Source organism: Comamonas sp. A7-5 (assembly GCF_039581385.1).
GTDB classification, from domain to species: Bacteria; Pseudomonadota; Gammaproteobacteria; order Burkholderiales; family Burkholderiaceae_C; genus Comamonas; species Comamonas thiooxydans.
Genome location: NZ_JBCPWO010000001.1, coordinates 286566 through 340551, shown reverse-complemented (window position 1 = coordinate 340551; position 53986 = coordinate 286566). Strand labels below are relative to the sequence as shown.

Annotated in this window: 61 protein-coding genes, 1 tRNA gene and 1 pseudogene (2 of these 63 only partly in view); 28 read left to right on the top strand and 35 right to left on the bottom strand. The window is 59.8% G+C overall.

Annotation, left to right across the window (positions count from 1 at the left end; translation table 11 throughout):
• The 3 genes from AAIL67_RS01540 to AAIL67_RS01530 all read right to left on the bottom strand — a co-directional run.
• Positions 1–689, bottom strand: the start of a protein-coding gene (locus AAIL67_RS01540) for a sensor domain-containing diguanylate cyclase (RefSeq protein WP_034377502.1). It extends 1141 nt beyond the left edge of the window; the window shows 689 of its 1830 coding nt (coding positions 1–689); it begins with the start codon at positions 687–689; its stop codon lies beyond the left edge, outside the window.
• A 731-nt stretch (positions 690–1420) separates the two neighbouring features.
• Positions 1421–1768 (bottom strand): hypothetical protein, encoded by a 348-nt coding sequence (locus tag AAIL67_RS01535; RefSeq protein WP_343483223.1) that lies wholly within the window; start codon positions 1766–1768, stop codon positions 1421–1423.
• 73 nt (positions 1769–1841) lie between these two features.
• Positions 1842–1994 (bottom strand): hypothetical protein, encoded by a 153-nt coding sequence (locus tag AAIL67_RS01530; RefSeq protein WP_156507025.1) that lies wholly within the window; start codon positions 1992–1994, stop codon positions 1842–1844.
• Here AAIL67_RS01530 and AAIL67_RS01525 point away from each other — a divergent pair.
• The 6 genes from AAIL67_RS01525 to AAIL67_RS01500 all read left to right on the top strand — a co-directional run bounded on the left by AAIL67_RS01525 (position 1981) and on the right by AAIL67_RS01500 (position 7077).
• Positions 1981–2154, top strand: a complete 174-nt coding sequence (locus AAIL67_RS01525) for a hypothetical protein (RefSeq protein ID WP_343483222.1) — start codon at positions 1981–1983, stop codon at positions 2152–2154. The two genes, AAIL67_RS01530 and AAIL67_RS01525, sit on opposite strands and share 14 nt — an antisense overlap.
• The gene (locus AAIL67_RS01520) at positions 2135–2332 is read left to right on the top strand and encodes a hypothetical protein (RefSeq protein WP_343483221.1); all 198 of its coding nucleotides are present in this window, start codon (positions 2135–2137) and stop codon (positions 2330–2332) included. The genes AAIL67_RS01525 and AAIL67_RS01520 overlap by 20 nt, the downstream gene beginning before the upstream one ends.
• Positions 2333–2469: 137 nt before the next feature.
• The gene (locus tag AAIL67_RS01515) at positions 2470–2736 is read left to right on the top strand and encodes a DUF3164 family protein (protein ID WP_343483220.1); all 267 of its coding nucleotides are present in this window, start codon (positions 2470–2472) and stop codon (positions 2734–2736) included.
• A 45-nt stretch (positions 2737–2781) separates the two neighbouring features.
• Complete coding sequence (locus AAIL67_RS01510; protein WP_343483219.1) at positions 2782–4149, top strand: sigma-70 family RNA polymerase sigma factor; 1368 nt, start codon at positions 2782–2784, stop codon at positions 4147–4149.
• A 118-nt stretch (positions 4150–4267) separates the two neighbouring features.
• The gene (locus AAIL67_RS01505; RefSeq protein ID WP_343483218.1) at positions 4268–6670 is read left to right on the top strand and encodes a TonB-dependent siderophore receptor; all 2403 of its coding nucleotides are present in this window, start codon (positions 4268–4270) and stop codon (positions 6668–6670) included.
• A gap of 164 nt (positions 6671–6834) precedes the next feature.
• A complete protein-coding gene (locus AAIL67_RS01500; RefSeq protein ID WP_063660942.1) occupies positions 6835–7077 on the top strand; it encodes a DUF3649 domain-containing protein in 243 nt (80 codons plus the stop codon).
• A 299-nt stretch (positions 7078–7376) separates the two neighbouring features.
• On the opposite strand, the gene AAIL67_RS01495 is transcribed toward AAIL67_RS01500, so the two are convergent.
• The 6 genes from AAIL67_RS01495 to mfd form a co-directional block, all read right to left on the bottom strand.
• The gene (locus tag AAIL67_RS01495; RefSeq protein WP_054074056.1) at positions 7377–7898 is read right to left on the bottom strand and encodes a hypothetical protein; all 522 of its coding nucleotides are present in this window, start codon (positions 7896–7898) and stop codon (positions 7377–7379) included.
• Between the two features lie 315 nt (positions 7899–8213).
• Positions 8214–8771: an NAD(P)H-dependent oxidoreductase gene (locus AAIL67_RS01490; protein WP_343483217.1), complete on the bottom strand. Its 558-nt coding sequence runs from the start codon at positions 8769–8771 to the stop codon at positions 8214–8216.
• A gap of 143 nt (positions 8772–8914) precedes the next feature.
• Complete coding sequence (serB, locus tag AAIL67_RS01485) at positions 8915–9628, bottom strand: phosphoserine phosphatase SerB (RefSeq protein WP_343483216.1); 714 nt, start codon at positions 9626–9628, stop codon at positions 8915–8917.
• Between the two features lie 155 nt (positions 9629–9783).
• Complete coding sequence (locus AAIL67_RS01480) at positions 9784–10806, bottom strand: tripartite tricarboxylate transporter substrate binding protein (RefSeq protein WP_343483215.1); 1023 nt, start codon at positions 10804–10806, stop codon at positions 9784–9786.
• Positions 10807–10987: 181 nt separating this feature from the next.
• The gene (locus tag AAIL67_RS01475; RefSeq protein ID WP_343483214.1) at positions 10988–11659 is read right to left on the bottom strand and encodes a hypothetical protein; all 672 of its coding nucleotides are present in this window, start codon (positions 11657–11659) and stop codon (positions 10988–10990) included.
• A gap of 90 nt (positions 11660–11749) precedes the next feature.
• Positions 11750–15241 (bottom strand): transcription-repair coupling factor, encoded by a 3492-nt coding sequence (mfd, locus tag AAIL67_RS01470; RefSeq protein WP_034351917.1) that lies wholly within the window; start codon positions 15239–15241, stop codon positions 11750–11752.
• Between the two features lie 276 nt (positions 15242–15517).
• On the opposite strand from mfd, the gene ispD reads away from it, so the two are divergent.
• Positions 15518–16285 carry a 2-C-methyl-D-erythritol 4-phosphate cytidylyltransferase gene (ispD, locus tag AAIL67_RS01465; protein WP_343483358.1) on the top strand — a complete coding sequence of 256 codons (768 nt, stop codon included), beginning with the start codon at positions 15518–15520 and terminating at the stop codon, positions 16283–16285.
• Positions 16286–16436: 151 nt separating this feature from the next.
• Entirely contained in the window at positions 16437–16919 is a 483-nt protein-coding gene (ispF, locus tag AAIL67_RS01460) for a 2-C-methyl-D-erythritol 2,4-cyclodiphosphate synthase (protein ID WP_034377511.1), read from the top strand.
• Positions 16920–16953: 34 nt separating this feature from the next.
• On the opposite strand, the gene AAIL67_RS01455 is transcribed toward ispF, so the two are convergent.
• From AAIL67_RS01455 to ompR, 3 genes are all read right to left on the bottom strand, one after another.
• A complete protein-coding gene (locus AAIL67_RS01455) occupies positions 16954–17349 on the bottom strand; it encodes a GFA family protein (protein WP_343483213.1) in 396 nt (131 codons plus the stop codon).
• 60 nt (positions 17350–17409) lie between these two features.
• Positions 17410–18912: a sensor histidine kinase gene (locus AAIL67_RS01450; protein ID WP_034369665.1), complete on the bottom strand. Its 1503-nt coding sequence runs from the start codon at positions 18910–18912 to the stop codon at positions 17410–17412.
• 188 nt (positions 18913–19100) lie between these two features.
• The gene (ompR, locus tag AAIL67_RS01445) at positions 19101–19832 is read right to left on the bottom strand and encodes a two-component system response regulator OmpR (protein ID WP_003055820.1); all 732 of its coding nucleotides are present in this window, start codon (positions 19830–19832) and stop codon (positions 19101–19103) included.
• Positions 19833–20145: 313 nt separating this feature from the next.
• Here ompR and AAIL67_RS01440 point away from each other — a divergent pair, with 313 nt between their 5' ends.
• Positions 20146–20895 carry an SIMPL domain-containing protein gene (locus tag AAIL67_RS01440; protein ID WP_034351922.1) on the top strand — a complete coding sequence of 250 codons (750 nt, stop codon included), beginning with the start codon at positions 20146–20148 and terminating at the stop codon, positions 20893–20895.
• A 144-nt stretch (positions 20896–21039) separates the two neighbouring features.
• Here the strand turns inward: AAIL67_RS01440 and AAIL67_RS01435 are convergent, their stop codons facing one another.
• The 3 genes from AAIL67_RS01435 to AAIL67_RS01425 form a co-directional block, all read right to left on the bottom strand.
• Complete coding sequence (locus AAIL67_RS01435) at positions 21040–21822, bottom strand: 3-hydroxybutyrate dehydrogenase (protein ID WP_039048727.1); 783 nt, start codon at positions 21820–21822, stop codon at positions 21040–21042.
• A 24-nt stretch (positions 21823–21846) separates the two neighbouring features.
• The gene (locus AAIL67_RS01430; protein WP_343483210.1) at positions 21847–22131 is read right to left on the bottom strand and encodes a hypothetical protein; all 285 of its coding nucleotides are present in this window, start codon (positions 22129–22131) and stop codon (positions 21847–21849) included.
• Positions 22132–22367: 236 nt separating this feature from the next.
• Positions 22368–22655 (bottom strand): hypothetical protein, encoded by a 288-nt coding sequence (locus AAIL67_RS01425; RefSeq protein ID WP_343483209.1) that lies wholly within the window; start codon positions 22653–22655, stop codon positions 22368–22370.
• Between the two features lie 154 nt (positions 22656–22809).
• Here AAIL67_RS01425 and AAIL67_RS01420 point away from each other — a divergent pair, with 154 nt between their 5' ends.
• From AAIL67_RS01420 to AAIL67_RS01355, 14 genes are all read left to right on the top strand, one after another.
• Positions 22810–23121, top strand: a complete 312-nt coding sequence (locus tag AAIL67_RS01420) for a single-stranded DNA-binding protein (protein ID WP_343483208.1) — start codon at positions 22810–22812, stop codon at positions 23119–23121.
• A 9-nt stretch (positions 23122–23130) separates the two neighbouring features.
• On the top strand, positions 23131–23322 hold the full coding sequence (locus tag AAIL67_RS01415) for a hypothetical protein (RefSeq protein WP_343483207.1): 192 nt from the start codon (positions 23131–23133) through the stop codon (positions 23320–23322).
• Positions 23323–23539: 217 nt separating this feature from the next.
• Positions 23540–23662: a hypothetical protein gene (locus tag AAIL67_RS01410; protein ID WP_343483206.1), complete on the top strand. Its 123-nt coding sequence runs from the start codon at positions 23540–23542 to the stop codon at positions 23660–23662.
• Positions 23659–23877, top strand: a complete 219-nt coding sequence (locus tag AAIL67_RS01405; RefSeq protein ID WP_343483205.1) for a hypothetical protein — start codon at positions 23659–23661, stop codon at positions 23875–23877. Before AAIL67_RS01410 ends, AAIL67_RS01405 begins: the two co-directional genes overlap by 4 nt.
• Positions 23877–24938, top strand: a complete 1062-nt coding sequence (locus AAIL67_RS01400; RefSeq protein WP_343483204.1) for a hypothetical protein — start codon at positions 23877–23879, stop codon at positions 24936–24938. The genes AAIL67_RS01405 and AAIL67_RS01400 overlap by 1 nt, the downstream gene beginning before the upstream one ends.
• Before the next feature lie 345 nt (positions 24939–25283).
• On the top strand, positions 25284–25505 hold the full coding sequence (locus tag AAIL67_RS01395) for a hypothetical protein (RefSeq protein WP_343483203.1): 222 nt from the start codon (positions 25284–25286) through the stop codon (positions 25503–25505).
• Between the two features lie 93 nt (positions 25506–25598).
• On the top strand, positions 25599–27011 hold the full coding sequence (locus AAIL67_RS01390) for a hypothetical protein (RefSeq protein ID WP_343483202.1): 1413 nt from the start codon (positions 25599–25601) through the stop codon (positions 27009–27011).
• On the top strand, positions 27012–27341 hold the full coding sequence (locus AAIL67_RS01385; RefSeq protein ID WP_301446895.1) for a DUF5455 family protein: 330 nt from the start codon (positions 27012–27014) through the stop codon (positions 27339–27341). It abuts the gene before it with no gap.
• A 3-nt stretch (positions 27342–27344) separates the two neighbouring features.
• Positions 27345–28217: a zonular occludens toxin domain-containing protein gene (locus tag AAIL67_RS01380; protein WP_343483201.1), complete on the top strand. Its 873-nt coding sequence runs from the start codon at positions 27345–27347 to the stop codon at positions 28215–28217.
• A 97-nt stretch (positions 28218–28314) separates the two neighbouring features.
• Positions 28315–28623: a hypothetical protein gene (locus AAIL67_RS01375; protein ID WP_343483200.1), complete on the top strand. Its 309-nt coding sequence runs from the start codon at positions 28315–28317 to the stop codon at positions 28621–28623.
• A gap of 311 nt (positions 28624–28934) precedes the next feature.
• Positions 28935–29549: a recombinase family protein gene (locus AAIL67_RS01370; protein WP_039048585.1), complete on the top strand. Its 615-nt coding sequence runs from the start codon at positions 28935–28937 to the stop codon at positions 29547–29549.
• A gap of 49 nt (positions 29550–29598) precedes the next feature.
• A complete protein-coding gene (locus AAIL67_RS01365) occupies positions 29599–30615 on the top strand; it encodes an alpha/beta hydrolase (RefSeq protein WP_343483357.1) in 1017 nt (338 codons plus the stop codon).
• Positions 30612–32843, top strand: coding sequence for a bifunctional (p)ppGpp synthetase/guanosine-3',5'-bis(diphosphate) 3'-pyrophosphohydrolase (locus tag AAIL67_RS01360; protein ID WP_003079822.1), 2232 nt, complete (start codon positions 30612–30614; stop codon positions 32841–32843). The genes AAIL67_RS01365 and AAIL67_RS01360 overlap by 4 nt, the downstream gene beginning before the upstream one ends.
• 105 nt (positions 32844–32948) lie before the next feature.
• Positions 32949–33025 (top strand) — tRNA-Val (locus tag AAIL67_RS01355).
• Between the two features lie 419 nt (positions 33026–33444).
• Here the strand turns inward: AAIL67_RS01355 and AAIL67_RS01350 are convergent.
• Positions 33445–33639, bottom strand: a pseudogene (locus tag AAIL67_RS01350) (IS30 family transposase); the annotation flags it as partial.
• A 688-nt stretch (positions 33640–34327) separates the two neighbouring features.
• Between AAIL67_RS01350 and trpB the strand changes: the two are divergent.
• The 5 genes from trpB to AAIL67_RS01325 all read left to right on the top strand — a co-directional run bounded on the left by trpB (position 34328) and on the right by AAIL67_RS01325 (position 38905).
• On the top strand, positions 34328–35506 hold the full coding sequence (trpB, locus tag AAIL67_RS01345) for a tryptophan synthase subunit beta (RefSeq protein WP_231905745.1): 1179 nt from the start codon (positions 34328–34330) through the stop codon (positions 35504–35506).
• Positions 35503–36300 carry a tryptophan synthase subunit alpha gene (gene trpA, locus AAIL67_RS01340; RefSeq protein ID WP_063660962.1) on the top strand — a complete coding sequence of 266 codons (798 nt, stop codon included), beginning with the start codon at positions 35503–35505 and terminating at the stop codon, positions 36298–36300. Before trpB ends, trpA begins: the two co-directional genes overlap by 4 nt.
• 67 nt (positions 36301–36367) lie before the next feature.
• Entirely contained in the window at positions 36368–37273 is a 906-nt protein-coding gene (locus AAIL67_RS01335; protein ID WP_063660964.1) for a DMT family transporter, read from the top strand.
• A 12-nt stretch (positions 37274–37285) separates the two neighbouring features.
• Complete coding sequence (locus AAIL67_RS01330; RefSeq protein ID WP_082877227.1) at positions 37286–38179, top strand: LysR family transcriptional regulator; 894 nt, start codon at positions 37286–37288, stop codon at positions 38177–38179.
• A gap of 582 nt (positions 38180–38761) precedes the next feature.
• A complete protein-coding gene (locus AAIL67_RS01325) occupies positions 38762–38905 on the top strand; it encodes a hypothetical protein (RefSeq protein ID WP_156507027.1) in 144 nt (47 codons plus the stop codon).
• 224 nt (positions 38906–39129) lie between these two features.
• Here AAIL67_RS01325 and ccmI read toward each other — a convergent pair whose 3' ends face one another.
• The 19 genes from ccmI to AAIL67_RS01230 form a co-directional block, all read right to left on the bottom strand.
• Entirely contained in the window at positions 39130–40401 is a 1272-nt protein-coding gene (ccmI, locus tag AAIL67_RS01320) for a c-type cytochrome biogenesis protein CcmI (RefSeq protein WP_343483199.1), read from the bottom strand.
• Complete coding sequence (locus AAIL67_RS01315; protein ID WP_343483198.1) at positions 40398–40871, bottom strand: cytochrome c-type biogenesis protein; 474 nt, start codon at positions 40869–40871, stop codon at positions 40398–40400. Before AAIL67_RS01315 ends, ccmI begins: the two co-directional genes overlap by 4 nt.
• Positions 40868–41386: a DsbE family thiol:disulfide interchange protein gene (locus AAIL67_RS01310; protein ID WP_012838103.1), complete on the bottom strand. Its 519-nt coding sequence runs from the start codon at positions 41384–41386 to the stop codon at positions 40868–40870. Before AAIL67_RS01310 ends, AAIL67_RS01315 begins: the two co-directional genes overlap by 4 nt.
• Positions 41386–43392, bottom strand: coding sequence for a heme lyase CcmF/NrfE family subunit (locus AAIL67_RS01305; protein WP_343483197.1), 2007 nt, complete (start codon positions 43390–43392; stop codon positions 41386–41388). Before AAIL67_RS01305 ends, AAIL67_RS01310 begins: the two co-directional genes overlap by 1 nt.
• A complete protein-coding gene (ccmE, locus tag AAIL67_RS01300) occupies positions 43389–43901 on the bottom strand; it encodes a cytochrome c maturation protein CcmE (RefSeq protein ID WP_343483196.1) in 513 nt (170 codons plus the stop codon). Before ccmE ends, AAIL67_RS01305 begins: the two co-directional genes overlap by 4 nt.
• Positions 43898–44041, bottom strand: coding sequence for a heme exporter protein CcmD (ccmD, locus tag AAIL67_RS01295; RefSeq protein WP_012838106.1), 144 nt, complete (start codon positions 44039–44041; stop codon positions 43898–43900). Before ccmD ends, ccmE begins: the two co-directional genes overlap by 4 nt.
• Complete coding sequence (gene ccmC / locus AAIL67_RS01290) at positions 44041–44802, bottom strand: heme ABC transporter permease CcmC (protein WP_197577693.1); 762 nt, start codon at positions 44800–44802, stop codon at positions 44041–44043. Before ccmC ends, ccmD begins: the two co-directional genes overlap by 1 nt.
• 1 nt (position 44803) lies before the next feature.
• On the bottom strand, positions 44804–45460 hold the full coding sequence (gene ccmB, locus AAIL67_RS01285; protein WP_034351936.1) for a heme exporter protein CcmB: 657 nt from the start codon (positions 45458–45460) through the stop codon (positions 44804–44806).
• Positions 45454–46143: a cytochrome c biogenesis heme-transporting ATPase CcmA gene (gene ccmA, locus AAIL67_RS01280; RefSeq protein ID WP_343483195.1), complete on the bottom strand. Its 690-nt coding sequence runs from the start codon at positions 46141–46143 to the stop codon at positions 45454–45456. The genes ccmB and ccmA overlap by 7 nt, the downstream gene beginning before the upstream one ends.
• A gap of 4 nt (positions 46144–46147) precedes the next feature.
• Positions 46148–46795, bottom strand: a complete 648-nt coding sequence (locus AAIL67_RS01275; protein ID WP_003070157.1) for a cytochrome c3 family protein — start codon at positions 46793–46795, stop codon at positions 46148–46150.
• Positions 46796–46819: 24 nt separating this feature from the next.
• The gene (locus AAIL67_RS01270) at positions 46820–47326 is read right to left on the bottom strand and encodes a nitrate reductase cytochrome c-type subunit (protein ID WP_034351940.1); all 507 of its coding nucleotides are present in this window, start codon (positions 47324–47326) and stop codon (positions 46820–46822) included.
• A 17-nt stretch (positions 47327–47343) separates the two neighbouring features.
• Positions 47344–49833, bottom strand: coding sequence for a periplasmic nitrate reductase subunit alpha (gene napA, locus AAIL67_RS01265; protein WP_343483194.1), 2490 nt, complete (start codon positions 49831–49833; stop codon positions 47344–47346).
• The gene (locus tag AAIL67_RS01260; protein WP_223305786.1) at positions 49826–50128 is read right to left on the bottom strand and encodes a chaperone NapD; all 303 of its coding nucleotides are present in this window, start codon (positions 50126–50128) and stop codon (positions 49826–49828) included. The genes napA and AAIL67_RS01260 overlap by 8 nt, the downstream gene beginning before the upstream one ends.
• Positions 50121–50282 carry a periplasmic nitrate reductase, NapE protein gene (gene napE / locus AAIL67_RS01255; protein ID WP_224650682.1) on the bottom strand — a complete coding sequence of 54 codons (162 nt, stop codon included), beginning with the start codon at positions 50280–50282 and terminating at the stop codon, positions 50121–50123. The genes AAIL67_RS01260 and napE overlap by 8 nt, the downstream gene beginning before the upstream one ends.
• A gap of 760 nt (positions 50283–51042) precedes the next feature.
• Positions 51043–51507: a nuclear transport factor 2 family protein gene (locus AAIL67_RS01250; protein WP_034351948.1), complete on the bottom strand. Its 465-nt coding sequence runs from the start codon at positions 51505–51507 to the stop codon at positions 51043–51045.
• An 18-nt stretch (positions 51508–51525) separates the two neighbouring features.
• Entirely contained in the window at positions 51526–52320 is a 795-nt protein-coding gene (locus tag AAIL67_RS01245; protein ID WP_034377519.1) for an SDR family oxidoreductase, read from the bottom strand.
• Positions 52321–52354: 34 nt separating this feature from the next.
• Positions 52355–52834, bottom strand: coding sequence for an SRPBCC domain-containing protein (locus tag AAIL67_RS01240; RefSeq protein WP_003079789.1), 480 nt, complete (start codon positions 52832–52834; stop codon positions 52355–52357).
• A 13-nt stretch (positions 52835–52847) separates the two neighbouring features.
• A complete protein-coding gene (locus AAIL67_RS01235; protein WP_343483193.1) occupies positions 52848–53303 on the bottom strand; it encodes a nuclear transport factor 2 family protein in 456 nt (151 codons plus the stop codon).
• A 31-nt stretch (positions 53304–53334) separates the two neighbouring features.
• On the bottom strand, positions 53335–53986 hold the 3' portion of the coding sequence (locus tag AAIL67_RS01230) for a hypothetical protein (RefSeq protein WP_343483192.1). Its footprint extends 71 nt past the window's final position; the window shows 652 of its 723 coding nt (coding positions 72–723); its start codon lies off the right edge, out of view; the stop codon is at positions 53335–53337.

Here is a 53986-nt window from a genome sequence, read left to right as displayed (position 1 = left end):
GCGGCCTTGCCGATACCTGCGTCGGCATCCTGGCTTGCAGCCGGATAGCGCGCTACCAGCAGTGCCTGATCGGTGCGCAATGCCATGGCGCTGCTGGCGCCGAACGACTGGCGCTGGAATAGCTGGTGAAAATGTTCGGCCGCGACAATGGCATAGACGATGCCCTGGAACTGGCCGCTCTCGGCCTGAAGACGCCTTGCCAGCACGATAGACCATTTTCCGAAGGAGTGGCTGATCAGAGGCTCGGACACCACCATTCGGTCCGTTTCTCGGGCTTGAGCGAAATAGGCGCGTTCCGCCACTGAAAACGGCACATCAATTTCGCTGGGAGTGATGAGTACCTCGCCAGCACTGTCTGTAATGCGCAGGGCGGTGACAAAAGGAATCAGGGCACGTTGTTCCTGAAGCATTTCGTACAAGGCAAAGTTGGCAGCGGAAAGTCCGTCAAGGCTGCGCGCTCGGTAACGACTGGCGATCGATGACAGAGCGTTGTCCACCAGTCGCACCTCTGCAGCCAGCTCCAAGCTCAGGCTGCGCGCTTGGTGCCTGGTGACGGCTACTCCCAGGTCCATGTCCGCGCGGTAATTGGCATGCACGCCAAGCCAGGTGGCAAAGCACAGCAAGGCCGCTACCAGCAGGTTGCCGAGCACGATGCGATGCAAAAGCTTGTGAGAGCGAAAGCTTGTCATCTTGATTCTTGAGGTCCTTGAATACCAACCTGGGTCGGAAACGGCTCGGTTCCGGACATTTGCATCAACCACCTGCCGAGTAAAGCATCGCAGAGCTCAACAGCGCAATAGTCTTGCAATCATCCAACAGGTGTCGGGAGGTGGCTGCGAGCATTCGTCCGAGAGGGGCGCGGCCTGCGCGAATGGCCAGAAGTGGAGCTCCAGACTCCGATATATTCCTGGTGCGTGATTGTGCAGGGTCGATCCCTTTCTGAAGCGCGGCGCGATAACTTGCTTGCTGGGGTGTGATAACTGCACTGATTCAGCGTTTCAACTGAAGCAAACGAATTTCAAACATAGGAGCGGCCAGCAAGCTTGTCCCTTAAGCTATCTCTCCAGCTTCACGCCACAGACGCTCTATTCGTGACCCCAGGATTCCCATCAGACTGCTATCGAATGGCCAACTTGAGCCGAGAGAAAAGCTGGCTGCTTGAAGCTGGTTCTGAATATTTCCGAGAGGAATGGTTATTTCTTCTTGCAGGTGCTGGTGACGAGTCTTGAGATCCTTCTTGCCTTCAAAATGAAATGAGTACCTTGACCAGGTGTGCTCCTTTTCTAGGGCCAGGATCTCTTCTACGACCAAATGAAGAGGTGCAGGAACAGTGCCTAGCTGTAGCGCTCTAGACATTTCAACCAGGTCTTCAAGCAGCTCGCGAAGGTCATGCGATCTCTCCGAGTGTCTGATGTGGTCTTCAGTTGGAAATACGGAAGACGTCGGGTGACCTAGCTATCTTTTGATAGCTCTGAACCTCAATACCAAGCTGCAATGGAGCCTTAGTCATCAGTTCCGCAGCATGGCGCTGAAGGAAAAAGATCGGTATTCCATGATGATTCAATCGGTTGTCACTCTGAGCAGCCCTCAAAAGAGTATTGGCTGCAAGCAGGTAGGACTGAGCATAGTCCGGGCTGCGAAAGCCTCCAATCCGTGCAATAACAGCAGCCTGGTCACTCTTTGCTTGCTCAGGTGATTTACCCCAGGTCAGGACACCAGCAGGTTCATCTGGGCCAGGAAGATAGATCGCCTCAGGAAATTGCGCCATGGGTACTCCTTAGAACAAGCCCGCAGGCTCTACCTCTCTGTTTTAACTATAGATGACCAGGTCGCCCGTCTTTTTATCGGGTCACCGTCCACTCCTGAGCTTGAAGGCTGTTCTTGCCATTGAGCTGGCTGTCTAACACCACCCGCAATGACGTGAAGGGGCCGCCGTTGGCCGCTTCATCGGCTGCACTGTAGAGCTGGCTGGTGCCGGTGATGCTGGACCACATCAAGGCTCGTGGCCCGCAGAACCTCGACCAGCTGCGCCCGGTGACGGGCGAACTGGAAAGCGACCTGGTCAAACGCCTGCGCAACCTGCGCACAGGCGGCTGGCTGGAGATTGTCGGAGCTGCGCTGGAACATCTGCAGCGTGGCCGCTCCACTGTTTGACCTGGGCCAGACACCAGGAAGGGCTGGCAAGGGAGCGCCCAAGCCCATGGGCGAAATGCCTGAGCGGCGGCAGATCAACGTGATGAAGAGCGACGACTACAAGCCCACGCCATTCACACCACTTCGCCAGGGATCACTGGATTTCAGCGCAATCGTCAGCCGTGGCGTGCGCTGCTGAGGGGCAATTTGCACTTAAGGAGCAACGACAAATGATTCAACAAAATATTCCTGAAACCATTCCCGAGGGCTACATGAAGAACGCCCTGGGCCATCTGGTGCCCCGCGCCAATGTCCGTGAGCAAGACTTGCTGCGCGATGAAATCGCAAAAAAAGGTGGCCACCCGTGCCATTCGTCTGCACCAGGAGCTGACCGAGTTCAAGAAGGACACGCTGGGCGAAGTAGCCGATCTGGTCAAGATCGCAGGCGAGCGCTATGACGTGACTCTGGGCGGCAAGAAGGGCAATGTGTCCATCAGCAGCTATGACGGAAAGCACAAGGTGCAGCGCTCGATCGCAGAGCCGGCAATCTCCTGCGTTCCATATGCGCTGCACATTCTGAGCGCAAAAGCCTGGGTGAAATGATGACGTTGAGAATGATTCCTATTTATATAGCTATGATCCAGCTCTATGGATATGACAGCCTCCTTCACCCGCGCGCTGCTCTCGGGCTTCGAGCGGGCCTATGCGGATCTGTTGCGCGCCGCCACGCGAAGCACGGGCTGTCGCGAGGAGGCCGGTGATGCCGTGCACGACGCCTGGCTGAGGCTGGCCGAGCATGCGCAGGCCGCTCAGGCTGAACAGGCCGGGCCTGCCGACAGCAGCGGCGCGGCCGCGGGGCCGCGCGATGCGACTGCCTATCTGGCCGTCATGGCGCAGAACATGGCCCTTGATGCGCACCGCCGCCGCCAGCGCCATGGGCGCTACCTGGACGCCGAGGCCGTGCGCGAGCAGATGGCTCCCAGCCATGCGCCCGACGTGGCCGAGTCCGTCATGTACCGGCAGGCGCTGGCGGCCCTGGAAGCCGCGCTGGCCGCACTGCCTGAGCGCAGCCGCAAGGCCTTTGTGGCTCACCGCGTGCATGGCGTGCGCCAGTCAGAGATTGCGGCGCGCCTGGGCGTGTCGCTGAACACGGTGGAGCGTGATCTGATCCAGGCGAATGCCTGCATCGAGGATGCGCTGCACCGCTGGCGCGGCAGCAGCCCGGCCGACGCGCAGCGTGCGGGCCATGGGGGGCGGCGCCGCAGCCTGGGCGCCTTGCTGGGACTGGTGGGTGTGGGGCTGGGCGGCGCTGCCGCCTGGCAGCAGTGGCTGCTGTACCGCCAGAACCATGTGCAGTGGCAGGCCAGCTGGAGCAGCGCACGCGGCCAGCAGGTGCGCCACGGCCTGCCCGACGGCTCGAGCCTGCTGCTGGATGCGGCCAGCAGTGCCCGGGTGCAGTATTTCTTGGCGCGGCGCGTGGTCACGCTTGTCCAGGGGGCGGCCTTCTTCGAGGTGGCCCGCGACGAGCAGAGGCCTTTCATGGTCGAGGCCGCCGGCGTGCGGGTGACCGTGCTGGGCACGCGCTTTGGCGTGGACATCGAGGAGGGCGGCCAGAGCGGACAGCGGGTTTCCGTGCAGGTGGCTTCCGGCCGGGTGCGGGTGCAGACGCTTGGCGCGGATGCCCGGACCTGGCAGACGCATGAGCTGGATGCGGGTCAGGGACTGCGCCTGGAGAGAGGCGCAGCAGTGCGCACGCAGGCTGCATCCAGGGATGCGGCGGCCTGGCGCCATGGCGAGCTGGTGTTTGCCGACGCCACGTTGGGCGAGGCGCTGCAGCGGCTGGGGCGCTATGCGTCTTTTGAGCTGCAAGTCACCCCCGGGGCCGCGTGCCTTCCTTTGAGCGGGCGTGTGCGCATCGCCCAGGCCCATGCATGGGTCAGTGCCTTGCCGCGGGCCTTGCCGGTGCAGGTGCGCCAGCAGCCCGGCGGCGGCCTGGTGCTGGCACTGGCTCCGTGAGCGGCTCCGCAACCGGTGCGGTGAGCGGACCAGGTTTTTTTCAGGGTTGTGGCCATGCCATGCGTCAAGACAGTGATCTCCGGGTATTGACCTCATCACTGATTCAAGGACGACTTGCATGCATCCGTTTCTCCCCCATTTCCGTCTCCATCCATTGGCCCGCGCCGCCATCTGCCTGGGTCTGGCCATGCCGCTGCAGGCCGCCTGGGCCCAGGCGCCAGCGCAGGCCGTGCGCTTTGACATCGCGGCCCAGCCTCTGGGCGGTGCTCTGCACGAGCTGGCACGCCAGGCCGGCCTGCAGCTGGCTTTCGATCTTGCGCTGGTGCAGGGCCGGCAGGCGCCTGCGGTGCAGGGCCACCGCGATGTGGGCGCGGCACTGGAGTCGCTGCTGCGCGGCAGTGGCCTGCAAGGGCATGTGGAGCAGGGCATGCTCACCGTACAGCGCGTGCCTACGGCCACGGGCACGGAGCCGTCCACGCTGGCCGAGGTGAAGGTGGTGGCCAACCAGCTTGGCGAGATCACCGAAGGCTCGGGCCTGTACACGCCGGGGGCCATTGCCACGGCCACGCGGCTGGTGCTGACGCCGCGGGAGACGCCGCAGTCGGTGAGCGTGGTCACGCGCCAGAAGATGGACGACTTCCAGCTCAACTCCATTGACGAGGTGATGGAGCACACGCCCGGGGTGAGCGTGGTCACCTACGACAGCGAGCGCACGGTCTATTACGCGCGCGGTTTTGCCATCAACAATTTCCAGTACGACGGCATTCCCATGCTGCGCGACTCGGGCTATTCGGCGGGCAACACGCTCAGCGACACCTCCATCTACGACCGCGTCGAGGTGCTCAAGGGCGCCACCGGTCTGCTCACGGGCAGTGGCGACCCGGGCGCCACCATCAATCTGGTGCGCAAGAAGCCCACGCGCGAGTTCCAGGGTCATGCGACGCTGGGCGCGGGAAGCTGGGGCAGCTACCGAGGAGAGCTGGACCTGAGCGGCGCGCTCAACGAGGCGGGCAGCGTGCGCGGCCGGGTCATGGCGGCGCGCCAGGACCGACACACGCAGCTGGACCATTACAGCCGCGATGCCTCGGTGTTCTACGGCATCCTAGAAGCCGACCTGGGGCCGCGCACGCTGCTGACCCTGGGCGCGGACTTCCAGGACAACAAGCCCAGGGGCTCGACCTGGGGCGGCATACCGCTGCTCAATGCCAACGGGGACTTCAACGACATGCCGCGCTCGTTCAACAACGGTGCGCGCTGGAGCCGCTGGGAGCAGTACACCCGTACCGCCTTCGCCACGCTGGAGCACAGTTTCGACAGCGGCTGGGTGGCCAAGCTGCAGCTGAACCGGCAGATCAACGGCTATGACGCCAACCTGGGCTCGGCGGCTGCGGGCTTTCCCAATCCCGCCGACGGCTCGGGCGTCAGCATGTGGGCGGGACAGTACATAGGCCGCACCACCAGCAATGCGGCCGACTTCTATGCCAGCGGCCCGTTCCGGCTGGGCGGGCGCGAGCATGAACTGGTGCTGGGCGGCAGCCTGACCAACCGGCACTGGAAGAACCGCGGCTGGTGGGATACCGGCAACTACGACAAGACGGTGGACAACTACTACCTCTGGAGAGGTGATGTGGCCGCTCCGGCCTGGGGAGCGGTGGCGGATTTCACCAACGACGAGACCACGCGTGAGCGCGGCCTGTATGCGACCGTACGCTGGAATCTGCGCGACGACCTGAAGCTGATCACCGGCGGGCGCTGGTCCAATTACACCAACCGCGCCGAGCAGATGAGGGAGTCGGGCGTGTTCGTGCCCTATGTGGGGGCCGTGTACGACATCGACGACACCTATTCGGCCTATGCCAGCTATTCGGGCATCTTCAAGCCTCAGTCCGCCCAGGACGAACAGGGGCACACGCTGGCACCGCTGCAGGGCAAGAACTACGAGCTGGGCGTCAAGGCAGCTTTCCTGAACGGCAGGCTCAATGCCTCGGCCGCGGTGTTTCAGCTGGAGCAGGACAACTACGGCCTGGAGACCGGCGGCGTGACCCCCACGGGCGCCACGGCCTACCGCGCGGTTCAAGGCGTGAAGACGCGCGGTTACGAGTTCGAGGTCTCGGGCCAGCTCACCCCGGCCTGGCAGCTGCAGGCGGGCTTTTCGCACGGCGTGGCACGACAGCAGGGCGAACGCGTGTCCACGCTCACACCGGCCAATCAGTTCAGCTTCTACAGCAGCTACCGGCTGAGCGGCAGCCTCAGCGGCCTGACCCTGGGCGGCGGCGCGCGCTGGCAGGACAAGACCTGGGGCGACATCTCCACGCCCGCCGGCGGCATCGTCACACATACCGTCAAGGGCTACTGGATCGTGGATGCCATGGCTCGCTACGAGTTCAGCAAGCAACTGTCGGCGTCGCTGTCCGTCAAGAACCTACTGGACAAGCGCTACTACACCATCTTCAACTGGTACAACACCTACACATGGGGGGCTCCGCGCAGCGTCAGCGTGAGCATGACCTACAAGTTCTGAGCCTTGGGACTGGCCGCTCCGGCGCATGGCGCCGGGCACCTGCTGCATCGCGGGGTGACCCTTTTTGGGTTTTCGTTTGTCATACAGGAAGAGAGGGCGCATGCGCCCGCTCCATCCCAGGAAAACCCGATAGCTACCCAGGTCACCATCCCGATCCTCCTTTCATGATTCCATCCAACGCCGCCCCTGCGGGCGCTTACCTTCTTTCACGGCTGCAGGCGGCCGTTGCCGGTGGCTATCTGCTGGCTAGCGCCCTGACCGTGATCTGGGCGTTTTCGCCAGTGTCGCACGGCCGGGTATGGCTGGGCCTGCTGCTGGCTGCATTCTTGCTGCGGCGGCTCTGGCTTGGGTCTGGCGCGTGTGACAAGGATCTGGCGGCGCATCATCGCCAGGAGCCGAGCGGATGACGCTTGATGTGTGCATGTCCTTCGGTGTCTTGCCGAGCTTCGCGCAATCGGCAGGCGCCGTGTGCCAGCCTCATGGGTCCACAGGCCTGGGCATGCCCAGCTGCCTTGTATGGTCTGCCTTGCAGACCTTGTCTGTTGCCAGGAATGCACCGTAGCTGGCAGCTTACGGTGGATGGAAACACCCGGAGGCACGCAAAAAGGGATGAAAAAAGGGATGCAGAGCGCATCCCTTTTCGAATGAGGCCGGTAGGTCTGAATTCCTGGCCGGCCTGTATTGAAGCCCGGTTGCGGGCTGATGATTACTTGGCGGCCGCGCGTGCAGCTTCCGCCTTGGCCTTGGCCTCGTCCAGCTTCTTTTGCAGAGCGGCGGCTTCCGCTTCAGCCTTCTTGGCCTCTTCTTCCTTGGCCTTCTTGGCTTCGGCTTCCTTGTCGCCGCCACCCATGGCGCCGGCAATGGCATTGCCAGCCATGGTGCCGGCCACGGCACCAACGGCAGCGCCCGCCATGGTGCCCATCATGCCGGATCCACGAGCAGCAGGAGCCGCTGCAGCTGCGGGAGCGGCCGCAGGAGCTGCAGCGGCGGCGGGGGCTGCGGGTGTGGCAGGTGCAGCAGCCTTGGGTGCGGCGGCGGCAGGAGCCACGGGTGCGGGCTGAGCGGGCGCCTTGCTGCCGATGCTGGCAGGGCGAACGGACTTGCTGCTGCCCATGCGCTTGGCCTGAGCCAGGGAAGGCACGGTCAGCGATGCGATGGCGATAGCAATCACGGAGGCAGCAGCACGGTACGAAGTCTTCACGAAATGGTTTCCAGTCATGGTTGTCATAGATGGGCGCCTGCACTCTGACGAGCGAAGACAACCAGCATGCCCTGCAACGGCTGTCGCAAAAGGCTTGCTTGCTATGGTATTTAAAGTCAATGGTTGGATTTTCAAGGTGCTGAACTGAAACTGTCCGTAAAAGGACAGGGCTCAGACCCCGACGGCCGGATGTTGTGTGATGTATGAGGCCGCACGCTATTGTAGGAACACTCTGCATGCGCAAAAGTTCCAGCAGTCTTCAATGCAGGGAAATAGTCATGAAGTGCCCCGCAGCGCCTGAAACGTGAGCGGGGCGAGCTATCGAGCCAGAGGAAGATTGGTTTAGCGCTTCTGGTGCAACTGCACCCAGTCGAGAAAGCGTGTCATGTACTTGACGAGGAAGTCATGGCTGCCCTGGCCGATCTTGCCGTCGGCGTCGAGCAGCGTGTCGGACCAGCGCACAAAGCCCTCGGGCTGGGGCAGGGTGGGCATGTCCAGCGACACCAGCACATTGCGCAGGTGCTGCTGGGCCATGGCCGTGGCGGCCGCGCCGGGCGAACTGCCTATCACGGCGGCCGGCAGCCCTGCCCAGACGGACTGGCCATAGGGACGGCTCAGGCCGTCGAGCACGTTCTTGAGCGATGCGGGGATGGAGCGGTTGTATTCGGGCGTCACGAACAGAACGCCGTTGCAGGTGCGAATCAGGGGCTTGAGGTCGTCGAAGGGCTTGAAATCGGGGGTGTTGTCGAAGTCGCGGTTGTAGACCGGCAGGCGGCTGATATCGATGAATTCGAAATCGGCCTTGTCCTGCATGAGTGAGGCCAGGCCTTGGCCGAGCTGGCGGTTGATGGACTGCTTGCTGAGGCTGCCCACGATGACGGCGATTCTGAGTTGGCTCATGCTCTGACCTTTCGACCGAGTTGGGGGAGATGCATGGCACTGTAGCAAAGCTGCCGGGGATTGCCGTGCCGCAGCGGGCGCAAAAAAGCCGCGGTCCCCGGGAGCAGAGAGCGCGGCTTGGTGCTGGGCTGGTCTGTTTCAGCCTATCGGAGCACTTCCAGCAGGCGATCCAGGCCGCCCTCGTTGATGGCGACCTTGGCTTCGTTGCGCACGCGTGGCTTGGCGTGGAAGGCCACGGACAGGCCGGCCGCCTGCATCATGGGAATGTCGTTGCTGCCATCGCCCACGGCAATGCATTGGCTGGCATCGATACCGATCAGCGAGGCCACTTCCAGCAAGGTGCGGCGCTTTTCCGCACCGTCGCAGATATCGCCCCAGGCCTGCTCGACCAGACCGCCGGTCAGTGCACCGTTCTTGATCTCCAGCACATTGGCGCGCACAAAGTCGATATCCAGCAGGCCGCGCACATGCTCGGCAAAGTAGGTGAAGCCACCGGAGACCAGCAGCACCTTCAGGCCGGCGGCCTTGGCGGCCTTGACCAGGGTTTCAGCGCCCGGCGAGAGTCTCAGGCGTTCGGCCAGAACGCGGGCCATGTCGGCCTCGGTCACTCCGACCAGCTTGCCTACGCGTTGACGCAGGCTGTCCTTGAAGTCGGTGATTTCGCCGCGCATGGTGGCTTCGGTAATCGCCGCCACTTCGGCCTTCTTGCCTGTGGCGTCGGCGATCTCGTCGATGCACTCGATGGTGATCAGCGTCGAGTCCATATCAAAGGCGATGAGCTTGTAGTCCGCCAGCTTCTGGGGGGCGGTAAAGCCGCGGATCATCAGGCCGGGAGCGAATTCGGTGGCGTCGGTCATTGCGAGTCGTGCGAATGAGGGGGTAGTAGAAAGGGGAATGGCGGAGATCAGGTCTGCGCCATTCCTCAAGATGGTCGCCATTATCCGCTGTTGTGGCGGGCTTCGGCAGGCCATTCACCCCTGAGTCTGCCCCCTGGTGCTGCTCGCAGCGGCGCCTACTGCGGCTGAATGCCTGCGGCCTTGACGAGCTCGGCATGCAGCCTGATGTCCTGGGCCACGGTCTGCCTGAGCTGCTCGGGCGTCGATGGCGCGACTTCCATGCCGTTTTCACCCAGTTTGGTCTTGATCTCGCTGTCCAGTGCTATGCGCACGGCGCGGTTGAGCTTGTCGATCACGGGCTGCGGCGTCTTGGCCGGGGCAAACAGGCCGACCCAGGCCGAGAGGTTGAGATCGGCAAAACCGCCTTCCGCCATGGTGGGGGTGTTGGGCAGCATGGCCGCGCGCCTGGGCGCCATCAGCGCCAGGGCATGCAGCTTGCCGGCCTGGATATGGGGCAGGGCTTCGGGCAGCACGGCAAACAACATGTCCACATTGCCCGCCAGCGTATCGTTGACGGCCGGCGCGCCGCCCTTGTAGGGCACGTGCAGCATCTTGGCCTGGGTGCGCGTCTCGAACATCAGTGCGGCCAGGTGCTGGGGGCTGCCGTCGCCGGAGGAGGCAAAGGTCAGCTTGCCCGGTGCGGCCTTGGCTGCCGCCACCACGGCAGCCACGCTGGGGAATTTCTGCCTGTCCTTGACCACCAGCACCATGGGTTGGTTCACCAGCTTGCTGATGGGCGCGAAGTCGGCCTCGGGGTCATAGGGCAGGGATTTGAAGATGCTCTTGTTGGTGGTCAGGAATGAGGCCGGCGAGACCATCAGCGTGTAGCCGTCCGGGGCAGAACGTGCCACGGCCGGTGTGCCGATCTGGCCCGAGGCACCGGCGCGGTTGTCCACCACAAAAGGCTGCTTGAGTTCGCTGGCCAGTTTTTGCCCCACGACTCGGGCAATCATGTCGGCACTGCCTCCGGCGGGCAGGGCGACGATGACCTTGACCGCGCGCTCGGGATAGGCGTCCTGTGCCTGCGCTGTGGCGGCAAAGCCTGCCGCCACAGCGCAGGCCAGTGCGGGGCGGGCCATGGCATGAGCGGCATGGCGAATTTTGCGGTTAGCGATATTGCGGACGGGTTGGAGCAGCATGCGATCCCTCTCTTTCTCAAGATATGCACCAGCTTGGTGATGGCTGCAGTGCGATAGCCCGATGATGAGCAAGCCCTGTGCCAGTTGCCTTGGCGTTTTGCCGGATGGGAAAGATGCGGTTTGCGCAGTTGCCGGGAAAGTGGCAGAGCTGAAGTGGCAGAGCTGATGCGCCTCGGCGGCTTCAGCTTTCAGAATTGCCAGGCGGCTGCAGATATATGGCATCCGACCAGGTGGCCACCCAGTGCGGGCGAAAGACTACGAACACCGCCGTCAGCATGCCGGTGGTCACGCCATCGGCCCAGGCCATGAGCCAGCGGGCCATGCGCGAGAGGTCTTCGTTGACATTGGGCAGCACATGGCCTGCCCATTGGCCGACCAGAGATGCAACAAACAGACACAGAACTGTGCCCAAAAAGCCGCGCAAAAGAATGAATACAAAAATGTTGTGCCAGCACCAGCGGCGCACTGCCACACCCCAGAGCATGGCCAGCGTAGCCGGCACCAGACCTTGCCAGACCACCATGCCAAGGGCTTCCTCCAGTCCCAAGCCAGGAGCCAGTGCAAAAGCTATGGCGCCCACCGAGAGCAGCACGGGTACTGCAAGCGGCCAGCCAATCAAAAGTACGACCAGCGGTGCACCAGACCAGCGCAGCTGCAGCGGCATCTGGTGCAGCGCAGGCAGCGCCCAGACCCAGGGCAGCAGCACCACAATGGCCAGCAGCGGCGTGATCAGAGGCGACAGTATCGGGTCATGCATGCCGCCGGGGCCGGCTCGGCTGCCCAGCATGCGCCAGGGGCGGCAGAGCAGGGCCAGCAACAGGGCCAGCAGGGCAATGGCGGCTTCAAGAAACATGGGGGCTACGCAGATCAGGTTCTGCCGCCATCTTGCACTGTCTGCATCGGTAGGGCCTCAATAGCCCTGCTGGCTTTGTCAGCAGCCCTGTCAGGCATGAACGGCAGTTTCGTTCTTGAGCGGCTGACCCAGGCTGCGCAGCACATCGCGCACCATCTGGGCACGGTCCTTGGGGTTCTCCAGTTCTTTTTCGATGCGCAGCTTTTCGTTGCCCGCCAGCTTGATGTGCTTGTTCTTCTGGATCAGGTGAATGATGTTCATGGGATCGATCGGCGGCTGGGGCTTGAAGCTGATGTTGATCACGCCAGGAGCGGCATCGACCTTGACCACGCCATAGGGCTGGCTCAGCACGCGCAGGCGGTGCACGTCGATCAGGGTCTGCGCCTGGGGTGGCAGCTTGCCGAAACGATCCACGATCTCCTCGAGCAGGGTATCGATCTGATCGGCCGTCTTGGCCGTGGCCAGCTTCTTGTAGAACGACAGGCGCAGATGCACGTCGCCGCAGTAGTCGTTGGGCAGCAGGGCCGGGGCATGCAGATTGATGTCGGTGGAGGCCGATAGCGGCGAGAGCAGGTCGGGCTCCTTGCCGGCCTTGAGGCTGCGCACGGCTTCGGACAGCATCTCGTTATAGAGCTGAAAGCCCACTTCCATCATATTGCCGCTCTGGTTTTCGCCCAGCACCTCGCCGGCGCCACGGATTTCCAGGTCGTGCATGGCCAGATAGAAGCCAGAACCCAGCTCCTCCATCTGCTGGATGGCCTCCAGTCGCTGCTGGGCCTGTTTGGTCAGGCCGTCCAGGTCCGGCACCATCAGATAGGCATAGGCCTGATGGTGGCTGCGTCCCACGCGGCCACGCAGCTGGTGCAGCTGGGCCAGACCGAACTTGTCGGCGCGGCTGATGAGAATGGTGTTGGCCGATGGCACGTCGATGCCGGTCTCGATGATGGTCGAGCACAGCAATATGTTGTAGCGCTGGGCCACGAAATCGCGCATCACACGCTCCAGCTCGCGCTCGGGCATCTGGCCGTGGGCCACGGCGATGCGGGCCTCGGGCAGGATTTCCTCCAGCTTTTGCTTGCGGTTCTCTATGGTCTCGACCTCGTTGTGCAGGAAGTAGATCTGTCCGCCCCGCTTGAGCTCGCGCAGCACGGCTTCGCGAATCACGCCCGTGCCCTCGTTGCGCACAAAGGTCTTGATGGCCAGGCGCCGCTGCGGCGCCGTGGCAATCACCGACAGATCGCGCAGCCCCTCCAGCGCCATGCCCATGGTGCGCGGAATCGGGGTGGCCGTCAGTGTCAGCACATCGACCTCGGCACGCATGGCCTTCATGGCCTCCTTGTGGCGCACGCCAAAGCGGTGTTCCTCGTCGATGATGAGCAGGCCCAGGTTCTTGAACTGCGTGGATTCGGACAGCAGCTTGTGCGTGCCGACCACGATATCCACCGTACCGTCCGAGATGCCCTTGATGGCCGCCGTGATCTCCTTGCCCGAGCGGAAGCGCGACACCTCGGCCACCTTGATCGGCCATTTGGAGAAGCGGTCCACCAGAGTCTGGTAATGCTGCTCGGCCAGAAGCGTGGTGGGGGCGAGGAAGGCGACCTGCTTGCCGCCCATGGCCGCCACAAAGGCCGCACGCAGCGCGACCTCGGTCTTGCCGAAGCCCACATCGCCACAGACCAGACGGTCCATGGGCTGGGGGCTGATCATGTCCTGCACCACGGCGTGGATGGCGGCGCGCTGGTCGGCCGTTTCCTCGAAGCCGAAGTCGGCCACAAACTGCTCGTAGTCGGCCGTGGGGAAGCGGAAGGCATGGCCCTGGCGCGCGGCGCGGCGGGCGTAGATATTGAGCAGCTCGGCGGCCGAGTCGCGCACCTGTTCGGCGGCCTTGCGCTTGGCTTTTTCCCATTGCGTGCCGCCCAGCTTGTGCAGCGGCGCGTCGTCGGGCGAGACGCCGGTGTAGCGGCTGATCAGGTGCAGCTGGCTGACGGGTACATAGAGCACGGCATCGGCCGCATATTCCAGATGCAGAAATTCCTGCAGCGCGGGCGTGCCGTCCGGGTTCTTCTGGCCCATGTCCATATTGATCAGCCCGCGATAGCGGCCTATGCCGTGGTCGGCATGAACGATGGGGTCGCCCACCTTGAGCTCGGACAGGTCCTTGATCAGGGCCTCCACATCGCTGACCTGCTCCTGGCGGCGGCGACGGCGGCCTGTGGGGCTGCTGGCGAACAGCTCGGTTTCGGTGACGAAGTCCAGGCCTTCCTCGACCCAGGCAAAGCCCGTCATCAGGCTGGAGGTGGCGATGCCGACCTTTTCCGTGGCATCGGCCTGGAACTCGGCCAGCGAATCGAACACGGGCGGGTTGACACCCGAGGCACGGAAAAAGTCGAGCAGGCTCTCGCGCCTGCCATCGGATTCGGCCAGAAGCAAGACCCGGCTTGCGCTGGATGCTATATGTTTTTGCAGCTTGGCCAGCGGGTCATCGGCTCCGCGCAGCACGGAAAGGTCTTCGAGCTTCTGGAAGATGGCGCTGTCGGCCACATCTTCGGTGCCCGGGCGCAAGGCCAGCTGGGCATGCTCCTTGCTGCGGGTATAGAACTGGTCGGCGCTGAGAAACAGCGTCTCGGGCGGCAGCGCCGGGTGGTCGGGGTCGCCCTGCACCAGGCGGTAGCGGTCCTTGGTATCCTGCCAGAAGCGCTGGAAGGCCGGCTCCAGATCCCCATGCAGCACCACGGTGGCCTCATCGCCCAGATAGTCGAAGACCGTGGCCGTCTCGTCAAAGAACAGCGGCAGGTAGTACTCGATGCCGGCCGTGGCAATGCCGGCACCCATGTCTTTGTAGATGCGGCTGCGCGTGGGGTCGCCTTCTAGCAGCTCGCGCCAGCGGCTGCGGAACTTGGCGCGCGCCTCTTCGTCCATAGGGAATTCGCGGCCTGGCAGCAGGCGCACTTCGGGTACGGGGTAGAGGCTGCGTTGCGTGTCGGGGTCGAAGGTGCGGATGGAGTCGATCTCGTCGTCGAACAGATCCACGCGGTAGGGCTGGAGCGAGCCCATGGGGAACAGATCGATCAGGCCGCCGCGCACCGCGTATTCGCCATGGCTGACCACCTGGGACACATGCTGGTAGCCCGCCAGCGTGAGCTGGGCCTTGAGCTTGGCCTCGTCCAGCTTCTGGCCCTGCTTGAATTCAAAGGTATAGCCCGCCAGAAACGAGGGCGGGGCCAGGCGATAGAGGGCCGTGGTGGCGGGCACGATGACCACATCGGCGCCATGCTGCTTGTCGCGCTGGTTGATGCGCCACAGTGTGGCCAGGCGCTCGCTGATCAGATCCTGGTGCGGCGAGAAGCTGTCGTAGGGCAGGGTTTCCCAGTCGGGAAACAATGCACAGCGCAGCTCGGGGGCGAAGAAGGCCATCTCTTCCATGAGACGGTGGGCGTCGGCGGCATCGGCCGTGACGATGGCAGTGACCCGGCCGTCTTGCTTTTCGCGCTCGCCTAGCCTGGCCAGCAGCAGCGCGTCGGCGCTGCCAACTGGACGGGGCAGGTGAAAGCGTTTACCGGGGGTGAGCTTAGGCAGTTGCATGGTTTTTCACAGACGAACGCAGGCAGCGGCGCGCAGGCGCGGGCTGGATGCAAAAAAACGGGGACAGATTGAAAGCGGGCGAGTCCGGCCATCAAAGGCAGGGCTCACAGCCCAATCAGCGCGTAGCTGATGGTTGGCGGCGCATTCACTCAAAATGGGGACACCTCAAGGCGATGCAAGCCGAAAGCAGGTCGTCGATGGATCTCACGGGCTTTCGGACGAAATGGTGATTTTAAAATACTGTGCATGACAGATCGGTTTTTCTCGCCTGAGTCCATGACGGACGATAAGGCAAACGCTGCGGCGGCTTCATCGCCTGCATCTGCGCCCCGCTGCTGGGGGCTGATTCCCTGCGCGGGCGTCGGTCTGCGCGCCATTGCCGCAGACTCCCCGGCCCCCGAGCTGCCCAAGCAATATCAGATAGTTGCCGGCCAGCCCATGGTCATGCACACGCTGGACGCCATGTTGGCGGTGCAGCGCATCCACCGTGTGCTGCTGGTGGTCTCTGCTTCCGATGGCTTCTGGCAGGAGCGCGCCACGGACGCCCGGCTCGGCATTGCTGCCTGTGGCGGAGCCACCCGTGCCGAGACCGTGAGCAACGGCCTGCAGGAGTTGCTGCGCATGGGAGCCAGCGCCGAGGACTGGGTGCTGGTGCATGATGCGGCGCGCTGTCTGGTCGCATCGGCGCAGGTCAATGCCTTGATCGATGCCTGCCTGCCCGATGCCGTGGGCGGGCTGCTGGCGCTGAAGCTGCCCGACACGCTCAAGCAGCAGGCCGCTGGTGCAGGCCCGGCGCGTGTGGCGCAGACGGTGGAGCGCAGCGACAAATGGCTGGCTCAGACGCCGCAGATGTTCCGCATCGCTGCCTTGCAGGCGGCGCTGCAGGCGGCGGGCGCTGCCGTGACCGACGAAGCCAGCGCCATGGAACTGGCCGGTCACTCACCGAGACTGGTGCCGGGCGGTGCGCAGAACTTCAAGGTGACCTACCCCGACGACTTCGCACTGGCCGAGGCCGTGCTGCTGCAGCGCAAGGCGCGTGGCTAGACGGATTCGCCATGACAGGGCTTGACGCACACCAGAGCGCACAGTGGACATTGCCCTCGGCAGAATGCCGTGCCCGACCCAGGTCTGCGCAGATAGTATTTAATTTGATAGCTTCTTGCGCTTTGTGAGCAAGGGTTTGACAAGGATTTTCATGAATTTTCGTATTGGTGAGGGCTGGGATGTCCATGCCCTGGTTCCCGGGCGCAAGCTGATTCTCGGCGGTGTCGAAGTGCCTCACAGCTTGGGCTTGCTCGGTCATTCGGATGCCGACGTGCTGCTGCATGCCATCACCGATGCCTTGTTCGGCGCCGCGGCGCTGGGCGATATCGGTCGCCATTTTTCGGATACCGACGCGCAGTTCAAGGGGGCGGACTCCGCCGTGCTGCTGGCCGAAGCGGCCAGACGCGTGCGCGCCAAGGGCTTCGAGATCGGCAATATCGACAGCACCATCGTGGCCCAGGCGCCCAAGCTGGCGCCCCATATCGAGAAGATGCGCGAGCGCATTGCCCAGGTGCTGGGGCTGGATGTGGAGCAGGTCAACGTCAAGGCCAAGACGGCCGAGAAGCTGGGGCCAGTGGGTCAGCAGCAGGCCATGGAGGCTCGTGCCGTGGCCTTGCTGGTACGGACCGCCTAGCCACGTTCGGCGCAATGGCCGCTGCGAAAACCGGTCACGAATCGCTGTAGAGTGCCTGCACCTCGGCCCCGGTCAGGGTCGGGGTGTCATTGGCCAGCGCGTAATAGTCGGGCTTCTCGTCGATATAGATCTGCTGTGCCAGTGTCAGTCCCTGGACATCCTGAAACATCCCGGCCGACAGAAAATGCTCGTTGCTTGCCAGCAGGCGGTAGAAGAGGTGGGTGCCGCAGCTGCTGCAGAAGACACGCTCGGCCCACGGCGAGGAGGCATAGCGCGTGACGGGGCCGCAGGTCTGCACCGCCGTGCCGCCATGCAGGGTGAAGGCTGGGCCTTCTCCCCAGCGCCGGCACATGCTGCAGTGGCAGACGTGAACTTCGTGGGTTTCGGGCGCGGTGACGAGAACGGCTTTGCACAGGCATCGGGCTTGCATGGTGAGCTCTCCGGCAGATGGTTGAAAGGCGATGCCGATTGTGCAATGAGGTGGGCAGATTCAGTCTTGCCCGACCTCATCGTCTTTCTTGTCGCGCGGCAGGTTGCGCTTGACCTGGGGGCGCTGCAGGCGCTGTTCGGGCGCCGCACCGGCCGTCACACCCATGGCGCGCTGCAACTGCAGATGGGCGACCAGGCCGCCTGTCGATGAATTGGACAGGGCAAACATGCCGCCCATGCGCTGCACCGTCTTGTCCACGATGGACAGACCCAGGCCTGCGCCTGCGGCCGCCGTGCGCGCCGTGTCGCCGCGGAAGAAGGGCTGGGTCAGATTGGCCAGTTGCTCGGCCGGAACGCCCTTGCCATGGTCGCGGATGCGGATGACCACCCATTTTTCGCTTTCCTTGGCAACCACATCCACCTCGGTGGTATCGGTCGATGGGGTCTTGCCATAGCGGCGTGCATTCTCAAAGAGGTTGGAGATGACGCGTGCCAGCTCCACCTCATCGGCCATGACGTAGAGGTCTTCGGGCACGTTCATGGTGATCTGCAGTTCGCGGTGGTCCTGCACGGCATAGACGCAGGAGGCAACCACGGCGTGCAGATCCACGGGGCTGAGCATGACGCGATGATCGGGGCGGGCGTAATCCAGGAACTTGTCGATGGTGGCATCCAGTTGAACGATGTCGGCCACCATATGCTCGCGCGCCACATCGTCATAGACGCTCATCTCGGTCTCCAGACGCAGCCGCGCTAGCGGCGTGCGCAGGTCGTGGGAGATGCCGGCCAGCATCACGGCGCGGTCCTGCTCCAGCTTGGCCAGCTTCTGCGCCATGCGGTTGAAGCCGATATTGACTTCGCGGATTTCGCTGGTCACGGCTTCCTCGTCGAGCTGGCTGGCGTCGAAGTCGCCCTCCCGCACGCGATTGGCTGCATAGGACAGTTGCTTGAGCGGCCGGTTGATCAGGCGGGCGATGGCGGCCGCACCGATGAGCGAGAGCAGGGCGGCCGTGATCAGCCAGATCAGCCAGGTCTGGCCGCTGGCGGGAGTGAAGCGCGACTGGTCCATCAGCATCCAGTTGCGGTCGCCGTTGATGGTGAAGCCCACCCACAGGCCGGGCTCTCCGTTGACGCTGCGCGCCACCACGGTGCCGTAGCCCAGGCGGGTGGTCAGCTCCTCGGTCAGCTTCTGGCCAAGGGCGTTTTGCTCCAGCAGCTCGAAGGAGTCGCCGGGCTCGCGGGGCAGAATGCGCACGCCTTCCTGGTCGGCCATGGTCTTGATCAGGGAGACGCGGTTGATCGCGTCCGAATGCTCGAGGGCAGCGCGGCTCAGGTTGACCAAAGAGGCCACTTGCTTGGCCGTTTGCAGCGTGCGCGGCTCGAAATCCAGTGCCCGCAGTGTCTGCAGCCAGGCCAGAATGCTGCCCACCAGCAGCAGGGCCAGCAGGCAGAAAGTGCGCCAGAACAGGTTCAGCCCCACAGGAGAGCGAGCTGTGCTGCGCCGCTCGTACTCCAGAGGTACGGGGCTGGTGGCGTCGGGCGGCGGATGGTGAAAAGCGCTCATGAACAGCAATGCGGAAATAACTGGACCCGAGGGTACGCCCAATATGGGCGACGCGGGTTACGGTTTGTCCAAAAAGTGTCTATCTACTGGTGGTTGTTGAAAGAGCTTGACTTAGGGGCCCTATGGACCGGTACCCAAGCGCAACAAGCCGCGCAGCGGGCGGCTTGTTGCGATGGAGGCGGGCAGAATCAGTTCATGCCATCGGGTACGAACACATAGCCCACGCCCCAGACGGTCTGGATATAGCGTGGTGCGGCAGCGTCTTCCTCGATCAGCTTGCGCAGGCGGGAAACCTGCACGTCCAGGCTGCGGTCGAACGGCTCGAATTCGCGGCCACGGGCCAGCAGGGCCAGCTTTTCGCGCGACAGAGGCTGGCGCGGGTGGCGCACCAGGGCCTTGAGCATGGCGAATTCGCCGGTGGTGAGTGGCAACTCCTCGCCATTCTTTTGCAGCACGCGAGTGCCCAGGTCGAAGGTGAAGGGGCCAAAGGTCACCACCTCGTTGTCGCCCGAAGGCGCGCCCGGTGCTTCCTGGGGCGGGCGGCGGCGCAGCACGGCATGGATGCGGGCCAGCAGCTCGCGGGGGTTGAAGGGCTTGCCCAGATAGTCGTCGGCGCCCACTTCCAGGCCCACGATGCGGTCCACATCCTCGCCCTTGGCGGTCAGCATGATGATGGGAGTGCGGTCGTTGGCGGAGCGCAGGCGGCGGCAAATGGACAGGCCATCCTCGCCGGGCATCATCAGATCCAGCACGATCAGGTCGACAGTCTCGCGCAGCAGGATGCGGTTGAGCGCCTTGCCGTCCTCGGCAATCATGATCTCGAAGCCTTCCTGCGTCAGATAGCGGCGCAGCAGGTCGCGGATGCGTGCATCGTCATCCACCACGAGGATCTTGTCAGTACGGTTGTTCGTCGTTGCCATGATCGTCCTTGTCGATTTATTTGTAACTGGCCCATTGTTATCGCTAGATCAAAAAAATCCAGCAAAACAAGGTCAAGTCTTGCTACTTGTTACGATTGTTGCGTTTATTAATGGAACAATAAATGTTTCATGAGGAACTTTTCAAGAGTATTTTGCACTATTGTTTCAGTGTTTGTTCTGTTGGTGTGTCGAATGTGGAGTATTTGTACATAAAGTCACACTCTGGGCTGACATGCTGCGCTGCAGCGACTTTGCGCAATGGTGAAATGCATGTGTATCTGCATGGCCTGATTTACTTACAAGGGTGAACCGCATGAATCAATTTTCCAAGTCTTCCTCTTCCTCTCGCGCCGCGGCTGCCGCACTTGCGCTGGCTGCGGCCTGCGCTGGCGGCAATGTATGGGCCCAGGGCGCCGCGCGTGACATGCATAGACCTGCCAATGTGGTGCAGCTGTCGGCTCAGGGAACCGTGGAGGTCAAGCAGGACTGGATGACGGCAACCCTGTCGGCCAGCAAGGATGGCCGCGATGCCGCGTCCGTTCAGTCCCAGCTGCAAAAGATCGTGGAGTCCGCCATGACCACGCTGCGTAACGATGCGCAAGGTCGGCAGATGGAATTGAGCACCGGTAATTTCTCCATCTCGCCGCGTTATGGCAACAATGGCAAGATCGAAGGCTGGCAGGGCCAAGCAGAGATAGTGCTGCAGGGGCGCGACTTCGTGCGCATCACTCAGGCAGCGGCCAAGGTGCAGGACATGACGCTGGCCAGCATGAGCTTCGGCCTCTCGCGCGAAGCACGGGAAAAGGTGGAGGGCGAAGCCCAGGCCAAGGCGATCGAGAGCTTCCGCCAGCGTGCTGCGGCCATCTCCAAGAGCTTCGGTTTTGCGGGCTACAGCCTGCGCGAGGTCAATGTGAGCAGCAGCGGCGGCGGCGGGCATCCCATGCCTCGCCCGCGCATGATGAGCATGGCCAAGGCCAGCTATGCGGATGCCGCGCCCGTGCCGGTGGAGGCGGATCGCACCGAGGTGACGGTCAGCGTCGGTGGCTCGATTCAGATGCAGTGATCGGATCCGCGCGGCGTGTATAAAAAAGGAGCAGCTTGCGCTGCTCCTTTTTGATTTTCATCATGATTTGATGCTGAATATATTTTCTGGCAAGCGCTAGATGCTATCTAATTGATAGACGCATGCGCTGGAGCCGAGCGGCTTTTATTGTGCGGCCCAGCCGCCGTCCATATTCCATGCCACGCCGCGCACATTGTTGGCCGCGGCCGAGCAGAAGAAGACGGCCAGCTCGCCTAGCTCTTCGGGCGTGGTGAACTGCATCGAAGGCTCCTTCTCTCCCAGCAGCTGCCTGGTGGCGTCTTCATTGCTGATGCCTTGGGCGGCAGCCTTCGCGTCCACCTGCTTTTGTACCAGCGGCGTGAGCACCCAGCCGGGGCAGATGGCGTTGCAGGTCACGCCGGTGGTGGCGTTTTCCAGCGCCGTCACCTTGGTCAGGCCGACGATGCCGTGCTTGGCGGCGACATAGGCCGATTTTTCGGCCGAGCCGACCAGCCCGTGTACCGAGGCCACATTGATGATGCGGCCCCAGTTGGCCTGCTGCATGGCGGGCAGGGCCAGGCGCGTGGTGTGGAAGGCGCTGCTCAGGTTGATGGCGAGGATGGCATCCCACTTCTCCACGGGGAAGTCCTGCACCTTGGCTACATGCTGAATGCCGGCGTTGTTGACCAGGATGTCGACGCGGCCGAATTCGGCGGCGGCGTATTTCATCATGGCTTCAATGTCGGCGGCCTTGCTCATGTCCGCTCCGTGGTAGCCGACTTCGATACCGGCTGCTTTGCCGGCATCAAGCACCTGGGCGCGTGGTGCTTCGACATCGCCAAAGCCGTTGAGCACGATATTGGCACCCTGGCGTGCCAGAGCGATTGCGATACCTAGGCCGATTCCGCTGGTCGATCCCGTCACGAGAGCGGTTTTGCCTTTCAACATGGACATACAAGGTCTCCGAATGAATTACGAACGGTTGGGGAATGCGTCAAGCATAGCCTGAAGCATTTGTTTGGCACCTTTTTGGATTTCGTCCTGATCGTCTAAGTCTTCGCTGAATGCTTCGAGGATCGCCCGTGTTGGGTCTTGCCCTGCTATCTCGGCTAGGCGGGCCCTGGTTCGTGCATTGCAGTGCCGTTTTCCTTGCTTCATCTGGGTGAGGTTCCCTGCAGGAATTTCCAGCATTACGCCTAGCTTTCTCAGACTTCCGGCTTTCGTTGCCGCTTCTTCAATCAGGGTTTGTGTACTCATAGCGCGTTGATCCTGATAACAAAAATGGTTGGCTTCTGTTATCACTTATGATATTGTTATCACAAGTGATATCGTTTTCACATTTGATAGTTTGCCCCATGTCGGGGTGTTTCTTCAAATGTGTGTTTGGAGCGGCCATGTCTTACAACTCTTCCCCGAATAACGTCCCTAGCACCGCTCAAGGTGCTGCCGAAAGCTTGGCCGCTCCAGGCGGCACTGGTGCTTGGGGCACCAACTCAAGGCTGGCGATAGGTCGCATCAAAGCCATCGATCAGTCCGCCATCCTCGTCCAATTCCTCCGTGAATCGAAGCTTGCTAAGACGGTCGGAGAGGGTCAGCAACTGATCAAAGCTGTCCATGATCACCTTGCGGTAAACGATTCCATCAGCGTTGCGGATTCCGGCTGTGTAAGTGCTGTCGGTCTCACCAAGAGCGCGTTTGAACGTGGCTTCAATCGCGTCAATGACTTTGCTGTCATTGCTGGGAATCGTGGTCTCTGGGATCAGGCTGGTGGTCTTGCTCATGAAGGTTTGACTCCCGCGCATCAGCGCGTATTTCGGTACGTCGCACTTTACCTGCGTAAGCAGGTTGAGCGTCAAAGCGTCCTTGCCTGATTTCACTTCTCACCCTCGCGGGCGGGGGTGACAAGTGCAATCCAGCACTGTTCAGGAGCGATCAATGATCAAAATTTCGGTGACGTCGACCGATACCCGCAACATGCGCGGCAATGGCAAAGCCTCCGGCAAGCCATACGACCTCTACTTCCAGACGGCATACGTGCACACGTTTGACCGCACCGGGAAGCTCAATCCGTACCCCGAGAAGACAGAAATCATCCTGGACAAGGATGAGCAAGGTAACCCGCTGGTCTATCCGGCTGGCGACTACATCCTTGCGCCCAGCTCTATCGAGGTTTCCCGCAACGGCGATATCACCGTGCGTCCTCGGCTGGTCAAGCCGCAAGCCACTCCTAAGCCTGCGCAGGTCTAAGGGGCTGCCATGGAAACCGCAGCACGCGAGGCCATGGCTCAAGGGGCGCTTCTGGCGCTCCTTTTTGCATGGAACGAACACCAGCCCCCGGGCGCAAAAGCAGACCGCGTGACGGTCACTCTGCACATTGATGACGGTGTTACCTACAGCCAGGTTTCGTACTGGGCCGGTGACCATGAAATCGGCGGGGAGGGCTTCTGATGGCTGCCGATTTCTTCGTGACGGACGGCCCTCGCGTTGTTCCTGCTGAGTACCAAGCTTGGCAAGCCGCGCGTGACAACTGGTGTGTGTGTGTCCGGCGTGCTTTGGACTGCGAAGGGTCGGAGTCTGAGCGTTTGGGCAGTGTGGCTATTGCTGCGAAGGCCGAGGCAGACCGTCTTGAGCAGATCGCTCGTGATGCGTTCTGGAGGGCTTTCTGATGAGCGCCCTTGATCTCGCTTTTGCGTTGCTGGGCCTGGGGATGGTCGCCTGCAATTCATTTGTTGGCTTCTGCTTTGTGGCCTTTCTCTGGGTCATCACTCGTTTTCCGGTGGTCGCATGAGTGAGATTGGCCGTACTGCTCCCGTGCCTGACCGGCTCAAGTTTGCCCCCAGCAACGGGGCGCAATACCTCGACTATCTGCGCGCTCGCGCTCATGAGCTGGACTTCCCGCCAGCTCGTAAAAACCTCCCGCCCGACTACGACCAGCAGTGCTACCAAGCGCACTGCGCTTTGCGTCGTCATGCGGTGTACCTGATCGAAGTGGGGGTGCGCTGATGATTGATCGACGTGATCTCATTCGACGTGCTGCTGCGCTTCCTCCAGACAAAGATCAATTCAACTTTGATCAGTCGAAATTCGAGCCCTGGGCGCACGTCGAATACAAGGGCGTGTCTCCGCGCATGGCGGCTGCTCGTGCGCGCTACGTGGCCCGTTCTGAGGCTAATGCGCGCGTCCAGCATGCACGCATGGCCGCGTTGCTGGGCGAGGCGCAGGCAGCGCGCGAAGCGCGCGGGCTTGTCTCACTATCAACAACTTGCAAGAGTGGAAATTCAGGTCTTTCGGCTGTTGATTTCTTGGCTCAAGAGAGCATAGAGATTGACCGCCAAAAGGCCCGCATTACCCGCATGCAAAAGAGCGTCGGTATCTCGGCTAAAGCCCTGCACAACCTGGGCAAGAAAAACCAACGCGTCTGGATGCTCACGCTGACGTATCGCGGCACAAACCGCGATTGGAGAGCAGAGCACATCAGCCGCTATCTCGATGGCCTGCGCAAGTGGCACTACAGCCGCACCGGTTGCAAGAAGGTTCGCTATGTCTGGGTCGCTGAGCTGCAAAAGCGCGGCGTCATCCATTACCACGTGTGCGTCTGGCTGGACAACGGCCTGACCCCTCCGAAGCCCGATAGCGCCTGGAAGAAGAAGGGCGCATTTCAAGCTCCCATGTGGACTCACGGCATGTCGAACCGGGTACGCGCAACACATCCCGTTGCGTACCTCATGAAGTACGCCAGCAAAGGCACATCAGAAGGGAAGTTTCCGCATGGCGCTCGCATCAGTGGTGTTGGTGGGCTTGATGAAGTTGGCCGTGGTTGCCGTCGCTGGGTTCTGTGGCCTGCGTATGTGCAGGGCAATGCTTCGATCAGGGACAAGTTCAGACCTGCGCCGGGAGGCGGCTACCTCAATGCTGAGACGGGCGAACTCCTACGGTCTGAGTTCGTACCAACGGGCGGCGGTTTCACGCGATTTGTGCGCGTGCGAACGACTCCCAGAAGCATTGAAAACACCGGTGGCCCCTTTAGCTGGCTATCGGACAAGCCGGGGGTGATTCATGCGTGATTTGTTGCTGTGGCTTGCGCTTTGCGTTGTGGTGACTGGCTGCGCGTCACTGGCGCCTGAGCCTGAATGGGTGCAGGCAGTAAGTGGGAGGTTCTGGTGATGGAAATGCAAACGTTTATTGAGCTGTTTGCGGTGTGCTCGTTCTTCTTTGCGTTTGTGCTTGGCTACAGGCAGGGGAGGGTCGGCTGATGCTGATTTCGCTCTATCTCGGTGGCCTCGTGACCTGCTATTGGGGCGGCTTCAAAGCAGGGTACGTGGTCAAGATCATCAATCAAATGGGCAATTCTGCCTAAGCGCTTGCCGGTCGCTTTACCGGTTTTGAAGGGGGTTCTTATGAACGCTGCTATGTCTATTCGCAATCGTTTTGTCCTGGTCGCCTTGGCCCTGGCGTCTGCTGCTGCTTCTGCTGCAGATGCTGCTACTCCTGAAGCAGGCATTGCTCAGGGGCTGGCATCGCTGTTGCTCATCGTCGCTGCGGGCGGTGCGGCTTACATCACGCTGTCTCTGGCCGGCGTGGGCTGGAACGTCGGAGCGAAGTTCATCAAGCGCCTGGGCAGCAAGGCCTAAAGGTAGTGGCGCTCTGCTGCCCCTGCGTAGCGGGGGCGGCAGGGTGCCACATACGTTTTCGATTTATCAATTTAGGTGTGTAAACGGCCCGCCATGTCCAGACTGCTTTTGCGCTTCTGCTTCGCGATTTTGGCGCTGTCTGCGGCCACGCTTTCTCATGCATTCCCTGCAAAGCATGGCGACATGTGGGGCAGCTCGATGGACAAGCTCTATCCGACTGCTCAAGCTGCCTGTGACGCAATAATGCCGGGCTTAAAGCAAGTTCAGTCTAGTTCTAATTATTGGTTCTGCGCTTCTTCTCTTGACCCACTAATCGCAAATTACGGAGTCTATTTATTTAAAGGGTACTCTTGCCCCGCTAATGCTTCACTAGCTGGTACTGATTGTGGATGTAATAGCGGTTTTAAAGAGGAGAATGGCCAATGCGTTGAAACTCTTACTCTTGATCAGGCGTGCGGAGCGGCTTTTTACGGAAATACAAATTGGGCGGAGCCTGTTAGGTTGGAGGGTAATGTCTCGGATGGCACATATTGTCAGCCCATGGGAGATTCGATAAAGGCAGGCCTTGCTTGCGCCATGAATTTCCAAAAGAACATGGCATGGAAAACCGACGATGGAGCTTGGCACTCTGAGGGGGTTCTACAGCCTCAAATGATCGGTGGCCGTTTCCAAGGCTGTGTGCCTGGGCTTGAGCCTACTGAAGGGCCGCCAGATCCGGCCAAGCCTCCCGAAGTCCCTAAGAAACAGGATAAGACCTGCCCAAATGGCTATCAGGGTCAAGTAGGTGGCGAGACAAAGTGCGTCCCAAGCTATGGCTATAACGGCGTTGATTTCGCACCTAAGACCACGGTAAAAGACAACGATAAAACGCGCACTGAGACAACAACTAAAACGGAGTGTGCGTCGGGTAAATGCACTACCACCGTCACTGAAAAGGTGACGGACAAGGCTACTGGCAGCAGCACGACAAGCTCAAGCTCTACCACTGAGGTTGACCGAGATTGGTGCGCAAAGGCGGAGAACAAAGATAAATGTGCGGAGAACGGGAAACCGCCATATGTGGGGCAGGGGACGGGTTCCTCTGGAGGAGGCGGCGGTGATGGCGATGGTGAAGACAAAGGCGGTCGCTGCGGGGCTAAGGGGCAGCCACCTTGCAAAATCGATGAAACAGGAACCCCGGACGGTGAGGGTAAATTCGATTCATTGATGGACAAAATAGCCCAAGATCACCAGCAGAGAATAGACGCCTTGGATGGCATTAAAAATACAGGTGATAAAGACACCTCTATGGGGTTTTCTGGTGGTTTTCAGTGGCTCCAACATAAAACCTGTATGCCTTGGAATTTAGGTTCAATTCCTATCATGTCAGAGAGCATTGATATAGACGTCAACATTTGTGCAATTGAGCCATATATAGCTCCTGTGATGAATTTCCTGTGGATTCTCGGAACATTGTTTGCGACGGTTTATAGAGTTTCGTCCGTTATGGGTGCAAAGGTGGAATAAATGCCATTAATAGGTGGTCTGCTCTCTAACCTCTTTGTTGGCCTAGTTAACTGGTTTGCTCAGTATCTGGGGCGAAAACTGGCCTTCGGCGTGTCTGCAGTGGCTGCGATGACGGCTCTCACTGCTGCCTTGTTCGTCTTCATGCGTGGCGTTGTAGGCCCGCTGTTGTCGCAGCTGGACGGCACAAGCGGCATCTTCATGGATGCGCTGCAGATGGCCGTGCCTATCGTTGCGCCGGCGTGTTTGAGCACCTATGTCACGGTGTGGACGGCTTGTACGGTCTACACATGGCAGCGTGATTTGATCCACCTCTTTGCGAAGGCGGGGTAAGCCATGCCTGTTTATGTGGTGCAGGGAAAGCTAGGCACTGGCAAGGGCAAGTACTGCATGCTCAAGATGCACGATGCCTTGCTTGATGGCAGGAGGGTTGCAACAAACTTTGATCTGTTCTTGGACGGACTGATGCCATCAAAGAGCAAGGTCACAGCAGTGCGAGTGCCTGACAAGCCGACGGCTCAAGACCTTGACGACATAGGCCCCGGCAACCCTGAAGACCGCTTCAATGAAGAGCGTAACGGCGTCCTGGTGCTCGATGAATTGGGGAGCTGGCTTAACTCGCGCGGCTTCAATTCTCCAGAGCGCGCAGCTCTTCTGGATTGGCTCATTCATGCCCGTAAGAAGGGCTGGGATGTGTACCTTGTTGTCCAGAGCATTGACATGATCGACAAGCAAGTCCGCGTGGGCCTCGCTGAATATCAGGTGCGTCTGATTCGCGCCGACAAGATCAAGCTCCCTATCGTTGGCAGCTTTCTCGGAAAGCGTGGTCGCCTTCCAAGGCTCCATATCGCTAACGTCAGCCTGACCGATGTGCCAGGCGTAACCATTGATCGCGAATGGTTCAAAGGTGAGTATCTGCACAAGGGCTACGACACATTGCAGATCTTCCGAGATTGGGTGCGCAACCCGGTGGATGAACGATTTAAGGGCGAGCTCTACGGCGGCCCATACAGCATGTTGAGTGCGTGGCATCTCAAGGGCCGATATGAAGCGCCAGAGGCTCGTGTGGGCCTGTTCCAGCGCCTGTTTGGCAGTAAGCGCGAAAAGCCGGTACCGAAGCCGCGCCTTGCTGCTGTGGAGCTTTGCGCAAAGCTGCCGCCCGATGAGGCCTGGGCGCTTGCTCGTCGCTATGTGCAAGGGGGTGTGTGATGTGGTTGCTGTTTATCGCGTGGCTGATCGGTGTTTGTGTCTGTCTGTCGGTTGTAAACAAGCTCTGGGCCGATGGTGGTGAGTCGATGGATAGGCCATGGGAAAAGCGCTGAGATTCGCCCTGGCCATGTGCGTCGCGAGCATGGCCATGCTCGCCAATGCAGCGGGGCCGAGTAGGGTTGCAGGCTGCACCAAGACCGCCAAGGCCTGCACCTGCTACAGCCATTCGGGCAGGCCTGTTGAGGCTGAGAAAGACTTCTGCGAGGCCAAGTTCGCGCCCCTCACAGTCATGACGTTTGAAGGCGGCGACATTTCGGCATTGGTCACGCCGGTTCGGATCAAGCCTCCTGTGCCAGAAAACGAGCCATTCAAAAAGCTGCCGATACAGTGGCTGATTGAGCACTGATGGGGGTATCGGGGGCCGCGCCCCTGATGTCAACCGTCGATCAGGCATTGCCAGTTCTATCGATAGGATTGCGCGCGGCACCTTCTGCAGTTGCATGCACCTGGCTCGCGTGGCGCGCTTCTGGCAAAGATCGGGCCTTCGCTCCGTGTCCTGAGAACAACCGCCGTAGGCGCTCAATCCCCAGCAAGTGATTGTGCTCACTTTTTAGTAGCGCATTTGCGCTATGAAAAGAGAAGCGGTAAAGCTAATTAGGGCTTCAAAAATGCCCTGTCTCAATAGCATTCCAACTATCAAAACAACGGAGGGAAAAAGTGCTGATTGGATATGCTCGCGTCTCGACAAGGGAGCAGGAGACTTACCTGCAGATAGACGCGCTAAACAAGGCTGGTGTTTCAAAGATCTACCAAGAGAAGGCAAGTGCTGTAAGTGCGAGGCCTCAATTGCAACGCTGTCTGTCGTCTTTGAAGGCCGGCGACATCCTTGTGGTTTACAAAATGGACCGTGTTGCCCGGTCGCTCAAGGATCTGCTTGGGATTCTGGAGAGCGTCCAGTCTGCAGGCGCGCATATCCGGTCTTTGACTGAGCCGCTTGATACCTCAGTGCCGGTAGGCATCTTTATGGTGCAGGTGCTGGGTGCTGTTGCTCAGTTGGAGCGCTCCATCATTAGAGAGCGTGCATTGGCGGGGCAAATAGCCGCCTATAACAGAGGGGTAAGGTGGGGTGGGAGTAGGGGGAAGCTCAGTGATATTGAGCAAAACGAGCTCAGGCAATTAAAGCAGTCCGGGGCCACCTTAAAGCAGCTTATGGCGAGGTACGATATCTCCATGTCTACGGTCTGCCGATATCTGAATCCACAGACCTCTCGCAACGTCCGTCCAAAGTTGCCTGTACTTGGAGCTTATGTTGATGACTCTCTCAACGATTGACGATGCGACGACAGCCATTATCGGCCCCGGTCTTGAAAACGCGTTCTCCATGAATCAACCTACGCTGAATTACGTATCGTGTCCCGGAGCCTCTGCAACGGCTCCCACCTGGGCCAGTGCTCAGCGCCGCCAACAGGTCGAGGCTCAGCCCGAGGGAACGCACCGCATGGCGTACTGGGAATGGAACCATACCGGCAATCCAAGACATCCTCATGTCATCGTCTGCGTGCACGGCCTCTCACGCCAGGGGCGGGACTTTGATGTGCTGGCAACCGAGCTCAGCCGCTTTGCCCGCGTGATCTGCCCCGATGTGGTGGGGCGCGGCGAAAGCGACTGGCTGGCCGACCCCATGGGTTATCAGCTGCCGTTGTATGCGGCCGATATGTTGGCGCTGCTGGCCCAGTTGCATGCTCAGGCACCGATTGAAACCCTGGACTGGGTCGGTACCAGCATGGGTGGCTTGATCGGGATGGGTGTCGTGGGGCAGCCCGGTCTGCCGCTGCCGGTGCCTGTTCGGCGGCTGGTGCTCAACGACGTAGGGCCGGCGATTGAATGGGAGTCGCTGGAACGAATCGGCTCCTATGTCGGAAAAGGCTTGCAGTTTCCTAACTTTGAGAGCGCTGCTGCTGCCATGCGCTTGATTTCCGAGGGATTCGGCCCACATAGCGATGAGCAATGGAGCCGGCTCTCGCAAGCCATGATCAAGCCAGATGCCCAAGGGGGTGTGGTGCTGCATTACGACCCCCGTATTGCAATGCCCATGGCACAGATGACGCGCGAGACTGCTCAGGCCGGTGAGGCCTTGCTCTGGCAGCTTTACGACCAGATCAAGGCACGGGTCTTGCTTATCAGAGGGGCCGAGTCCGATCTGCTTGCGAGCCGTACCGCCAAGGTCATGACCGAGCGTGGTCCCAGAGCGCATTGCACGGAACTGGAGGGCGTGGGACATGCCCCAACGCTGGTAGTGCCGGGGCAAGTGGCTTTGATACAAAAGTTTTTACAAGGGGATAAGGGGCTGCCTGCGAGCATCAGTCTTGCGCAGCAGGCCCAAGAGGAAGCTGCATGAAGACCAGCGATACCGTAACCACAGTCTCTGACGCCGCACCCAAGCTCACGGAGCCAACGCCGCATCTGATTACCGCCACATCCGAGGTTTTGCCCGACCAAGTCAATGCGCTGGCGCGCGCCCGTGCCTTTGCAGAGCCGCTGATTGCCGGCGAAGTCATGGAGACCGGTGAAAACACCCTGACCCACGCCGACGCAGTGGCCGCCATCCTCAAGAAGATTGGTGGCTCGGAAACCATGCAGGCGGCCATTTATCTGGTGCATGCCAGCGTGCACCTGAACAAGCCGCAGGAAGTGATTGCCAAGGCGTTTGGCGATAATTTTGCGACCCTGGCGGTCGAAACCATCAAACTCATCCGGGTGCAGCAGCAGGCGCGAGAGGCCGAGTTGAGCAGCCAGCATGTCGATGGCGTGGCCACGCAGACCGAGAACGTGCGCAAGATGCTGCTGGGCTTCTCGCGTGATCTGCGGGTGGTGCTGCTGCGCCTGGCGTCGCGTCTGCAGACGCTGCGCTACTACGCGGCCGAGAAGAGCCCGGTTTCACCCAGCATCGCGCGCGAAGCGCTCTATGTCTTTGCGCCGCTGGCCAACCGTCTGGGCATCTGGCAGATCAAATGGGAGCTGGAAGATCTGGCTTTCCGTTTTCTGGAGCCCGATACTTATCGCCAGATCGCGCGTCTGCTCGACGAAAAGCGGGTCGAGCGCGAAGCCTATATGGAGCAGATGCGCGCGCGGCTCGAGGCCGACTTGCGTGCCCACAGCATCAGCGCCTCCGTTCAAGGGCGTCCCAAGCATATCTACAGCATCGTCAAGAAGATGCGCGGCAAGTCGCTGAGCTTTGACCAGCTGTTCGATATTCGTGCCATGCGCGTCATCGTGCCTACGGTCAAGGACTGCTATGCAGCCCTTTCCTGGGTGCATGAGCAATTCACGCCGCTGGAAAAGGAGTTTGACGACTACATCGCCAAACCCAAGCCCAACGGCTATCAGTCGCTGCACACGGTGGTGCGCGATGAAACCGGCCGCACCATAGAGATCCAGATTCGTACCCAGGCCATGCACGACCATGCCGAGCATGGCGTGGCTGCGCACTGGGCCTACAAGGAAGCCGGCACCAAGGGTTATGCGGGTGTGTCGGCGTCCAGCGAATATGACGCCAAGATCGCCGTGCTGCGCCAGTTGCTGGCCTGGGGCAGCGACCTGACGGGCTCGGCCCAGCGTGGTCTGTTTGAAGATCGCATCTATGTGCTGACTCCCGATGCGGCCGTGATCGAGCTGCCGCAAGGGGCCACGCCGGTGGACTTCGCCTACTCGGTGCACACCAGCCTGGGCCATCGTTGTCGTGGCGCGCGTGTGGACGGAGCCATGGTGCCGCTGAACACCGCTCTGGAAAGCGGCCAGACGGTAGAGATCAACACGGCCAAGGAAGACCGGCCCTCTCGCGACTGGCTCAATGCCGAGCTGGGTTATCTGGTCAGCAACCGCGCCAAGGCCAAGGTGCGCGCCTGGTTCAATGCCCAGGCGACGCACGAAACCGTGTCGCGCGGGCGCGAGGCCGTTGAAAAGCTGCTACAGCGCGAAGGCAAGACGGCGATCAAGCTTGAAGAGCTGGCTGCACAGCTGGGCTTCAAGTCTGCCGATGCACTGTTTGAAGTCGTGGGCAAGGACGAGTATTCACTGCGCAATATCGAAGTCGTGCTGCGTCCCAGTGAAGAAACGCCAGAGGAAGATGCATTCACGCCGGTGCGCAAGGCGCGCGGCCATGACTCTTCGCGCGGCGGGGTGCTGGTGGTGGGCGTCGATTCGCTCATGACCCAGCTCGCCAAATGCTGCAAGCCGGCTCCTCCGGACGAGATCGGCGGCTTTGTGACTCGTGGCAAGGGCGTGAGCGTTCACCGCTGCGATTGCTCGAATTTCCGCGAGATGATGGCCAAGAGCCCGGAGCGTGTCATCGAGGTCGACTGGGGCACCCCCAAGCATGTGGACAAGGGTGGACCGGTTTACCCTGTGGACGTTGCGGTGGAGGCGGCCGACCGTCAAGGCTTGCTGCGCGATATCTCGGACGTGTTTGCACGCGAGAAGACCAATGTCATCGGAGTGCAGACCCAGTCCGTCAAGGGGACGGCATGGATGACGTTCACGGTGGAAGTGGCAGATTCGGGTCGCCTCAACAAGGTACTTGGCATCGTCGCCAGTGTCTCCGGCGTTCGCTCGGCCAGAAGGCGCTGATGTAAGTCCCGATTGCGCCTGACAGTGCTCGATGACAAGAAAATGTTAGCTCTCAAAAAATGAGTGAAAAACCCGTGCTACAATTGCTTCATCGAACAGAACAACAGGCGCGTAGCTCAGCTGGTTAGAGCACCACCTTGACATGGTGGGGGTCGTTGGTTCGAGTCCAATCGCGCCTACCAAACGTGCAGACGAAACCAGAGTTTGCAGCAAAAATGCCCGCTGAAAAGCGGGCATTTTTGTTTTGTCGGTATGAAGCCGTTAGCGGAAAACGGCATTCAAACAGACATTTTTAATGCGCAAAGTTGTACTTTCGCGCAACTCTCTCGTGCTGGGTTTCTCGTTTGTAGCCCTCGACTGGCAGTAGCCGAAGTGGCCGCTTCAGGCTGGTTTCCGCCGCTGAGATTTGGCAAGCTTGTGACCGCTGCCGCTGTTACCAGACGTTGACCTGCTATCTGGCCAGACGTCCGCTGTGCGCCTCAAACCGGAAGCTGGCTGGATCGCAGTGCGCCAGACAACTGAACGGCAGCTCTCGTAAGCTGCGAATGGGTGCTGCCGACGGCGGATTCAACCGGTCGATGCAACACATGCACTGAACATCTCAGCAGGGGCGGAAGCCAAGCGTCTTGCGCGGCCTCTCATTCAACTGTCGTGCAATCGCGTCGAGCTGATGCTGGGGCTGCCCTGACAGATTCATGCCCTTTGGCATGTACTGCCTGAGCAGGTCGCTCGTGTTTTCGTTACTTCCACGCTGCCATGGGCTTTGCGGATCGCAGAAGTAGACCTGGATGTCAGACTGTCGTGAATGGCTTGTGCCCGCTATTTCCAAAAGCTCGATTCCAGGTAAGAAACGATAGAGCTACTGCGCAAAGGTCTGTCTATGCACTGGCCGGTGCCGCAGCTACGGTGTAGGAGTCTTGGCTCGCTCGATAGCAAGTCCTGCCGCCTTTATGACGGCTTGTGGTGGATGCTGCTCTGGCTACGCAGCAGATAGATTCCCCCGGCAGCTAGGTCTCTGCGATATCTCCTCGCACTTGGCCAGAGAAAGAGAAAAGCGCGCACCCTGCCTTGCAGGTGTTGCATTGTGAGGTGCAAGACATCACGCGATTTGAATGGAGCCCTGCCGCGCGCTTGGTTTCTGGGAAGTGCACCGCTATGTTTAACCCCGTTTGTAGATGCGCAGTCTGTTCCTCGTTTCAAGCACCTTGATCATGCTGACGGACATGCCCGTCAAAAGTTAGCTATCGGCGCATGCGTTGATGGGAAGTCTCTGTGATGCAGCAAAGTCTGTGCTATGCAAAAACAGCCTCGCCTAAGACCCAACTAGCCTTAATCCATCCCTCCAGCCACCTACGATGGCCAGCCGAGGGAGAGCGTTCCAAGCATGCATACCGAATCGCATTCAGCCACTAGGCTTTTTCATGGCTGCAAGTGGTATGCCTCCAATTAACGATGAAGGTATAGAAATGTTTGCCAATGTGGAGATGGCTAGGCGGTTTGGGTCCAACGCCTTTTATGGAGGTAGCTATGTGTCGGAAAGCTTGGTCAGCGTGCTTGACGAAGTCGAAAAAGCATTTGAGGCTGCTCGCAACGACCCGGAATTTGTTAAGACACTGTGGCTCGTCCTGCAAAATTTCGCGGGCCGAGAAACACCGTTGGGCTACGCAAGCCGCTTGTCGACTCAAATCGGAAGACACATCTATCTCAAGCGCGAGGATCTGCTCCACGGCGGCGCACACAAGACTAACAGCACCATTGGTCAGTTGCTTCTGGCTAAACGCATGGGCAAGACCCGGATCATTGCTGAAACAGGTGCAGGCCAGCATGGAGTTGCCACGGCTATGACAGGGGCCGCCTTGAACTTGCCTGTAGAAATTTACATGGGAGCAGTTGACATTGAACGACAGCAACAAAACGTTAGGCGCATGGAGTTGTTCGGAGCAAAAGTGCATCCCGTTGAAACCGGTGGCGCAACTCTAAAAGATGCGATCAACGAAGCAATGCGGGACTGGATCACAAATGTAGGAAGCACCTACCACTGCTTCGGGACGGCTGCAGGTCCTTATCCCTACCCTTCAATGATCAAGTATTTCCAATCCGTCATCGGCTTGGAGTCTCGCCGACAAATACTCGAACAGACTGGTCAATTACCAGCAGCGGTATATGCGTGCATTGGCGGGGGAAGCAACGCTGTGGGTTTGTATGCAGGGTTTGAAAACGATGCAGATGTTGCATTGTATGGCGCGGAGCCAGCCGGATTGGCAGACGGATCGCTGAAGCATGCTGCCACTCTGACCAAGGGTTCGGTGGGTGTGTTTCACGGTATGCGTTCCCTTTTCCTGCAAAACAGCGACGGCCAAATAGCCAACACGCACTCCATCGCAGCTGGCTTGGACTACCCTGGTGTTGGCCCAGAACTTGTCGCGTTGCAGGAACGCGGCCGAGCCACCTTTATCGCCATCAGCGATAAGGAGGCTATTGAGGCTTTTGAGAGGCTATCCCAACTTGAAGGGATCATTCCCGCTTTCGAGTCAGCACACGCATTGGCACTGGCTATTCAAGGCAGCCAGGATCATCCGCCTGGCTGCAATCTTGTCGTGTGCCTCTCAGGTCGTGGAGACAAGGACTTGGATCAATACTGGAAAATCAAGGGGCTTGCATGACCAATCGCTTCAATCAGCTGTTCGCAAATCCCAAGCGGAAGGCTTTCATTCCGTTCTTTACTCTAGGTGATCCCAATCCAGAATCAAGCTACGAGCTGATTTGTACAGCGGTGGATGCGGGTGCCGATGCCCTCGAATTGGGATTCCCGTTTTCGGACCCAATCACTGATGGTCCGGTCAATCAACGCTCCATGCAACGAGCACTGAAAGCGGGAACAAACTACGAAACCTGCTTAACGCTGCTTCGCCGAATCAGGATAAAGTATCCCGCACTTCCAATCGGCCTGCTTCTCTACTACAACCTCTTGCATATGCGCGGCAGCGAGGCATATGCTGAGTTTTCAGAAATTGGGATAGACGCCATTGTCTGCTCTGATCTGCCATTCGACGAAAGCGAATGGCATATTCAAAAGCTCGCTGATAACGGGCTGGGCTGCATTCAGATGATCGCACCCAATACGCCCAGTGAACGTGCCGCGAGCTTGTTGAAACACTCATCCGCATTTACCTATGTGATCAGTCGATTCGGCACCACTGGCACCAATGAGCATTTTGAGGCACAAGCTCTTACACGTATCGAGAGTCTGAGTCAGGTATCCACTCAGCCTATCGTTGTCGGGTTCGGGATCAGTAAAGTGCCACAAATTCAAGATTTCTGGAAGCATGGCGCAAACGGCGTCATTGTCGGGAGCCTCTTTAGCCTGCAGATCGAAAATAGCCTTCACGACATTCCCTCTGTGCACGCGTTCATCGACGGCTTCATCTCCGAAGTGCAGGCGAGCAAGGTATGCTAAGGCAAGCATCACTGAGCAATTTCGGTGCGAGAGATGCAGCCATCGTACTTTCAACGAGGGTAGCAAAGTGAGTGGCATTGACTGGGTACGGCTACTGCTCCTGAGTGCAGTATGGGGAGCTTCGTTCATCTTCATGCGAGTACTCGCACCAGTGCTTGGGCCCATAGTCACCGCAGACTTGCGTGTAGCCGTTGGCGGTTGCGCACTGCTGCTGTACTTCCTACTCATCCGCTTTCGCCCGCAGTGGCGTAAGCACTGGCGCCAATATGCAGTGATTGGCACATTCAATGTCGGTGTGCCATTCTTGCTGTTTTCCTATGCGGCGCAGCACATCCCAGCCTCCTATTCCGCCATCATTAATGCAACCACGCCTTTGTTTGGATCGGTATTTGCCGCAGTCTGGTTAAAGGAAGCATTTACCCGCATCAAAGCAATAGGCCTGCTGTTGGGCATCGCCGGGGTTGCGACCCTCACTGGCGCCAGTCTTCCGACCAGTACGTCTGCTGTATTCATCCCCTCCGTGTTCGCATGCCTGCTCGCTGCTGCCTCTTACGCAGGGGCTGGCATCTACATCAAACGTTGCGCGTCCCATGTCAATCCGATCGGCTCGGCAGGCTGCGCACAGATATTTGCCGCCATGGCATTATTGCCGTTCTGGTTAGCGGCGCCTCCTACCGGCCCGATAGACAGCACGATCGTGTTCAACGTCATGGGAGTGGGTTTGTTGAGCAGTGCTCTTGGCTTTCTACTTTACTTTCGCCTGGTACGGGACATCGGCCCGGCCAGAGCGATGATGGTCGCGTTTCTTACACCGCTCTTCGGCATCGTATGGGGCATACTATTTTTGGGTGAGGTCTTGGCCCCGCCAGCTATCGTTGGCGGTGCAATGATTGTTCTGTCCACGCTGTTGATCTTGAGAAGTGGAACACTCCGAAGCCGTCCGCTTGCACCGCTCGATAAAGAATTAATTTAGCAATGAAATCCTATGGAACTTCGCCATTTACGCTGCTTTTTAGCGGTTGCGGAAGAGCTTCACTTTTCACGGGCTGCTGAGAAATTACACATTGATCAATCCCCTTTGTCTCGCACTATTAAAGAGTTGGAAAGAGAATTGGATGTGGAACTCTTCGCAAGAAGCACACGAAATACTCAATTGACTCCTGCGGGGAAAATATTTCTGGAGCATGTTCCAAGAATATTCGCAGCCGTAGAGAAAAGTCAGGATGCCATCAGGTCATGGAAGAGCGGATATCGAGGACAGCTACGTATAGCTCAAGCCGATTTCGGAACCTCTCACCGCTTTCCAATTTTACTGGCCAGGTGTCATGAAAAGTTCCCGGGAGTCGACATTCAATTGTTTGAGGTGTCCGAATCGAACCTTATTTCCGGTCTACATAGCGATATATACGATGCGGGCTTCTGTCATACGGCTATTTCTGATAAATCGTTAGTTGCCGAGCATGTCTTAAGTGAGCCACTAGTTGCGGCACTACCGCTATCCCACCCTCTCCTAAATTATGACCGGATACCGCTGGAAAAGCTCAAAAGCTATCCATTGGTTATAGGAGATCAAGGTTGGTGCACTGGATTTTCAGATCAAGTGGCACGCGTACTTGCACACTCACATCCAAAGCCATTTATTGCAGGAAGAGTTGCCACATCAGAGTTTATGTTGGCGCAAGTTTCAGCAGGAAAATGCGTTGGAGTAGTGGCTGAATCGCATATACATGGAAATAAAAAATATGCTGTCATTTCTCGACCTCTGGATATAAAAAACTCAATTCTAGACACGTACATTATTAGAAAAAACTCTATCCCAAGCCAGGAGCTTGCTTATTTTATAGAAAATGCGAGAATTATTGCCTCCACCGCTAAATGAAATGTCAAATACCTACTTGACTTTGAGGAGGAGAAATTGATATTTCCATCGCCTTCAGAAGTTGTTCCGATCATGCATTTGTCCATCAAAGATAACCGCTGACTCTTTGATAGATAAAGCAAGTAAATCGATAGACATATTTATTTCATGGTCTGAAATGCCTGCAAATTTTCCTTTGAATTAATCTATTAATTTTAATTTTCCTGGTACTGTTGAATTAGGCAATTTCCCGTCATGACTTCGGTGTAGTAAATGCGCGGTCTTTGCTTCATGCCAACACCCCTTGAGCCCGAGGCAGTCATTGTGTTGCATTGACCAGTTGAATCCACATTGCTAAGTGGACTTTGCAAGAAGGAGCAACATCTCCCAGTGTGATTCACATAGGCGCTTGTGGGCAAATGCGAGAGAGGTGAGCTGTGCTTGGACACCATTGACAAAGCGCGCAGTGGCGAATGCTGGGCCTCAAATTTCTACCTTTGCGTCAACGCTGGTATTGCGCTTGCAGAATGCAGTGAAAGACGCCGCGAGAACTGAAAGATCCTCCGGAGGATGAGAGCAGGGCATGTCGCGCTGGAGGATCCCATGAAAACACTGCTTCGCCTTCTGAGCCTTGCTCCCAGCGAACGTAACTGGGAGATCGGGCAACTTGTCAAAGAGTTCCAAGAGTGTAAAGAGATCATCGTGGCTCAAGCCATCCACATCGGGGCCTACTGGTTGTCCAAATAGTAGATTCTGGGTTGCTGCCTCACTTTTCTGCCGGTGTTCAGATCACGCATTCCGATCACCGTCCAGAGCGGAGTACGGTTCAGGATTGAGCAGCCCCTCGCAGCATAGCTGCTCTTGACTCCATGTTCCGATTCGTTGTCACAGCACATGATGGCGCAATGCCTGCACCGGAGGTGCCAATAACGCACATTGTCTGCCGGCTGGCTGCAGTCCAGACATACTTGCTAGAAAGCCAGATTCAATTCCAGCAGCAAGTTCGAGGAGCCGGGAGTCACCGAGAGCGACTGGCTGTAGATATCTCCTGATCGTGGCATGGCTTGGCCGTCCAGCGACAGCCGCGCTTGCAAACGTAGCTCTGGGAATGACGACAGCGAAACTGCAGGATCGAGCAGGTTCTCCGATCCTAGCGTGAAATGTACTGGCAGGGAGGTCGCAGGCAGGCGCAGCACAGCCACAGGCCGGGGGTGACCGTCGGCGCGAGCCACGACAAAGACCTGAGCCTTGGCTAACTGGGCTGGTTCAGATGGATTGGCCTTGGAGGCTGCCCATCGCAATTCTCCGCTCAGGCGGCTCTTGGATGCGGCCGCAGTTTTGGCAGTGATGCTCGAGCTGTCTTCAGACGCCAAAGCCTCCAGCTTGAGCAGGTCGTCCTGCACGCGCAGCGCCATGTCCGATCCGGGCTCCAGCTGCGCCAGCAGGGCCCGCCAATGCTTGCCCGCCTCATCCAGCTGGCCATGACGCACGGCGGCACTGCCCGCAAGGGCCAGCGCCTTGGGTTGGCTCGGCTGCAACTGCAGTGCCTGGGCGATGGCCTTGCCGGCTTCGCCATCCAGATCACCGCCCTGCGCCGATGCCAGAGCGTCGGCCAGATCGGCCCATAACCTCGCCTGGACTTCCTCATCCATCGCGCTACGCCGCGCCTCCTGCAAAGCCCGCCGGTATGCCTGGGCCGCAGCGTCAAATCGCTCCAGAGTTTCATAGGAGCGGGCCAGCATCACCCAGCCGGGCAGGTTCTGCGGTTGTTCCTCAAGACGCCTGGCCAGCCCATCCACCATGGCCTGCACCTGTGTATCGCCAGCGCCGTCCCCGTGCGCGTTGGGCTGTTCCTGTGCCAGCTGCGCCGCAGCCTTTGGGTCACCCACCTGCAGGTACAAAGCGAACGCGGCGACAGGGAGCAGCACCGCCAGCAACAGCGCGCTGCCACGGCGCAGCCATGGACTTTGGCGCCAGGCGACTGATGCTCGGGGTCTGTCCAGTTCTCTGAGCAGACGCCGCTGCAGCTCTTCGACCGCTTGAGCGTGGTCGGTCTCGCTCAGGCGCCCGCCTGAGCGCTCCAGCTTCAGCTCGGCCAACTGGGCCTGGTAGAGGCGGCGCAGCGCTTCCTCAGGATCGCTGGCGGGCGATGGGGCCTCGGCCAGCAGAGGCGGCAGCAGTACCGCCAGGCTCAGAAGCATCAGGGCGATGGCACCCAGCCACAACCAGTGCATGGCGCTCATTGGCGTTCCTCCTTCGAGGTCGTGTCCAGCCATTGACGTGCACGGTCCCGTTGCTGCAGAGTGAGTGGCTCGTCCGGCATGCTCCTTTGGCGCAGTGTGCGCCGCAGCAGGACAAAGCCGCCCAGCGCGGCAAGGAACGGGCTGCTCCACAGCAGCCAGGTCGATGGCTTCCAGGGCGGGTTGTAGCGCACAAAGGAGCCATAGCGCTGTTCGAAGAAGTTGATCACCTGCTCATTGCTATGGCCCTGCTCGAGCTGGTTGCGGATCTCGCGGCGCATGTCCTCGGCCATGGGGGCACGCGACTCGGCCACAGTCTGGTTCTGGCAGACGACACAGCGAAGCTGAGCAGCCAGCGCCATTTCACGATCCAGCAGTTCCTGGTCCCGAGCGGTCTGCCCGGCCTGGGCCAGCATTGCCATGCAGGCCAGCAAGGCCGCTGTGCAGGCCGCGCCGATACTTCGCGGTTTCATTGCAGACTCCTGATGACCGGCAGCAGCCGGTCGCGCCATATCTCTGCGGTTACCGGGCCCACATGGCGATAGCGCACGCGGCCCTGGCCGTCAATGACAAAGGTTTCCGGCACTCCCTGGATGCCGAAGTCCATGCCCACGCGGCCATCGCCGTCGATGGCTGAAGCTCGGTAGGGGTTGCCCGCCACCCGCAGCAGCGCACGAGCCTTGTCCGGCTGATCCTTGTAGTTCAGGCCGTAGACGGCGACCGCGTCGCGCTTCGAGAGTTCGGCCAATACGGGCAGCTCCTGTCGGCAGGGGGCGCACCATGAGGCCCAGACATTGAGCAACCAGGCCCGGCCTCGCAGGTCCTGCAGATGAAGGACCTGCTGCTGGTCTTCGAGCAGAGGGCGGTCTATGGCCGGTGCGGGCTGTTCCAGCAGCGCCGAAGGCAGGGCCCGTGGGTCACGCTGCAGGCCAAGCCCGAGCATGATGGCCAGGCCTAAAAATATTGCCAGGGGCAGGACAAAGCGCATCAGACAGCTCCTTGCAGGGCCGGAGCGCCGGACTGGCGATGCGCTCGCTGCTTGGCTGTACGAAAGCGTCGGTCCATAAGGCTCAGGCCCGCGCCCAGCGCCATCATCAGTGTGCCTATCCAGACCCAATCCATGAAAGGCTTGACCTGTAGGCGCACGGTCCAGCGCAGGCCTTGATCGTCCAGTGGATCGCCCAGGGCCACGAAAACGTCGCGTGTCCAGCCGCTGTCAATGGCGGCCTGGCTCAGCGCCATGCCCTGGGCGCGGTAAACCCGCTTCTCGGGAAACATGCTCCAGCTGTCCAGCCCCGCTCGACTGACGGTGAATTGGGCACGCTGCGCGTCATAGTTGGGGCCGGCTGCCGGACCAAGGCTGTCGAAGCGGAAGCGGTAGCCACCCGCCTCGGCAGTCTCACCCTGCGCCAGCGTGGTTTCGTGCCGGCTCTCCAGCCCGTCGGCCAGGCTTACCGCCAGCACGAACATGCCCGCACCGGCATGGGCCATCAGCATGCCCCACCAGCCCCAGGGCTGGCGCGACAGGCGTTGACCCAGATGGCCGATTTCCAGGCCTTGCCCCAGGCGCTGCCAGATATGGGCCAGTGTGCTGAGCAGGCACCACAGGCCCAGGGCCAGGCCCAGCAAGGTGGCCGGGGACAGGCGCACACCCAGCCAGCCGCCTGCCAGTGCCAGCACCGCCGCGCAGGCAAGGCTCAGCACGAGGGCCACGCGAAGGTGCCGCCACAGCTCGCCAACCAGGCTGCTCTTCCAGCGCGCCACCGTGCCCACGCCCATCAGGGCCAGGGCCGGCAGCACCAAAGGCAAAAAGACGGCCTGGAAGTACGGCGGCCCCACGGAGATCTTCTCGCCGCTCAGCACATCGAGCGCCAGTGGGTACAGCGTGCCTATGAGCACCGCGAGCGCTGCAGCGGTGAAGAGCACGTTGTTGATCAGCAAAAAGGTTTCGCGCGAGAGCATGGAAAATTCTCCGGAGCCGCGGCCCAGCTCCGGTGCGCGCCAGGCGAACAGCCACAGCGATGTTCCCACCACAACCACGATGAAGCACAGGATGAAGAGCCCCCGCCCTGGGTCCACGGCAAAGGCATGAACCGAGGTAAGCACGCCTGAGCGCACGAGAAAGGTACCCAGCAGGCTCAGTGAAAATGCGCAGATGGCGAGTAGGGCCGACCAGCTGCGGAAGGCACCGCGCTGGTCGGTCACGATCAGCGAATGCAGCAGGGCCGTACCCACCAGCCAGGGCATGAAAGAGGCGTTTTCCACCGGGTCCCAGAACCACCAGCCGCCCCAGCCCAGTACGTAATAGGCCCAGGCACTGCCCAGCAGAATGCCCAGCGTGAGAAAGCCCCAGGCTGCCAGTGTCCAGGAGCGCGACCAGCGCGCCCAGGCTGCACCCAGCTCGCCCGAGATCAATGCCGCAAGCGCGAATGCAAAAGGCACGGCAAAGCCCACATAGCCCATGTACAGCAGCGGCGGATGCAGCACCATGCCGGGATCCTGCAGCAAGGGGTTGAGGTCCTTGCCTTGCGCAGCCGCCGGGATCAGGCGCGCAAACGGGTTGGAGAGAAACAGCAGGAACAGCAGCAGACCCACACTGATCCAGCCCAGCACCGCGAGCACGCGCGCCACGAAGGCCGGCGGCAGGTCCCGGCTGCGCCAGGCCACCGCCAGGGTCCAGCCCGAGAGCATGAGCTGCCACAGCAGCATGGAGCCTTCATGACCGCCCCAGAACGCTGCCAGCTTGTAGGCCATGGGCAGGTCGCTATGCGAATTGGCCGCCACATACAGCACTGAGAAGTCTCCGCGCCAGAAGCACCAGAACAGGCTGGCCGAAGACAGCACGCACAAGGCGCATAGCAAAAAGGCTGCGGGCCGGGCCAGCCTTACCCAGCCCGCCAGTCCCCAGTGGGCACCGGCCAGCGGCAGCACCGCCAGCAGCACTGCCGTAACCAGGGCCAGTACCAGGGCGAACACGCCAAGTTCAGCGATCATGTGCGGCCTCCGCTGGAGACGGCACCGGCGCTGTCCTGGCCGGCTTCCCTGACGGTGGCGTCGTCGGCAGACTTCTCCGACGGCTTGCCGGCGGCGTTTTTCAATGCATGGGCCGCTTCGGGCGGCATATAGTTCTCGTCGTGCTTGGCCAGCACCTCGGAGGCCTGGAAGGCACCGTCCGCCTGCATACGGCCCGATACCACCACACCTTTGCCCTCGCGGAACAGGTCGGGCAGCAATCCTCGATACTGCACAGGCACACTGCGCACTTCATCAGTCACGGCAAAGCGCAGCAGCATTCCGTCGCCGCTGCGCTGCAGTGAGCCAGGCTCCACAAGGCCTCCCAGGCGAAAGGCCGCACCATGCGGAACCTCACCCGCATGAACCTGGCTGGGGCTGTAGAAGAACATCACATTGGAGTTGAGCGCTCGCAGCACCAGCGTGACGGCTGAGGCCACCAGCGCAAGTCCTGCCAACACCCACAGCAGGCGACGCTGGCGCGGCTTCATGGGTTCTCCCTGGCTTCGAGTCCGGACGCGGCTTCAGCCTTCAGGCGACGGCTGCGCACAAAGATGCTGACCAGCTCGATACCCAGCGCCATCGCGCTCACACCGTAGGCCAGAGCAATGAAAAAAGCATGATCCTGCATTACAGACTCTCCTCGCGGGCTCGCTCCAGAATCAGGCAACGTGCCCGTACCAGGGCGACGGCCAGCGTATAGGCCCAGCAGGCCAGCGCCATCAGCAGCATGCCGGCCAGCATGGTGTGTGTCATGCTGGGAGCTGTATCCATGCGGATACTCGCACCCTGATGCAGGGTGCTCCACCACTGAACCGAGAAATAGATGATGGGAACATTGACCACGCCAGCAAGCAGCACGATGGCGCCAGCGCCATCGGCCCGACGCGAATCCTCTATGGCCGAGACCATGGCCATATAGCCCAGATACAGGAACAGCAGGATCAGCTCCGACGTCAGGCGGGCATCCCATACCCACCAGGCTCCCCAGGTAGGCTTGCCCCAGGCAGCCCCGGTCCACAAGGCGATGGCTGTGAACAAGGCTCCCGTGGGGGCCAGGGCCCTTGCCAGCAGGGGGGAGAGACGGGTGCCGTAAATCAACCCCAGGGCAGCATGGAGCGCTGCCACCAGATAGATGAACATGGACATCCAGGCGGCCGGCACATGCAAAAAGATGATGCGGTAGACCTCGCCCTGTTGGTGATCCGTAGGTGCCAGTCCAAATCCGACCCATAGACCCGCAGCAGCCAGCACGGCAGCCAGCACGGCCATCCAGGGCCAGACTCGACCCGCCCAGTGGTAAAAAATCGGGGGCGAGGTCAGTTGGCGCCATTTGCGGCCGCTGGACCCTGCCGCAGGCGTCGGTGATGCATTGGAAGTAAGGGAATTCATATCACTCCAGCGCGAGGCGCAAGGCCGCTGCTATAGCCCAGGGGCCGGCCAGTAACGCCAGGCACAGGCAGGCCCCCAGCAGATTGAGAGCAGGCGCTGCACTCAGCCCTTGCTGCGCCTGGGCCACGGCATGGCTGCCAAAGATCAGGATGGGCACGCTCAGCGGCAGCACCACCAGAGCCAGCAGCAACTGCCCCCGCACACCCAGTGTCAGTGCTGCGCCCAGAGCCGCCAGCAGGCACAGGCTGGGCGTTCCCAGGGCCAGCGATGCCAGCAGAATGCTGACCACCGTCCCATCCAGGCCGTACTGCCAACCCAGCAAGGGAGCCACCAGCAACAATGGCAACACACCCAGCAACCAGTGCGTGGCCACCTTGAGGCCCACCAGCAGCGAAAGGGGCGCAGGCGCCAGCAACCATTGCTCCAGCGACCCGTCGGCCATGTCGCTCTCGAACAGCCGGTGCTGCCCCAGCAGCACGGCCAGCAAGGCCGCGACCCACACAATGCCCGGCGCAATCTGCCTCAGCAGGGGGGCGTCCGGCCCCAAAGCCAAGGGGAAAAGACTGCCCACCAGCACGAAAAAGAACAGCCCGCCCAAGGCATCGGAAGGCCTTCGAGCGGCCAATTTCAACTCTCTTGCGCACACAGCTCTCAGCAAACAGCCACCTGCTCATTCATTGCCGTCGTGACCACGGAGCGGGATAAGTCCAGTATCGACACCCGGGGCGTCGGCAGCACCAGGTTGCGGTGCGAAGCCACCACGGCCATTCCTCCTGAGGCCAGATGCTGCTCCAGTGCCTCGACCAGATATTGTTCGCCCTGGACATCCAGACAGTTGTCGGGTTCGTCCAGCAACCAAAGCGGACGCTCGCCCAGTAAAACACGGGCCAGCCCCAGTCGCCGACGCTGACCCTGGGACAGTCGGCCAAAAGGCCGTGCGACGACTCCCGTCAACGACAAGGCCTGCAAAACGGCTTGCACGCGTGCTTCATTCGAGTTCACAGCCATCAGATCCAGCGCAAAGCGCAGATTCTCCATCCCTGTCAAGGCGTCGCTCATTCCTGCCTGATGTCCCATATAGGCCAGTTGCCGCTGGTAGGCTGGATCCTGAGGGGACAGCGTACCGCCGCACCACTGGAGGCTTCCAGTACGCCATGGCAGAAGGCCGGCCAGACAACGTAGCAGGCTGCTCTTGCCAGCGCCGTTATGACCTCTGAGCATCAGGAGTTGACCGTCACCGAGTTCCAAGCCCAGATCGCGCAGCACCACTCGGCCGCCGCGTACACAACCCAGGCCGGATATGCAAAGAAATCTGGAAGCAGCCGTGCCCAAGCCATTCATCCCGCTACTGCACCGACGCAACCGAAGCCTCAGCTGGCCCAGGTACTTTCTGACCTGGCGTGTCGCTGGGGCCCTGTCCGGGAGGAATGTGAGGCAGCTTGTGGGCAATGCCCTTGTGGCAGTCGATACAGGTTTTTTCCTTGCTGGCCAAATAGGTGCTGTGCATGTTCTGTGCACGCAAACTCTGCCGCGTCATATCCATGGAGTCGTAGTTATGGCAGTTGCGGCACTCCAGAGAATCATTGGCCTTGAAGCGAGCCCACTCGTGCTGCGCCAACTCCAGCCGCTTGGCTTCGAATTTTTCAGGCGTGTCGATTGTTCCGAAGATCTTGCCCCACACTTCCTTGGAGGCCTGCATCTTGCGAGCGATCTTGTCAGTCCAGTCGTGCGGCACATGACAGTTGGAGCACACGGCACGTACGCCCGAGCGGTTGGTGTAGTGGATCGTGCTCTTGAGTTCTGCAAACACGTTGTCCCGCATCTCGTGACAACCCGTGCAGAATTTCTCAGTATTGGTCAGCTCCATGGCGGTATTGAACGCGCCCCAGAAGAGGATGCCGCCGATGAAACCGCCGATGGTCAGAAAGCCCAGGCTGAAATGTACGCTGGGGCGGCGGATCACCGCCCAGTAGCGCTTGAGAAGTGTCAACATAGATGAGCCTCGTGCGCCGCAGCGTCAGTTTTTCTTGGATGTCTTGCCCGACTGGGACTGCAGGGCCTTCAGGATCACGGTATCCACATCTTCGAAGGTGTTGCTGACCAGAGGGCGGACGGCATCCTGAGCCACATGGCATTGCTGGCAGAAGTAGCGTCGCGTGGACACCTGCCCCAACATGCGCCCGTCGCGGTCCATATAGTGCGTGACCGATACCGGCACTGCCTGCGAGATCTCGGCCTTGGTTCGCGAATGGCAGTCCATGCATTTGTTGAAGTTCTTGTCCACCTGGTAGCCGTCCACGCGATGAGGGATCGTGGGCGGTTGCCAGGTGTAGTTGCGCGTGCGGCGCACGTCATCATTGACGGCATTGCCAAGCACTGGCGGCTTGGTTGCCTGCATGATGGGCGTGGGGCCACGCGCCGAGTCATAGAAGGTCTCCGCGATGGCGGCTGGCGTCCAGGCCATACCTATATTGAGCATGAGCAGCATGCCCACAAGCCGGACGAGTTTGCGGAAGAAGTTCATGGTCAACCTCTCTTTCGTCAAACCTTGGTGATCTTCACAGCGCACTTCTTGAAGTCCGTCTGCAACGAAATCGGGTCGGTAGCATCCAGCGTCACCTTGTTGATCAGCTGGCTGGCGTCGAACCAGGGGACATAGACCAATCCGCGCGGAGGCTTGTTGCGGCCGCGCGTCTCGACGCGCGTGCGCATGGAGCCGCGCCGCGAGGACAGCTCAACTTCGCTGCCGCGGCGCACGCCCAGTGCCTTGGCATCGTCAGGGTGCATGTAGCACAGTGCGTTAGGCACGGCACGATGCAGTTCGGGTACGCGCCGGGTCATGGATCCCGAGTGCCAGTGTTCAAGCACTCGGCCCGTGGAAAGCCAGAACGGGTAATCCTTGTCCGGAGCCTCCGCCGGTGGTTCGTACGGCAAGGCAAAGATGTTGGCCTTGCCGTCGATATTTCCGTAGAACTGGTAGCCCGTACCAGCTTTCACATAGGGGTCCGAGCCTTCGCGGTAACGCCAGAGCGTTTCCTTGCCGTTGACCACGGGCCAGCGCATGCCGCGCACCTTGTGGTACTGGTCAAACGGTGCCAGATCGTGGCCATGGCCACGGCCGAACGAGGCGTACTCCTCGAACAGACCTTTTTGCGGATAGAAGCCAAAGGCCTTGGCTTCCTCGTTTTCATAGGCAGGGTCCATGTCGGCCAAGGGGAACTTGTCCACGTTGCCGTTGCGGTACAGCACCTCGAACAGGGTCTTGCCGCGCAGCTGGGGCTTCTTGGCCAGCAGTTCCTCGGGCCAGACTTCCTCGACCTTGAAACGCTTGGAAAACTCCATCAATTGCCACAGGTCGGAGCGCGCCTCACCAGGAGCCTTGACCAGCTGGTGCCAAAAGTGGGTGCGGCGCTCTGCATTGCCGTAGGCGCCTTCCTTTTCAACCCACATGGCCGACGGCAAGATCAGATCGGCGGCTACGGCTGTGACTGTGGGATAGACATCGGAGACCACCACGAAATTGTCAGGATTGCGGTAACCCGGGTAGCCTTCCTGCGCCAGGTTGGCGCCGGCCTGTATGTTGTTGTTGACCATCACCCAGTAGGCGTTGAGCCTGCCGTCCTTGAGTGCACGGTTTTGCTCTACGGCATGGTAGCCGGGCTTGGGTGGAATCGTGCCTTCGGGCAGCTTCCAGATGGCTTCAGCAGTCTTGCGATGCTCTGGGTTCGTCACCACCATGTCCGCAGGCAGGCGGTGCGAGAAAGTGCCCACCTCACGCGCCGTTCCGCAGGCAGAAGGCTGACCCGTCAGTGAGAACGGGCTGTTGCCGGGTGTGGCGATCTTGCCAAGCAGCAAGTGGATGTTGTAGACCATGTTGTTGGCCCAGACACCGCGGGTGTGCTGGTTGAAACCCATGGTCCAGAACGACACCACCTTGCTATTGGGGTCTGCATAGAGCTCGGCAAGAGCCTTGAGACGGTTGGCCGGTACACCCGTGAGCTTGGTTGTGTACTCGAGCGTATAGGTGGATACGAACTTGGCGTATTCCTCGTAGTCTATGGACTTGGCACCGTTGGGATCCTTGGCATTCTTGGCCGCCTTCTGCAAGGGGTGCTCGGGACGCAGCCCGTAGCCGATATCGGTGTTGCCGAGCTTGAAATTGCAGTGCTTGGAGACAAAGTCCTTGTTGACTCTGCCCGTGGTGATGATGTGGTTGGCGATGTAGTTGAGTATGGCCAGATCGGTTTGAGGCTTGAAGGTCAGAGACATGTCCGCCAACTCATACGAGCGGTGCTCGAAAGTGGACAGCACAGCAACCTTCACGCCCGGTGTGGACAGGCGCCTGTCAGTCACGCGCGTCCACAGCACCGGATGCATTTCAGCCATGTTCGAGCCCCAGAGCACAAAGGCAGTCGCGGCTTCGATGTCGTCATAGCAACCCATGGGCTCGTCCATGCCAAAGGTGCGCATGAAGCCGGCAACTGCCGAGGCCATGCAGTGCCGTGCATTGGGATCAATGTTGTTGGTGCGAAAGCCCGCCTTGAACAGCTTGGAGGCGGCATAGCCCTCCCATACCGTCCACTGGCCGGAGCCGAACATGCCCACCGCGTCGGCCCCCTTGGCCTTGAGCGTCTTTTTGAACTGCTCTGCCATGACGTCGAAGGCCGTATCCCAGGAAACCTGCTGGAACTCGCCATCCTTGGCATAGCGACCATTCTTCATGCGCAGCAACGGCTTTGTCAGACGATCACCGCCATACATGATCTTGGACAGGAAGTAACCCTTGACGCAGTTCAGTCCCCGGTTGACCTCGGCCTCAGGGTCACCCTGAGTGGCCACTACGCGGTTGTCCTTGACGGCCACCATGACGCCGCAACCTGTACCGCAAAAGCGGCATGGCGCCTTGGACCACTTCAGGTCGGCAGCCATTGCTCCTGCATCCTGGGACAGAACTTCGATGGGGATGCCTGCAACGGCCCCTGCGGCTGCGGCCGCAGATTGACGGACAAAATCACGCCTAGTGCTAGTCATGTGTTACCTCTTGGTTTAGCGACTGCCAGTTCTCAACATGCTGATAAACCAGGGATGCGTTGATTACGCCATCAAGCAGCTCAATCTGAGACACGCAATCAAGTATTTCTCTTGCATGGGGCGCTTCCAAGGTCACGACCAACTTGCCGGCCGGATGACTTCCATGTATTTGGGCGCCTTTGATCGTGACGATGCCAGCAGCTACTTGTGCCAATGCCTGGGGAAGCACATGCACAACCAGACTGGTGATATGCAAGTCGGTATGAGTTTCAATGGGCTCAGATTCTTCATGCATGTGGAGGGCCACCGATGATCATCTGATAAAACCAGATCGCAAAGCCGTAAGACGCAATCAGTACAACGGCCAATATAGGCGCCATAACAACTGCGAGAAATGCGAAGCTGCGCAACTCCTCGGTATGAGTCGATTCAGGCTGAGGTTCTGTCATTAGCAATCCCCCTTGGCTTGGATGCCTGAGCATCCATGATTTGGCGATAGAGATCCGATAACGAACTTTGCCACGAGATTACCTACAAAATTGACTTGCAACAAGGTTCTTCTCGATTCGTTGCTTTGCATCAATTCCTTCATCAAGATTTCATTGAATCAATTGACATTCAAGTAAATGTCTCAGGAGTTGACTAAATAGCCGGCGGAATCAAGCGCGGCTTGGATCAGGCATCTGCAAACTGAATTCGCACCTTAATCATCGCACTGATCCGTTGAAGTTGGGACGTGAAATCTGGCCTGAAACCGATAGCCACCGCCTGCTGCTTGCTTGAAAACCTTGAAACCGTCACTGGATCACCTGACCGCCATAGAGAGGTAATCGAGGTATCGTGCGGCCGTAATCAATGATGGCAATCAGCGGGAGAAAACCAAGCCTGCACAAGAGAGTGCTGCAGATCGTGGATTTAGTGGCTCAATAAAGCGCAGGACCTCGCGGCATTCAAGACGCGCTCCTCTCGGCCAGACAGGAAGCGATAACGAGGCTCATGCGAACTCAACCTGGATTTGTGCAAGCTCAAGGCATCACCGTGCCGAGCACGATGAGCGTCGAACCAAAAAAAGCGCTCCACAAAGCGCTTTATAGGAGCAAAAGGATCTAGGAGCAGAGCTTCGCTCCTGCTCGTCCGTCAGCCTGCATTGGACTGCCCCTAGGCATGTCTACCTTCTAAGGGAAAGTCCAATTACAGTCTTAATGTCGCTTATAAGTTGCTCGTAATAGGTCGCGATGTGATGCGACAACCGCTGCTCAGAGGCTCAATCATTTCCAGCAGCCGCTTGTAGCCCGTGCGCTGCACCCGCCACTGACCGGCGACCCTGGTATAGAGGTCCTCGTACAGCGCACTGCCGGTAAGTATGGTCTGCTCATCCAGATTGATGAACAGATCATTGAGGTACCAGATGCCGGTGGCCGTGTCACCGTCGACCTTGATTTCCGGTGTATGCCCGTTGTGCATGCCAAAGCGCCGATGGGTGAAGGCATTGCGGTAGAAGTTCATGGCCTCATCGATGCCATTGATCTCATACTGGTAAGTCGGGCTGTCGAAGCGAATATGGACATCATCGGCCAGCACGGTTTTCAGAAGCTCCAGATTGCAGGTATCGATGCCGCGAAAGTAGCGTGCCTTGAGCTGTTTGATTTCTTCAATATCCAGAAGAGTTTGCATGCTGTTCTCCGCTGGAATTTAGTGAGGCAGGTAATGGCCGCCACTGACGTCCAGTTGGGCGCCGGTCACAACGCGCGCATAGTCGCTGGCCAGATACAGCGCGGCAGAGGCGCAATCGGCATCGTCGGGAATCTCGTTGCGCAAGGGAATCTGCTGGGCAATCACATCGACCAGAGATTCCATGGGTACGCCCTGGCGCTTGGCTTCCGCCTGGAAATAACCTTTGACCGGTGCGCCCCACATCCAGCCGTTGTAGGTGCTGTTGACGCGGATGCCGAAGGGCCCCAGGTCTTCTGCCAGATATTGCACAGCGGTCTTGAGCGCGCCTTTGGATACTGCGTAACCGGCTTCGAGCTGATTGGGGCGGCGCGTTGCCATGGTGTTGATCATCACAATGCTGCCGTCTTTTTGCTTTTTCATCTGCGGCACCACGGCCTGGGTCATGTTCATGGAGCCGTAGAGATTGACTTCCATGACCTTGCGCCAGTCATCCATGGAGGAGTTGCTCGAAGAGCCCCAGGTCCCGTGGGCATAGGCCGAGTTGATCAGCGCATCGATGCGGCCGAACCTGGCAACGGTCAGCTCTGCAAGCCGCTGGCATTGCTCGGGCTGCGAGATATCGGTGGACACTTTGAGCGTCTCGCAGGAGTGGCCGGCATCGCGAATCGCTTGCTCTGCCTCATCGAGCATGGACTGTGTGCGGGCTGCCAGCACCACGGCCTTGGCCTGATATTCCGCCGCGCGCAGGGCGAGCTTGATGCCCATGCCGGGGCCGATGCCAGAGATGATGATGACTTTGTCTTTCAGAAGCATATGGGTCTCCTTGGATATATAGCCTGGGGTTTTCTCAGAATGCAGCCCGGGTGCGGGCAAAGTGCAGCTCTTCTGCGCGGTGCTTGACATCCTCGGCGACCTGGTCAAAGGCGATCTTTACCCAGGCGCCATGCTCGCGCATGATGGTGTCGGCATTCAGTCCCAGGAACTGGTCGGTGGTGAAGTAGGTGCAGCGGTTGGCGTCAATCGCCTCTATGTATTGATCCCGACGCGCAGCGTCCTTGTTCTCGGGCACGGGGCGCTGTTCCCAGGACAGCAGTTGCTCGGGCTCAAACGCAACCAGGTATTCATTGACAGGCCAGACTTCACCCGTCAGCGGATGGCGTGTTTTCATCTCGACCAAGTCATTGAGCTTGAGCCCACAGCGGATGTCGGGGCAGAAGCGATTCCAGAGGCGGTAGTTCTCCAGATCGGCCAGCACTTCCCAGACCACGCTGGCGGGGGCATTGATTTCTACCTTGATGGAGGTGACGAGGTTGGCAGCTTTGGTCATTGGAGTACTCGCTTCAGTTGATGGGCTTGGAGGTGATCTGCAACTGCTCGCTCAGTGGCTCCACGGTTTCAAGCAAGGTCTTGTAGCCCGTCTCGGTAATCCACCAGCGGCCATCGCGCTTGACATAACGGTCTTCATAGATAGCACCGCCATGCATATGCGTTTTCTCTTCGAGGTTGATGAAGACGTAGTTCAGATACCAGAGCGCGGTAGCTTCGTCTCCCTTGACATCGATCTCCGGCGTGTGGCCGTTGTGCATGGCCAGGCGGGTCTTGGTAAAGGAGGTTTTGTAGAAGTCCAGCGCCTTGTCTATGCCTTCCAGATGGAATTCGTAAGCCGGGCTTTTGAAGGCCAGCTTGATGTCTGGCGTCAGCATGCCCTGCAGCAATTCCAGATTGCAGGTGTCGATGGCGCGAAAGTAGCGCGCCTTGAGCTGCTTGATCAACTCAATGGCTTCCAGGTCCAACATGTGTTTTGTCTCCGGTGGTAGTGGGTCAGTCTCAAGCGCTGACTTGATAGAAACTGGTGAGAATGCAATCGAGGCTGCTGAAATCCATGATGGGAGTCACAGATTCGGACATGTATTTCTGCCGCTGGCGCAGCAGGTCTTCATCTCCTTGCGTGTCATAGAAGCCGTGAGCACTGCCGATCGCGATATCGGGAAACTGCTCCTCAACGATGGCGTGGACTTCCGGTGCGTCTTCGGTCAAGCGTCGAACGACCAGGTTTTGCCGGTATCCGAAGATGGACTGCAGCGGGTAGGCATTGCTGCCATGGCCTTCACGCCAGTGAACCATCCATTCTTCAAAGTTCATGCCGACCGGCTTTCTGAACAGCGCCACCTGGCACATGCCCGGTGTGCGCTTGCCTAAAGCCACTTCAGCATCAAAACGCGCAATGCGCGCCTTGCGTTCTTCGGGGTAGGGCTCGGACTCGCAGACGAGATAGGCATGCAGGCTTGCCACCTGCTGCGCGATCAGTGCCTGCACCGGGCCCAGCATGGATGCGCTGTCCAGCCACAGACTGATCATTCCATCGAGAGGATGTTGGCTGAACGTGATGCGCTGGCTTGCGGCCTTGTCCATGGCGTCATCGACAACCATCACACGAATCCGCGAGGCACCACAGGCTTGCAGGGATCTTTGCAAATCC

Coding starts and splice junctions, on each gene's coding strand:
- AAIL67_RS01405 (WP_343483205.1), top strand. CDS start 23,659: ATGAGTGAGATTGGCCGTACTGCTCCCGTGCCTGACCGGCTCAAGTTT.
- AAIL67_RS01315 (WP_343483198.1), bottom strand. CDS start 40,871: ATGAAACCGCGAAGTATCGGCGCGGCCTGCACAGCGGCCTTGCTGGCC.
- ccmI (WP_343483199.1), bottom strand. CDS start 40,401: ATGAGCGCCATGCACTGGTTGTGGCTGGGTGCCATCGCCCTGATGCTT.
- AAIL67_RS01260 (WP_223305786.1), bottom strand. CDS start 50,128: ATGCATGAAGAATCTGAGCCCATTGAAACTCATACCGACTTGCATATC.
- AAIL67_RS01240 (WP_003079789.1), bottom strand. CDS start 52,834: ATGACCAAAGCTGCCAACCTCGTCACCTCCATCAAGGTAGAAATCAAT.
- AAIL67_RS01505 (WP_343483218.1), top strand. CDS start 4,268: ATGCATCCGTTTCTCCCCCATTTCCGTCTCCATCCATTGGCCCGCGCC.
- ompR (WP_003055820.1), bottom strand. CDS start 19,832: ATGGCAACGACGAACAACCGTACTGACAAGATCCTCGTGGTGGATGAC.
- AAIL67_RS01510 (WP_343483219.1), top strand. CDS start 2,782: ATGGATATGACAGCCTCCTTCACCCGCGCGCTGCTCTCGGGCTTCGAG.
- AAIL67_RS01430 (WP_343483210.1), bottom strand. CDS start 22,131: ATGAGTACACAAACCCTGATTGAAGAAGCGGCAACGAAAGCCGGAAGT.
- AAIL67_RS01390 (WP_343483202.1), top strand. CDS start 25,599: ATGTCCAGACTGCTTTTGCGCTTCTGCTTCGCGATTTTGGCGCTGTCT.
- AAIL67_RS01490 (WP_343483217.1), bottom strand. CDS start 8,771: ATGAGCCAACTCAGAATCGCCGTCATCGTGGGCAGCCTCAGCAAGCAG.
- ccmC (WP_197577693.1), bottom strand. CDS start 44,802: ATGAATTCCCTTACTTCCAATGCATCACCGACGCCTGCGGCAGGGTCC.
- AAIL67_RS01450 (WP_034369665.1), bottom strand. CDS start 18,912: ATGAGCGCTTTTCACCATCCGCCGCCCGACGCCACCAGCCCCGTACCT.
- AAIL67_RS01235 (WP_343483193.1), bottom strand. CDS start 53,303: ATGTTGGACCTGGAAGCCATTGAGTTGATCAAGCAGCTCAAGGCGCGC.
- ispD (WP_343483358.1), top strand. CDS start 15,518: ATGACGGACGATAAGGCAAACGCTGCGGCGGCTTCATCGCCTGCATCT.
- AAIL67_RS01410 (WP_343483206.1), top strand. CDS start 23,540: ATGAGCGCCCTTGATCTCGCTTTTGCGTTGCTGGGCCTGGGGATGGTC.
- ispF (WP_034377511.1), top strand. CDS start 16,437: ATGAATTTTCGTATTGGTGAGGGCTGGGATGTCCATGCCCTGGTTCCC.
- serB (WP_343483216.1), bottom strand. CDS start 9,628: ATGACCGACGCCACCGAATTCGCTCCCGGCCTGATGATCCGCGGCTTT.
- AAIL67_RS01475 (WP_343483214.1), bottom strand. CDS start 11,659: ATGTTTCTTGAAGCCGCCATTGCCCTGCTGGCCCTGTTGCTGGCCCTG.
- AAIL67_RS01385 (WP_301446895.1), top strand. CDS start 27,012: ATGCCATTAATAGGTGGTCTGCTCTCTAACCTCTTTGTTGGCCTAGTT.
- ccmA (WP_343483195.1), bottom strand. CDS start 46,143: ATGAATGGCTTGGGCACGGCTGCTTCCAGATTTCTTTGCATATCCGGC.
- AAIL67_RS01245 (WP_034377519.1), bottom strand. CDS start 52,320: ATGCTTCTGAAAGACAAAGTCATCATCATCTCTGGCATCGGCCCCGGC.
- AAIL67_RS01415 (WP_343483207.1), top strand. CDS start 23,131: ATGGAAACCGCAGCACGCGAGGCCATGGCTCAAGGGGCGCTTCTGGCG.
- AAIL67_RS01360 (WP_003079822.1), top strand. CDS start 30,612: ATGAAGACCAGCGATACCGTAACCACAGTCTCTGACGCCGCACCCAAG.
- AAIL67_RS01495 (WP_054074056.1), bottom strand. CDS start 7,898: ATGACAACCATGACTGGAAACCATTTCGTGAAGACTTCGTACCGTGCT.
- AAIL67_RS01530 (WP_156507025.1), bottom strand. CDS start 1,994: ATGTGGTCCAGCATCACCGGCACCAGCCAGCTCTACAGTGCAGCCGAT.
- AAIL67_RS01270 (WP_034351940.1), bottom strand. CDS start 47,326: ATGAACTTCTTCCGCAAACTCGTCCGGCTTGTGGGCATGCTGCTCATG.
- AAIL67_RS01420 (WP_343483208.1), top strand. CDS start 22,810: ATGATCAAAATTTCGGTGACGTCGACCGATACCCGCAACATGCGCGGC.
- AAIL67_RS01400 (WP_343483204.1), top strand. CDS start 23,877: ATGATTGATCGACGTGATCTCATTCGACGTGCTGCTGCGCTTCCTCCA.
- AAIL67_RS01330 (WP_082877227.1), top strand. CDS start 37,286: ATGGAACTTCGCCATTTACGCTGCTTTTTAGCGGTTGCGGAAGAGCTT.
- AAIL67_RS01515 (WP_343483220.1), top strand. CDS start 2,470: ATGAAATCGCAAAAAAAGGTGGCCACCCGTGCCATTCGTCTGCACCAG.
- ccmD (WP_012838106.1), bottom strand. CDS start 44,041: ATGCAGGATCATGCTTTTTTCATTGCTCTGGCCTACGGTGTGAGCGCG.
- AAIL67_RS01455 (WP_343483213.1), bottom strand. CDS start 17,349: ATGCAAGCCCGATGCCTGTGCAAAGCCGTTCTCGTCACCGCGCCCGAA.
- trpB (WP_231905745.1), top strand. CDS start 34,328: ATGGCTAGGCGGTTTGGGTCCAACGCCTTTTATGGAGGTAGCTATGTG.
- AAIL67_RS01375 (WP_343483200.1), top strand. CDS start 28,315: ATGGGAAAAGCGCTGAGATTCGCCCTGGCCATGTGCGTCGCGAGCATG.
- AAIL67_RS01395 (WP_343483203.1), top strand. CDS start 25,284: ATGTCTATTCGCAATCGTTTTGTCCTGGTCGCCTTGGCCCTGGCGTCT.
- AAIL67_RS01440 (WP_034351922.1), top strand. CDS start 20,146: ATGAATCAATTTTCCAAGTCTTCCTCTTCCTCTCGCGCCGCGGCTGCC.
- AAIL67_RS01525 (WP_343483222.1), top strand. CDS start 1,981: ATGCTGGACCACATCAAGGCTCGTGGCCCGCAGAACCTCGACCAGCTG.
- AAIL67_RS01435 (WP_039048727.1), bottom strand. CDS start 21,822: ATGTTGAAAGGCAAAACCGCTCTCGTGACGGGATCGACCAGCGGAATC.
- AAIL67_RS01500 (WP_063660942.1), top strand. CDS start 6,835: ATGATTCCATCCAACGCCGCCCCTGCGGGCGCTTACCTTCTTTCACGG.
- mfd (WP_034351917.1), bottom strand. CDS start 15,241: ATGCAACTGCCTAAGCTCACCCCCGGTAAACGCTTTCACCTGCCCCGT.
- napA (WP_343483194.1), bottom strand. CDS start 49,833: ATGACTAGCACTAGGCGTGATTTTGTCCGTCAATCTGCGGCCGCAGCC.
- AAIL67_RS01250 (WP_034351948.1), bottom strand. CDS start 51,507: ATGCAAACTCTTCTGGATATTGAAGAAATCAAACAGCTCAAGGCACGC.
- trpA (WP_063660962.1), top strand. CDS start 35,503: ATGACCAATCGCTTCAATCAGCTGTTCGCAAATCCCAAGCGGAAGGCT.
- AAIL67_RS01365 (WP_343483357.1), top strand. CDS start 29,599: ATGAATCAACCTACGCTGAATTACGTATCGTGTCCCGGAGCCTCTGCA.
- napE (WP_224650682.1), bottom strand. CDS start 50,282: ATGACAGAACCTCAGCCTGAATCGACTCATACCGAGGAGTTGCGCAGC.
- AAIL67_RS01480 (WP_343483215.1), bottom strand. CDS start 10,806: ATGCTGCTCCAACCCGTCCGCAATATCGCTAACCGCAAAATTCGCCAT.
- AAIL67_RS01425 (WP_343483209.1), bottom strand. CDS start 22,655: ATGAGCAAGACCACCAGCCTGATCCCAGAGACCACGATTCCCAGCAAT.
- AAIL67_RS01380 (WP_343483201.1), top strand. CDS start 27,345: ATGCCTGTTTATGTGGTGCAGGGAAAGCTAGGCACTGGCAAGGGCAAG.
- AAIL67_RS01325 (WP_156507027.1), top strand. CDS start 38,762: ATGAAAACACTGCTTCGCCTTCTGAGCCTTGCTCCCAGCGAACGTAAC.
- AAIL67_RS01310 (WP_012838103.1), bottom strand. CDS start 41,386: ATGCGCTTTGTCCTGCCCCTGGCAATATTTTTAGGCCTGGCCATCATG.
- ccmE (WP_343483196.1), bottom strand. CDS start 43,901: ATGAAGCCGCGCCAGCGTCGCCTGCTGTGGGTGTTGGCAGGACTTGCG.
- AAIL67_RS01275 (WP_003070157.1), bottom strand. CDS start 46,795: ATGTTGACACTTCTCAAGCGCTACTGGGCGGTGATCCGCCGCCCCAGC.
- AAIL67_RS01535 (WP_343483223.1), bottom strand. CDS start 1,768: ATGGCGCAATTTCCTGAGGCGATCTATCTTCCTGGCCCAGATGAACCT.
- AAIL67_RS01305 (WP_343483197.1), bottom strand. CDS start 43,392: ATGATCGCTGAACTTGGCGTGTTCGCCCTGGTACTGGCCCTGGTTACG.